A 56,416-nucleotide genomic window follows, 5' to 3' on the forward strand; every position below is an offset into this window, starting at 1 on the left:
CGATGCCGAGACGGTCGCAAGTCTCGAAGAGGTCATCGCGCTGCTCACGCGCCAGAGCCGCCGCATCGAGGGCGAGATCGCCTCGTTGATCGACGACGACCCGCTGTGGGCCAGGCTCGATCGGACCTTCCGCTCGATCAAGGGCGTGGCTTCGCGCACCGTGGCCCGCCTGCTTGCTCAATTGCCCGAAATCGGCATCCTTTCCAACAAGGCAATCGCCAAGCTCGCCGGGCTGGCGCCGATGGCCAACGACAGCGGCAGGCGTAGCGGCCGACGTCACCTGCGCGGTGGCCGCGCCGGGCCGCGCGGTGTGCTCTTTCTCATCGCCAGGCTCGCCGCCAAATACGACCCGCATCTCGCCGCCTTCCATCAGCGGCTGCAGGCCGCCGGAAAAGAGAAGATGGTCATCCGCATCGCGCTCGCCCGCAAGCTACTCGTCATCCTCAACGCAAAAGCACGCGACGCGCGCACCGAGTTCGCAAATGCAACTTGACACCTCAGATAGTCGCTCCCCTCAAGGGGGAGGGAAAGACGCCATCACGATCAGCCCGACCACCGGCTCGCCGCGATCCAGCCGCAGGACGTGCTCCTCCAGCCACAGCACGTCCAGGCCGTTTTCGCCCAGAAGGCGGCGGACATACGGCTCCGAATGCGCGTAGCGGCGGGACGGCTGGAGGGCGAAATCGCCCTCTCCCGCCAGCCGCTCGACCGAGAAGGCGAACAGGCCCCCCGGCGAAAGCAGGCCGGCGACGGTTTTCGCCACACGCTCCAGCGCGCCGAGATAGATGAGGACGTCGGCGGCAACGATCAGGTCAGGCCGACCTCCTTCGTAGCGGAAATCCTGCAAGTCTGCCTTTTCCAGCCGGTCGTAGATGGCACGCGCGCGCGCCTTGGCCAGCATTCGGGCCGAAATGTCGAACCCTTCCAGGCGCTCCACATGGGGCCGCAACACTTCGCCCATCAGGCCGGTGCCGCAGCCGAGGTCGAGCGCCAGCCGGAACGTGCCGCGCCGCTGCATATGGACCGCATCGGAAAGCAGCGCCGGCACGCGGTAGGCGAGCTTTTCCACCAGCGCGGCATCGAAGGTGTCGGCATACTGGTCGAACAGCGCCTCGACGAAAGCGCTGGACGATGTCTCGGCCGACGGCGCGCGGCCGATCACTGCCAGCTTGAGGGCCGCGCCCGACCGGTCGCGCGGATCAAGCTCCAGCGCCGTCGTCCAGGCTTCGGCGGCCGCGTCGAGCGCGCCGGCGGCCTCGCGCATCTCGCCCAGCCTGAACCAGCCCAGCGCCCAGCCGGGCGAAAGGTCCAGCGCATCGCGCATCAGGTCGGCGGCGGCGGCATGGTCGCCGGAAGAAAACAGCATTTCCGCATAGCCGGCACGACGATCGGCAAGCACGTCACCGGACGAAGCCTGAAGCGGTTTCATGGTCGAGGTCTCTAGGGTCCGCCGGCGAGAAGCGCCGGGGCGCTCGCTATGATCCAACTTTCTTCAACTTGCAAGCGGGGAGTCAGGAGCGTTGCGCGGGCAGCTTTTCGCCGGTGAATAAAAGCCTATCCTTGCCGCATGCGCGCGAAGGACCTGCTCTGCCCCCGCCCCGAAGGCCTCTACTGTCCGCCCGGCGATTTCTTCATCGATCCCGTGCAGCCGGTGGCGCGGGCGCTGGTCACGCACGGCCATTCCGACCACGCGCGCTCCGGCCATGGCGCGGTGATGGCGACGCGGGAGACGCTGGACATCATGGGGCTGCGCTGCGGCGAGGATTTCGCCGGCACGACGCAGCCGGCCGCATTCGGCGAGACCCTTCACGTCAACGGCGTCGCCGTCACCTTCCATCCGGCCGGCCATGTGCTCGGCTCGGCGCAGATCGCGGTCGAGCACGGCGGCATGCGCATCGTCGCCTCCGGCGACTACAAGCGCATCCCGGACGCCACCAGCGAGCCGTTCGAGGTGGTTTCCTGCGACGTCTTCATCACCGAGGCGACCTTCGGCCTGCCGGTGTTCCGCCATCCGCCGGCCGAGGAAGAAATCGCCCGGCTCCTGAAATCAGTGGCGCAGTTCCCCGAGCGCACCCATCTGATCGGCGCCTATGCGCTCGGCAAGGCGCAGCGCGTCATGCGGCTGCTGCGCGACGCCGGCTACGACAGGCCGATCTATATCCACGGCGCGCTGACGACGATTTCGGACTATTACCAGAGCCGCGGCATCGACCTCGGCAGGCTGGAGCCCGCCACCGTCGAGACCGGCTCGAAGGGCGATTTCGCCGACGCCGTCGTCATCGGCCCGCCATCCGCCTTCCAGGACCGCTGGGCGCGGCGCTTTCCCGACCCGCTGTCCTGCTTCGCGTCGGGCTGGATGCGCATCCGCCAGCGCGCCAAGCAGGGCGGCGTGGAACTGCCGCTGATCATCTCCGACCATTCCGACTGGGACGAACTGACCGACACCATCCGCGACACCGGCGCATCCGAGATCTGGGTCACGCATGGCCGCGAGGAAGCGCTGGTGCGCTGGTGCGAGCTTCAGGGCATCGCCGCCCGGCCGCTCAATCTGGTCGGCTACGAAGACGAGGGCGACTGATGGCGTTGTCAGGGGTAGCGCCCTCAGGGGTAGGGCTTGCGCGCTTCCGCCTCATCGAGCTTCTTGCCGGCGGCATCGAAGGCGGTCGCCTTCCACCGATAGGTATGCCGCCCGTTCGGCGGGCACGGGCTGCGGTAGGTGAAGGCGCCGGCCGCTATGGCGGAGCCTCCCCTGTAGGCGACCTTGCCGCCGCCATGAGGATAGTTCGGCACAGCGAGGTCCGTCATCGTGAACTGGATCGCCACCGTGCCTGCTGGCACGCCACGCAGCCTGAACCCGGGACTGGGAACGGTGCTCGGATTTCCGCTGGTGCACGTCTTGAGATTGCCCCAGTCGAACCCGATCGAGAAATCGGCGGCGGAGGCGCTCGACGCGGCCATCGCGACCGGCAACAGCAAAGCACGCAGGATCTTGAGGTTCATCGGCCGGGCTCCGGAACCCGAGGGCTGGGACGAAAGATGTTGCAGGGTGCCGACCTGTCAAGCGCCGGTGGGCCGAAATGAACCGCTTCGCGGAACTCCTCGACCGGCTGGTGCTGACGCCGTCGCGCAACGGCAAGCTGACCTTGCTGACCGACTACTTCCGTTCGGTGGAAGACCCTGACCGGGGCCTGGCCCTGGCAGCGATCACCGGCGACCTCACCATCGCGTCCGTCAAGCCCGCCGTGCTGCGGGCGCTGGTGGAAGAGCGCATGGACCCGGTGCTGTTTTCCTATTCCTACGACTATGTCGGCGACCTAGCGGAAACCGTTTCCCTCGTCTGGCCAGAGCGGAATACCCCCACCCCTAACCCCTCCCCGCAAGGGGGAGGGGAAGCTGCCGCGCCCTTGTCCCCCTCCCCCTTGCGGGGAGGGGTTAGGGGTGGGGGTGACAACGATGGAACAGCCCCAACGTTGGCAAACGTCGTCTCCGCCCTGCAATCCGCCAGCCGCTCGGACGGCCCGAAGATACTCGCCCGGCTGCTCGACAGCGCCGGAACGTCCGCCCGCTTCGCCATCATCAAGCTGGTCACGGGCGGGTTGCGCATCGGCGTTTCGGCACGGCTCGCCAAGCAGGCGCTGGCCGCCCTCGGCAAGGTCGACGTGGCCGAGATCGAGGAGCTCTGGCACGGCCTTTCACCGCCCTATGCCGACCTGTTCGCCTGGCTGGAAGGCAGGGCGCCGAAACCCGAAACGGCAGCGAAAGGCCTGTTCCGGCCGGTGATGCTCGCCCATGCCGTCGAGGCCGGCGATTTCGACAAGCTCGATCCGGCCGACTACGCCGCCGAATGGAAATGGGACGGCATCCGCGTGCAGGTCGTGGCGGAAGGAGGCGGGGTACGGCTTTATTCGCGCACCGGCGACGACGTCGCAGGTGCCTTCCCCGACCTGGCGGGCGCCGTCGATTTTTCCGGCGTGCTCGACGGCGAACTGCTGGTCGGCACGCCGTCCGCCACCGGCACCTTTTCCGACCTGCAACAGCGGTTGAACCGCAAGAGCGTGTCGGCGGCGATGCGCGAGCGCTATCCCGCCTTCGTGCGCTGCTACGACCTGTTGCAGGCGGGCGATGAAGACCTGCGCGCCCTCGCCTTCCGGCAACGGCGCGAGCGGCTGGAAGCGTTCGTCCCCACGCTCGACCCGGCCCGCTTCGACCTGTCGCCGCTGGTCGCCTTCGCCGGCTGGGACGAACTGGAGCGCAGGCGCACCGCACCGCCGCATCCGATCATCGAAGGCGTGATGCTCAAGCGATGGGATTCGCCCTATCTCGCCGGGCGGCCGAAATGCCCGTGGTTCAAATGGAAGCGCGACCCGCACACCGTCGACGCCGTGCTCTTGTATGCCCAGCGCGGCCACGGCAAGCGGTCCTCCTTCTATTCCGACTACACCTTCGGCGTCTGGTCCGGGCCGGAGGGCGCGGAGGAACTGGTGCCGGTCGGCAAGGCCTATTTCGGCTTCACCGACGAGGAACTGCGCAGAATAGACAAATATGTCCGCGACAACACCGTCGAGCGCTTCGGCCCGGTGCGTTCGGTGCGCGCCGACAAGACGAACGGACTGGTGATCGAGGTCGCTTTCGAGGGGCTGGCGCGTTCCACCCGGCACAAGTCGGGCGTCGCCATGCGCTTCCCGCGCGTCTCGCGCCTGCGCTGGGACAAACCGCCGGCCGAGGCCGACCGCATCGAGACACTGCAGGCACTGCTCGACTGAGCAGTACCCTACTCGACGACCGACACCCTGATCTCGTAGATATCGACCGACTTGCCCTGCCCGTCGAAGTCGGAATTGACGGCGATGGCGCCGGCGGCGCCGGGACGCTTGTCGGGGAAGTCGACGTCGAACAGATATTCGTTCTTCTCGTGGCCGACCGCATAGCGCTTGCGGCCGCAATCGCCGAGTTCGCCGAAATTGCAGTCGATGGACATCTGCGTGTCCTTGCCTTCCTCGGCGCGGGCGACGATGTCGAAGACGGCATGCTTGCCGGCCAGTTGCTCCAGCACGCCCTGGCCGACGTCGAAGCTGACGGCCGAGCCGGAACTGCCGGAACGGACACGCAGGAAGGAACCGCTGTCGTCCTGCATCACCTCGGCCTTGGCATCCGAAGGGGCGTTGACATGGGTGGGATCGTTCGGCGCGAAGACGGTGATCCAGTTGCGCTGATCCGCCTCGCCCGGCTTCTGCAAGGTGCCTTCCGCCGGTGCCGTCGCCTGATCCCCATCTTCCCCTGCCGGCCGCGACGAACCGATTTCTCCCGGCAGCCTGAACAGGCCGGACTGCACGGCCCACCACGCCCCGGCGGCAATGGCCGCAAGCAGGAGCACGCCGACGACCAGACCGGTGGGAAAGCGGCGGCGGGCCCGCCGCTCGTCGCGGTCAGGCGCCACGTTCGCGGCCGCCTCGGAAGGCGCGCTGCCGGCCAGCGCCGGAGCAGGCGTGATGTCGGCGACGGACGGCTCGACGCGCGCCCGCGCCGCTGCGGCGCCGGAAGCCTGCTGCGGCGAAAACTCGGGCTCGACGCGATCGCCCTTCCCCTGCGGCCGCCCGGTCTCGACCGAAGGCGACGCGGAAGCGCCGCCGACGGGCGGCATTTCGATCGACGGGACCTCGCCGGAGCCCGCCCCGGAAACCTCGACGGCTGGAGCAGGTGTGGACGACGCGTCTTCCGATCGCTGCCCGCCGATATCGACGGCGGGCGCCGCATCGTCGGCGCCTGGTGCCGGCGGGGCGCTGTCCACGGCAGGCAGGAACTCCGATTCGATCTCGGCGATCTTGGCCTGCATGGCCTTGCGGCGGTTGATGGCCGCCTCGACCGTCACGCCCGGATTGGCCTGCAGGGCACGGTCGAGCGCGGCGAAGGCCGAGCGATACACCTTCTCGCGGAACGCCCTGTCGTCGGCATTGCCCTTCTCGAAGGCGTTGCGGATCGCTTTCTCGATCGGATCCAAGCACCAATCCTCTACGCGGCGTCAGAAACATGATGGTTAAACGCAGCCGGGCAATCAATCAACGGGTGTGGACCGCATAGCCGGCAATCCGGCCTGCCCGCGCACCGTTTTCCTGCGGCGCGAAAGCCGCGCACAATAGCCGACGACGCATCTTGAATTTGCGCCCGCTTGCGGCTATCACCGCCGCATTCTCGGAGCGCCACGCTCCGCAGGCCGCTTTAGCTCAGTTGGTAGAGCATCGCATTCGTAATGCGAGGGTCGCGTGTTCGAGTCACGCAAGCGGCACCATTTGTTCGATCTCACGCCAGTTCGCTTCGCTTACGGCTCCGATGGGGCGCGCTGGCCGCGCGACGCCCGGTCGGGCTTGCGAACCCGAAGGGTTCGATTCGACACTCCAAACCGAAGGTATGACCCACGGCTTGCGGTCAGGCGGCGGCCTTCTTCGCCAGCCTGGCCTTGATGCTGTCGACGTCAGCGCGGGGCGTGGCCGCGAACAGCGTCTTTGTGTAGCTGTGCTGCGGGTTGGAGAAGACCGCGTCGCGGCTGCCGTATTCCACCGCCTCGCCGAAATACATCACCATCACGTCGTCGGCGATGTAGCGCACGACCGAGAGATCATGGCTGATGAAGACGTAGGTGAGCTGGAACTCGTCCTGCAGGTCGGCAAGCAGGTTGAGCACCTGCGCCTGAACGGACAGATCGAGCGCCGAAACCGGCTCGTCCAGCACAAGCAGGCTCGGCCTCAGCATCAGCGCACGCGCGATGGCTATGCGCTGGCGCTGGCCGCCGGAGAACATGTGCGGATAGCGGTTGAAGTGCTTGTCCTCCAGCCCGACCTTGCGCAGCATGTCGTAGGCACGGTCGCGCCGCTCGGCCGCCGGCGTGTCGGTGTTGATGACCAGCGGCTCCATCAAAACGTCGCCGATCTTCTGGCGCGGATTGAGCGAGCCGTACGGGTTCTGGAAGACGATCTGCACCTTGCGGCGCAGTTCCGGCGTCGGCCGCCCGGCCGCGATATCGACCTTGTGGCCGTCGAGCAACAATTCGCCGGAGGTCGCCGGGTCGATCAGCGTGATGATGCGCGCCAGCGTGGACTTGCCGCAGCCCGATTCGCCGACGATGGCCAGCGTCTTGCCCTTCTCCACCTTGAAGGAGACGCCCTTGACCGCGTGCACCGTGCGCGCCGGCTTGAACACGCCGCCCGGCACGATGTAGTCGCGCTTGATGTCGCGGCCCTCGACGACGATTTCTGCGCCGGCGCTCATTGCGAGGCCGCCACGGATGCGTTGCCTTCCAGCATCAGGCCGGCGATGGTCGGCAGCCGGTCGCCGGTGGCGTTGTCGGGAAGAGCCGCCAGCAGCGCGCGCGTATAGGCGTTCTTCGGTGCCTCGAATAGCGACAGCACGTCCGCCTCCTCCATCTTGCGTCCCTTGTACTGGACGATGACACGGTCGGCCGTCTCGGCCACCACGCCCATATTGTGGGTGATCATGATCATGCCCATACCGTTCTCGGCCTGCAGGTTCATCAACAGGTCGAGGATCTGCTTCTGGATGGTGACGTCGAGCGCCGTGGTCGGCTCGTCGGCGATCAGGAGCTTGGGATTGCAGGCGATGGCCATGGCGATCATGACGCGCTGGCACTGGCCGCCCGACATCTGGTGCGGATAGGAGGACAACCGCTCCTCGGGGTTCGGAATGCCGACCTGCGTGAACAGTTCGACGGCGCGCGCGTGCCGCTTCTTCCTGTCGAGGCCGAGGTGGAAGCGCAGCACCTCCTCAATCTGGTAGCCGACGGTGAAGCACGGGTTGAGGCTCGCCATCGGCTCCTGGAAGATCATGGCGACGTCGCGGCCGACGATGCGGCGGCGCTCGGACTGGCTCATGCCCAGCATGTCCTTGCCGTTAAACAGCGCCTTGTCGGCGGAAACCTTCGCCGTCCACGGCAGAAGGCCCATGATCGCCAGCATCGACACCGATTTGCCGGAACCGGACTCGCCGACGATCGCCAGCACCTCGCGCTCGTCGACCTTGAGCGATACGCCGTCCACCGCGCGGAACGGGCCTGATGCCGTCTCGAACTCGACGACGAGGTTTTCGATCTCAAGTAGGGCCATGGTCACGACCTCTTCATCTTGGGATCGAGCGCGTCGCGCAGGCCGTCGCCCATGACGTTGATGGCGAGCACGGTGATGAGGATGGCGAGGCCGGGCAGCGTCACCACCCACCAGGCGCGCAGGATGAACTCGCGCGCCTCGGCCAGCATGGTGCCCCATTCCGGCGTCGGCGGCTGCGCGCCCATGCCGAGGAAGCCGAGGGCCGCCGCATCGAGGATGGCGTTGGAGAAGGAGAGCGTCGCCTGCACGATCAGCGGCGCCATGCAGTTGGGCAGGATGGTCCTGAACATCAGGCGCAGCGGGCCGGCGCCGGCGACGCGGGCGGCAATCACATAGTCGCGCGTCTTTTCAGACATCACCGCCGCGCGCGTCAGGCGCACGAAATGCGGCTGGTAAACGAGCGCGATGGCGATCATCGCGTTGTCGAGGCCCGGCCCCAGCACCGCCACCAGCGTCAGCGCGAGGAGCAGCGAGGGGAAGGCCAGGATGATGTCCATCAGCCGCATGATGACGGTATCGACCCAGCCGCGGAAATAGCCGGCGACGACGCCGATCAGGATGCCGGCGACCAGCGCGATGGCCGTGACGACGATGCCGATGAACAGCGAATAGCGTGCGCCGAACAGAAGGCGCGAGAGGATGTCGCGGCCGACCGCGTCGGTGCCGAGCAGGAACTCCCAGCGCCCGCCGTCCTGCCACACCGGCGGCACCAGCACGGCGTCGCGGTACTGCTGGTAAGGCTCGTGCGGCGCGATCAGCGGCGCCAGAACCGCCACGATGATGAGGGCAAGGACAAACCACAGGCCGATGACGGCGCCCTTGTTCTCCGAAAAATAGAACCAGAACTCGGCGAGCTGGCGCCGGCGCGGCGACATCTCGTCGAGGGAGGAAGCGGTCTTGGCGGTCGTGTCAGCCATCGTCCTCTCCTCAATGCCGGATGCGCGGGTTGACCAGCCCGTAGAGCAGGTCAACGATCAGGTTGACGATCATGATGATGGCGGCGATCAGAAGCAGCCCGCCCTGGATGACCGGATAGTCGCGCTTGAACACCGAATCCACCATCCACTTGCCGATGCCCGGCCAGGAGAAGATCGTCTCGGTCAGGATCGCGCCGGCCAGCATCACGCCCACCTGCAGGCCGATCGTGGTGATGACCGGGATCATGGCGTTGCGCAGCGCATGGATGCCGACGACGCGGAAGGGCGAAAGGCCCTTGGCGCGGGCGGTGCGCACATAGTCCTCCGACAGCACTTCCAGCATGGCCGAGCGCGTCTGGCGCGCGATGACGGCGAGCGGAATGGTGCCGAGCACGATGGTCGGCAGGATGAGGTGGCTGAGCGCGGAGGTGAAGGCGCCCTTCTGGCCCGACAGCAGCGAGTCGATCAGCATGAAGCCGGTGACGGATGGGAAGAAATAGAGCAGGTCGATGCGGCCCGACACCGGCGTCCAGCGCAATATGCCGGAGAACAGGATGATCAGCAGCAGGCCCCACCAGAAGATCGGCATCGAGTAGCCGACCAGCGCCGCCCCCATCACCGACTGGTCGAAGAAGGAGCCGCGCTTGATGGCGGCGAAGACGCCGGCCGGAATGCCGAGCACGATGGCGAAGATGATGGCGCAGACGGAGAGTTCCAGCGTCGCCGGGAACAGCGCGAAGAACTGCTGGATGATCGGTCGCTTGGTGACGATGGAGGTGCCGAAGTCGCCCTGCAGGATGCCGCCGATATAGGAAAGGTACTGCACGACCATCGGCCGATCCATGCCGAGTTCGTGCATGATCTGGGTGTGGCGCGCCGGGTCCATGACGCGTTCGCCCGACATCAGCATGACCGGATCGCCCGGCAAAAGGCGGATGAAGGCGAAGGCGATGATCGAGACCCCGATGAAGGTGGGGATCAGGACCAGCAGCCGACCGAAGAAGAATTTGAGCATGGATGTCCTATGACATCTCGCCCCGGCCGGAGCAACCGACCAGGGACGGATAAGCAAGCGCCCGGCCGGAGCCGGGCGCTGTTTGGAGGATTACTCGGCGATGTCGACGTTGTCGAAGCGATGGATGCCGAGCGGGTCCTGGGTGTAGCCGGTGACCTTCTTCGACATCGGCATGAACACCGTCGAGTGGTCGATCGTGGCCCAGGGCGCCTCCTTCTTGAAGACCACCTGCGCCTGCTCGTAGAGCTTGGCGCGTTCGGCCTGGTCGGAGGTCTGCTTGGCCTTCTTCACCAGATCGTCGAACTCCTTGTTGCACCACTGGGCGCGGTTGTTGCCGCCGACGGCGGTGCAGCCCAGGAGCGTGTCGAGGAAGTTGTCCGGATCGCCGTTGTCGCCGGTCCAGCCGAGGATGACGGCGCCGTCGCGGTCCTTGTCGGACGAGCGCTTCAGGTACTCGGCCCACTCATAGGAGACGATCTCGGCGGTGACGCCGACCTTGGCGAGGTCCGCCTGCATCAGCTCCGCCGCACGGCGGGCGTTCAGCATGTAGGGACGCGAAACCGGCATCGCCCAGATCTTCATCTTGAGATCCTTGACGCCGGCCTTCTCCAGCGCGGCCTTGGCCGCGTCGGGGTTGTATTCGTCATCCTTCACGTCGTTGTTGTAGGACCACATGGTCGGCGGGATCGGGTTCTTGGCGACCTGCGCCTGGCCCTCGAAGACGGCGTCGACGATCGCCTTCTTGTTGATCGCCTCGTTCAGCGCGCGGCGCACTTCCGCCTTGTCGAAGGGCGCGACCAGCGTGTTGTAGGCGAGATAGGCGACGTTGAGGCCGGCCTGCTCCTCGACGTTCAGATCCTTGTTGTCCTTGAGCGCCTGGACGTCAGCCGCGTTCGGATACGGATAGATCTGGCATTCGCCGGCTTCCAGCTTCTGCCGGCGCACCGAGGCGTCGGTGGTGATGGCGAAGACGAGATCATCGATCTTCGGCTTGCCGTTCCAGTAGCTGTCATTGGCCTTGTAGCGGATCGCCGCATCCGGCTGGTAGGCGACGAAGGTGAAGGGGCCGGTGCCCAGCGGCTGCTGGTTCATCTGCTCCATCTTGCCGTCGGCGGCCAGCTTGTCGGCATATTCCTTCGACAGGATCGAGGCGAAGTCCATGCCGAGGTCGGCCATGAACGGCGCCTCGGGATGGTTCAGCACGAACTTGACGGTGTGGTCGTCGACCTTCTCTATTCCCTTGATGAGGTCGGGGAAGCCCATGCCGGCCGAATATTCCCAGGAAGCGCCGGCGACATACTTGTTCCACGGATTGTCGGCCTTGAGCTGGCGCTCGAAGGAGTAGATCACGTCGTCGGCGTTGAACTCGCGCGTCGGCGTGAAGAAGTCGGTGGTCTGGAACTTGACGCCCTGGCGCAGCTTGAAGGTGTATTCCAGGCCGTCATCGGAAATCGTCCAGCTCTCGGCGAGGCCGGGCTCGAGCTCGGTGGAGCCGTGCTTGAACTCGACGAGGCGGTTGTAGACCGTGCGCGAGGACGCATCGAACGTCGTGCCGGCGGTGTAGAGGCCGGGGTCGAAGCCTTCCGGCGACCCTTCCGAACAGTAGACCAGCGTCTTTGCGTTGGCCACGCCTCCCAGCACCGTTGCGGCCAGCAACGCAGCCGCAAAAGCCATTTTCTTTTTCATTGAGAACTCCCTGAAGTTTTTCCAAGCCCCTCTATCAGGCTCGCGGAGGCCGCATATAAGCATCGTTTTCAAAGCTTTGGAACACCCAGTTTGCTTACCGCACGGCATGCGGAACGACGTTCCAAGAAAAGCCATATTCTTAGCAAAACCGTTCCTCGTCGAATATATCACGCAGTTTTCATGGCTGTCTTTTTCGCGTGATAAGCAAAATTTTCTCCGCCTTTCCTGCCTACCGACAGCGCCGGCGAAACCTGCGCCCGACCGCATCCGCGACGAAAGACGCGGTGCGACGAATTCCTTGCCGGCCTGCCCTTGGGGCAAGACTTGCGCAGCTTTGGGATTGTCGCGATAGATAGTCCGCAAGGATGCGAGGCTGGCAAATCCCGGCCCCGCATCCACCGGGACACCTATCGGGGAGGAGCAGGTGGCGAAGTCAGCCGGCACGACGGCCAGGAAGAAGGCGGCGGACACAAAAAGGCAGGCAGGCGCCAAGCCGGCGACGGATGCCAAGCCGGCAGTCGCAAAGCGGACGGCCGCCAAGCCGGCGGCGAAAGCCGCAGCCAAGCCTGTCGCCTCCGCCAAGGCGAAGGCTGCGCCGGTCGCCGCGCGCAAGCAGGCGGCGCAGACAGCACCCAAGGCCCGGACGGCGCCCAAGTCGTTGCCGAAGGCAAGCGCTGCCATCGCATCGGGAGAGGCGGCCAAGCCGTGGCTGGCGAGCTATCCGGACATCATCCCGGCCGAGATCGGCCCGCTGCCCGCGTCCTCGATCGGCGCGCTTCTGGTGGAGGCCTGCCAGCGTTTCGCCAGCCGCCCGGCCTTCACCTGCATGGACAAGACCATCAGCTACGCCGAGACGGAGCGGCTGTCGGCCGATTTCGGCGCCTTCCTGCAATCGCGCGGTCTGGCGAAGGGCGCGCGCGTCGCCATCATGATGCCGAACACGCTGCAATATCCGGTGGCGATGATGGCGGTGCTCAGGGCCGGCTACGTCGTGGTCAACGTCAACCCCCTCTACACGCCGCGCGAACTGGAACACCAGTTGAAGGATTCCGGCGCCGAAGCCATCGTCATCCTGGAGAACTTCGCCTCGACCTTGCAGTCCGTGGTGGCCAAGACGGCGGTGAAGACCGTCGTCGTCGCCTCGCTCGGCGAAATGCTGGGTGGACTGAAGGGGACGATCGTCAATTTCGTCGTGCGGCGGGTGAAGAAGCTGGTGCCGGCGTGGTCGCTGCCCGGCCATATAAAGTTCGCCGCCGCGCTCAAAGCCGGACGCGCCGGCACCTTCATGCCGGCCGAGGTGTCGGCCGACGATGTCGCCTTCCTGCAATATACCGGCGGCACGACGGGCGTTTCCAAGGGCGCGACGCTGCTCCACCGCAACGTGCTGGCCAACGTGGCGCAGAACGCGCTGTGGGTGGAAACGGCCTTCATCAAGCGGCCGCGGCCGGCCAACCTCGTCTATGTCTGCCCGCTGCCGCTCTATCACATCTACGCGCTGACGGTGAACGCGCTGATGGGCATGCAGCAGGGCGCGCAGAACCTGCTCATCACCAACCCGCGCGACATTCCGGGTTTCGTCAAGGAACTGGCGAAGTACAAGGTCAACATCTTCCCCGGCCTCAACACGCTGTTCAACGCGCTGCTCAACAACGAGGATTTCCGCAAGCTGGACTTCAGGCCGCTGGTGCTGACCTTCGCCGGCGGCATGGCCGCACAGAAATCCGTCGCCGACCGCTGGAAGGAACTGACCGGCTGTATGATCTCGGAGGGCTACGGCCTGTCGGAGACCTCGCCGGTGGCGACCGCCAACCGCTTCGATGCAGACGCCTTCACGGGCACCATCGGCCTGCCGCTGCCTTCCACCGAACTCTCGATCCGCGACGACGACGGCGAACCGGTGCCGCTCGGCGAAGTCGGCGAGATCTGCATCCGCGGGCCGCAAGTGATGGCCGGCTATTGGCAGCGGCCCGACGAGACGGCCAAGGTGATGACCGCCGACGGCTTCTTCAAGACCGGCGACATGGGTTTCATGGACCCGCAGGGCTACACCAAGATCGTCGACCGCAAGAAGGACATGATCCTGGTCTCGGGCTTCAACGTCTATCCGAACGAGCTGGAGGAAGTGGCGGCGCAGCACCCCGGCGTGCTGGAAGTGGCGGCCATCGGCGTGCCGGACGAGAAGTCCGGCGAGGTGCCGAAGCTTTTCGTCGTCAGGAAGGACCCGGCGCTGACCGAAGCCGACCTGCTCGCCTTCTGCCGCGAGCGGCTGACCGGCTACAAGCGCCCGCGCCACGTCGAGTTCCGCACCGAACTGCCGAAGACCAATGTCGGCAAGATCCTGCGGCGGCAGCTGCGGGGGTGAGGATTGGGGGGCGGGGCTGTCATATACGGAATTTTTTCAGGCCCTGCGCGTACTTCCTCCTGAAGGCAAGGGCATCACATAGGTGTTTCCCCCTCTCCGTCTCGGGCTACGCCCGAGCCACCTCTCCCCCACTTCGTGAGGGCGAGGATGGGCGCCAAGCCTGCGACCGGCCTATCCTCTCCACCCGGAACGGGGGGAGAGGTGGCGCGCGTAGCGCGACGGAGAGGGGGCTACGCCATATGCGATAACACTGCCGTGTAAGGACGGGGTACCGCGACAGGCCCAGCTGGCAAACTGCCTCAATAATTCACACTAACCAGAAACAGCCCGTCCGGCGGCGCGACCTGGCCGCAGGCGGCGCGGTCGCGGGCGTCAAGCGCGGCCTTCAGGTCGGCGGACGTCCATGCGCCCTCGCCGACCTTCTTCAGAGAACCGACCATGGAGCGGACCTGGTTATGCAGGAAGGAACGCGCCGAGGCAAAGACCTCAATCGTATCGCCGCTGCGCATCACATCCAGCCGGTCGAGCGTGCGCAGCGGACTGTTGGCCTGGCATTGCGCCGAGCGGAAGGTGGTGAAGTCGTGCCGGCCGAGAAGTTGTTTCGCCGCCGCATCCATGGCCTCTGCATCAAGGCGCTTCGGCACCCACCACACCTTGCCCTTGTCCAGCGCCGGCGGGGCGCGGCGGTTGGCGATGCGGTAGACGTAGTGCCGGGCCCTGGCCGAGAAGCGGGCGTCGAAATCCTCGGTGACGACGCTTGCGGCAAGGACGGCGACGCGCTCGCCGGCCTGTTGCAAATGCGCATTGACGGCGTCGCGCACCGTATCCGGCCGCCAGTCCTTCATGAGGTCGATATGGGCGACCTGACCGGTGGCATGGACGCCGGCATCGGTTCGGCCGGCGCCGCGCAAGGTCACCGCCTCGCCGCAGAACTTTTCCAGCGCCTGCTCGATGGCCGCCTGCACCGAATGCTGACCGGCCTGCCGCTGCCAGCCGGCATAGGGGCCGCCGTCATATTCGATGTCGAGGCGGAAGCGCGGCATCCGGAAAAGGGATCAGGCAGCCAGCGCGGAGAAGGCCGGCGCGTAGACCAGTTGCCCGCCTTCCGGCGCCTCACCCCAGGCCAGCGCCTGCAAGGCCTCGCCCTGGTAATCGCTGTCGAAGCCGGCGGCGCGCTGATGGCTGTAGCCGAAGCGGCCGTAATAGGCCGGGTCGCCGAGCACGATGGCGAGCTTCTCGCCCGCCTCCTTCAGCCTGAGATGCGCCTCGCGCACCAGAGCGCCGCCGATGCCGGTGCCGTGGAAGGACGGCTCGACCGCCAGCGGCGCCAGCGCCACGGCGGGGAAAGACTTGCCGCCGTTGCTGACGGCGAGCCGCGAAAACAGGATGTGGCCGACCACCTGGCCCTCGTCCACCGCGACCAGTTCCAGCACCGTATCGCCGCCGCCGACCAGCGCGTCGACAAGACCCGCCTCCGCCTGCTGGCCGAAGGCATGTTCCTCGACGAGGCGGATCGCCTCGCGGTCGCGCGGCGTGGCCGCGCGGATCGACATCATGCTCATGACAGTCTCGTTCCTTTTTCCAGTCTCGTGCCGCGCAGGAAATCGTCGGCGGCTGCGGGCTTGCCACCCGCTCTTTGCACTTCGGTGAGCCTTACGGCGCCGTTGCCGCAGGCGACCGTCAGCTGCCCATCCAGGATCTCGCCCGGCTCGCCGGCCTGCATCCCGTCCGCCAGCGTCGAGCGCAGCAGCTTCAGCCGCTCCGGCTTGCCGCCGACAAGAGCCTCGCACCATGCGCCGGGGAACGGCGACAGGCCGCGAATGGCGTTGTGAACCCCCGTCGACGGCCGGGTCCAATCAATGCGGGTTTCGCCTTTATCGATCTTTTTTGCGTAGGTCACGCCTTCTTTTGACTGTTCGGTAAAAGAAAGCGCGCCGGTTTCAAGCCGCCGAAGCGCCTCGACCATCAGCGCGGCGCCTGCGTCCATCAGGCGATCGTGCAGGTCGCCGGCGGTCATGTCGGCACGAATAACCACTTTTTCAACCAGCCCGACCGGACCGGTGTCCAGCCCCTCCTCCATCTTCATCACCATCATGCCGGTCTCGACGTCGCCGGCCATGATGGCGCGCTGGATGGGGGCGGCGCCGCGCCAGCGCGGCAGAAGCGAGGCATGGCCGTTGAGGCAGCCGAGACGGGGCGCGTCCAGCACCGGCTTCGGCAACAGAAGGCCATAGGCGACGACGACGGCGACGTCGGCGTTCAGCGCGGCGAAGGCCTGCTGCTCGGCCTCGCCCTTCAGCGAGACGGGCGTTCGCACCTCGACGCCCAGCCGCTCGGCCTCGCGCTGTACCGGCGACGGCGTCAGTTCCAGCCCGCGCCGGCCGGCGGCGCGCGGCGGCTGCGTGTAGACGGCGGCGATCTCGTGACCGGCCCCGGCCAGCGCGCGCAAGGTCGGCACCGAGAAATCGGGCGTGCCCATGAAGACGATGCGAAGCGGCATTTCTCTCCCCGGCTTCGATCCGGTGGGGACGGTTTGAACGGCTTTCCACACCCCGGGTCAAGCCGCTGGCGAGAAATGGCAGGAACCTGCGTGCGACTTATCCACGGTCCTCTGCACGGCCTTACCCTCAAGGCATCCGATATCGAAGGAGTTGCGCCATGGGCAAGCAGCGCGAATCTCGTCCTGCCCTGCATTCCGCCATCGCAGGCGTGGAAGCACGTGACACACAATACAGGGCCGGCGTCGCCGAGACGGTCCGGCATCGCACATTGGTGCTGCGCATCCGGCCGCTCGGCCTGTGGATGGTGGTGGCGCTGGCACTGGCGCCGAGCCTATGGCCATGGCTTGTCGCCCTTGGCCGGCTCGGGCTGCAATGGCTGGCGGCGATCCTGTCGTGAGGCCGGATCACCCCACCAGGCGGCCGGGGGCCTTGTCCTTGGCCAGTTTGCGGAACTTCTTCACCACCATGTCGCGCTTCAGCTTGGAGATATGGTCGATGAACAGGACCCCGTTCAGGTGGTCGATCTCGTGCTGGAGACAGGTCGCCATCAGCCCCTCGGCCATGATCTCCTGCTCCTTGCCGTCGCGGTCGAGATATTTCACCCGGACCGAGGCCGGGCGCTCGACCTCGGCATAATAGTCCGGGATCGACAGGCACCCCTCCTCGTAGACCGAGCGGGCGTCGGCGCTTTCGAGGATTTCCGGGTTGATGAAGACATGCGGCGCGGGCGTCTCGTCTTCCTTGGCGAGGTCGATGACCAGCAGCCTGAGCGGCTCGCCGATCTGGATGGCCGCCAGCCCGATGCCGGGCGCGTCGTACATCGTTTCCAGCATGTCGTCGGCGAGTTGCCTGAGCGGCGCGTCGACGCGCTCCACCGGCTTGGAAAGCTGGCGCAACACGGGATCGGGAAGGATGATGAGCGGCTTGATCGACATGCGCCTCACCTAAGACCTCGGCTGGCGAGCGTCAACGGCAATGATTGTTCACGTTTTGATCTTTCGACACCGGGCGAATCGTCTATGCTGGCGCAATGAACGAAAGCGCCGCCTTCCTGTCCGCCCCGCTTTTCCGCCTCGGCGCCAGCACCGTCACGGTGGGCGGCGCGCTGGCGTTCGCGGGCGTGCTGCTTTTCATCCTGCTTGCTTTGCTCGTCGCCGCCGTCTGGCGCGCCGGCAAGGCGCGGGCAACCGCTGCGGCCGAGCAGGCGGCGGCAGCGCGCGAAGCCGAGGCGCGCATGGCCGGCATCCTGCAGGCGCAGGCCGAGATGCAGGGGCGCATGGGGACGCTGGCCGAGGTGTTCGGCTCGCGTCAGGCGGAACTGACGCAGGCGATCGGCAACCGGCTCGACGCCATGACAGGACGGCTCGGCCAGTCGATGAGCGAGCAGGCCCGCTCGACGCACGAAAGCCTCGCCAGGTTGCAGGAGCGGCTAGCCGTCATCGACACCGCGCAGGGCAACATCCAGTCGCTCGCTGGCCAGGTAGTGCAGTTGCAGGCGATCCTGTCCAACAAGCAGACGCGCGGCGCCTTCGGCCAGTCGCGCATGGAGGCGATCGTCGCCGACGGCCTGCCGCACGGCGCCTACGAGTTCCAGGCGACGCTGTCGAACGGCAGCCGGCCGGACTGCATCATCAGGATGCCGAACGACACGCCGTCGCTGGTCGTCGACGCGAAATTCCCGCTGGAGGCGTGGAACGCCATCCGCGCCGCCGAGGGCGAGGCGGCGCAAAAGGTCGCCTCACAGGCCTTCCGCCGCGACATCGAGGTGCATATCCGCGATATTTCGGAAAAGTACCTCATCCAGGGCGAGACGCAGGACACGGCCTTCATGTTCGTACCCTCTGAATCGGTGTTCGCCGAGATCCACGAGAATTTCGAGGCGCTGGTGCAGCGGGCGCATCGCGCCCGCATCGTCATCGTCTCGCCGTCGCTGCTGATGCTGTCGATCCAGGTCGTGCAGGCGATCCTCAAGGACGCGCGCATGCGCGAGCAGGCGCATCTCATCCAGGGCGAGGTGGTGCGGCTGATGGAGGACGTCAGCCGCCTCGACGAGCGCGTGCGCAAATTGCAGGCGCATTTCGGCCAGGCGGCGAAGGATATCGACGACATCCTCGTCTCGTCGTCCAAGGTGACGAAGCGCGGCCAGAAGATCGAGGCGCTGGAGTTCGGAACGGCGGACGGCGGGGAAGACGAACCACGCCAGCCGGCGGCAGCCGGCACGCGCGTCGCCGATTCCAAGACCGGGCAGCTCAGGCTGCGGGTGGTGGAAGGCGACGAGTGACGGATTTTTCGCATTGGGTCACGCGAAGCGTGTCCCGCACGCTGCCCCCTCTCCGTCTTGCTTCGCAAGCCACCTCTCCCCCCGTTCCGGGTGGAGAGGATAAGCCGGCCGCAAGCCTTGGCTCCCATCCTCTCCCCTCACGAAGTGGGGGAGAGGTGGCTCGGCGAAGCCGAGACGGAGAGGGAAGGCCATACGCGATCACCCATACCCGCAGGCGCCTAGCTCTGCCTCTCCACCGCCTCCAGCCCGTCGAACTCCGGCAGCCAGTGCAGCGCCGAGCGGTGCCACGTCTGGCGTCGCGGGATAAGGTCCTGCCGCTGGCGCGCGGTGCCGACGCGGATGCCGTAGACTTTCGGGCCGTCGCCGACCGAGGTCGAATAGAGCTGCGAGCCGCAGTCGGCGCAAAAACCCTGTGCGCGCTTGGCGCCGCTTTCGGCGACCTTGATGTATTCCTTCGGCGTGCCGGCGGTGATGCGGTAGTCGCTTTCCGGCGCAAAGTCGGTGACGCGGAAGGCCGTGCCGGTGATCTGCTGGCAATCCGTGCAATGGCAGATGGAGGTCTTTTCGGGATCGACCTCCGCTTCATAGGTGATGGCGCCGCAATGGCACCCGCCGTCGATCTTCATGTCACATCTCCCGGGTCTGGTTTCCTCGCCCCTCCGCCCTTGGTTCACACCTCGTCATCCGAGGCATCGGCCATTTCCTGCCGGCGCCTTTCCCATGTCCGCGTCGTCTGCGGCTTGACGAACAGGCTTTTGACCGTCGGCACCTCGGCCTTCAACCGCGCCTCGATGCGTTCGACGCAGGCCTCGATCTCGGGGGCCGCGACATGGTCCTCGAACTCGACGCTCAGGCCGGCGATGATCTCCTCGGGGCCGATATGCACGCTGACGAGACCGTTGGCCCGCTGCACGGCCGCGTCCTGCTGGGCGATCGCCAGCACCTTCGCCTGCACCTCGCGCGATGCCGGCTCGCCGAGCAGTAGGCCCTTGCTCTCGCGCGCCAGGAAGATAGCGGTCGCTCCCAGGATGGCGGCGATGCCGAGCGAGGCGACGCCGTCGAATTCGGGTATGTCGAAGACCTCGGCAGCCGAAATGCCGGCGAAGGCGACGAGAAGGCCGAGCAGGGCGGCGCTGTCCTCGAACAGCACCGTGTAGACGCTCGGGTCCTTGCTCAGCCGCACCGCCTGGAACCAGCCGAGCCGGCCCTTGGTCTTGTGGAACTCCTTCAGCGCCACCCACCAGGAACCGCCCTCGAACAGCAGCGAGAAACCAAGGACGACATAGTTCACCATCGGGTTGGCGACCGACTCGGGCGCCATGATGTGCATGACGCCCTCGTAGAACGAAACGCCGGCGCCCAACGCGAACACCAGGAGTGCTACGATGAAGCTCCAGAAATAAAGCTCGCGGCCGTGACCGAAGGGGTGCGTGCTGTCCGCTGGCCGTGCGGCGCGGTGCATGCCATAGAGCAGAAGCCCGCCATTGCCGGTATCGACCAGCGAATGCACGCCCTCCGACAGCATGGCCGACGAGCCGGTGAAGAAGGCGGCGGCGAACTTGGTCAGCGCGATGGCCAGGTTGCCGGCCAGCGCCGCATAGATCACCCGTCTCGAGCCGCCGTGTCCTGCCATGGTGCCATCCGTCGAACGATCTTACCAACATAGCGCCCGCAAGGCGGATGCACAGTGAGTTTCGCAACCGCGCTGCAACATTGCCGACACGGCCGGTTTTGCGGGCGGCGGTTCTTTATCCCTCTTGCGGTCGGCCGCAACTCTTGCTTGATTCCGTTCCCCACAGACTGGAGGACAGGCCATGGCCAAAGGCGCAATGAAGGCGAAGAAGGAAGTCCGAAAACCCAAGAAGGACGCCAAGAAGCCGGCGGCAGCGGGAAAGACGCCGCCGCCTTCCGTTCAGGCGATCCGCATCAAGGAGAAATAGGCGCCCTTCGGCGGCTCGACAGCCGGTTCATTGAACCCGCTGCCTGCCTCCCTTATATCGAAGGCGCGGGGACGACCCCGCGCCGGGGCTTTTGCCCTTGGCTCGATACACGGCTGGACGGCCCGCCATTTCACAAGGAGCGGCCAATGCCGTGGACTCTTCTTTTTCTCGCGGGTCTTTTCGAAGTCGGTTGGGCAATCGGCCTGAAATATACGGACGGCTTCACCAGACCGATACCGACAGTGCTGACGATCGTGTCGATGATCATCAGCATGGGCCTGCTTGGCTTGGCGCTGAAGGACCTGCCGGTCGGAACCGCCTACGCGGTTTGGACGGGTGTCGGCACGGTCGGCACAGCGATCCTGGGCATGTGGCTGCTCGGCGACCCGGCGACCGCCGTCAGGATCGGCTGCATTGCCCTGATCGTCTGCGGCATCGCCGGCCTCAAGCTGGTGGCCTGACCGGAGCAGCCGGCCTTCCGGCGCGCACGATCCCGCTGCTCCGGATTGATCCGGTCAGCGCGTCCGCGCGGCACCGGACGACGCGGTCCGGCCGCAAATGCTGAAACGCCAAAAGCCCGGCCAGCGTTCGGTGGCCGGGCTTGTTTCAAATCCGAAACAAATCAGCGGGCGGAGAAGCCCGGAGGCGTGCGGCCGACGCGGGCCTTGCGCGCCGCGTAGCGGGCGTCGCGCTTGGCCTTGCGGGCCGCTTCGTCGGCGAGCTCGCCGGCGAGCCGTTCGGCCTCTTCGGCCGCGCGGACCTTAGCCTCTTCCGCGGCCTTGGCCTCGGCCTCGGCACGCAGGCGCGCCTCTTCGGCCTCGCGGGCAGCCTTTTCGGCCGCTTCGCGCGCCAGCTTCTCCTGCTTCAATTTCGCCTTTTCGGCCTCGCGGATGGCACGGGCTTCCAAAATAGCCTTGCGTTCCGCCTGACGGGCCAGCACGGCCGGGTCGTCCGCCGCGGGTCTTGCCTTGAAGCGCTCCAGAAGCGCCTTCTTTGCCTGATTTGCGGCATTGCGCCGCTCGAAGATGTCTTTTTCCCTGTAGATAGCCAAGTGTCATTCCCTGAAGTCAATTCGCGACGCTTACATACGCGCGATAATGGCAAGTTCAAGCGCCAAAACGGTATGCCAGCCATGAAAATCCGTGAATTGGCTGCGACTTTGGGAGGGGGACGGAACCTTGCCCGGGCAGCGGCGTTCCTGCGCACGGCCCGACAATGGAACCGGGAGGACTGACGGCGGCCGCATCGCCGGGGGATTTGGCGAAGCGCATGGGCGTTCTAGCCGCCATCCCCGCACGGCCTTCCCGACGGCGCCTGTCTGTGAGGGGGGAAGCCATTGACGACGAATTCCGAAATCCGCCGCGAAGCAGCCGCTGCCCCGCCGGAGGCGGCGAACGGCGACCTCACCCGCATTGCCGTGCCGCCGGTCGTCACCATCGTCGGCGTCACCGCCATCCTCTATCTCGGCAAGGACGTGCTTTTGCCGCTGGCGATCGCGATCCTGCTGACCTTCGCGCTGGCGCCGATCGTGTCGGCGCTGCGCAAGATGGCGGTGCCGAAGGTGGTCGCCGTGACGCTCACCGTGCTCTCGGCCTTCATCGTCATCGCCTGCTTCGCCTTCCTGGTGGCCTCGCAGGTTTCAAACCTCGCCCAGAACATCCCGACCTATCAGACCAACGTCGTCGAGAAGATCCGCTCGCTGAAGGAACTCGGTGCCGGCGGCGGCCTGATCGAGCGCCTGACGGGCGCGGCCGAGCGCGTCGGCCAGGAACTCCAGGCCGGCACGCAAAGCGCCGAAACGCCGGAACAGAAGCCGCTGCCGGTCGAGATCGTCTCGCACCAGAGCCCGCTCGATATCCTCAACAACATCGTGGTGCCGCTGATCAGCCCGTTCTCGATGGCGGGCCTCGTCATCGTCGTGGTGGTGTTCATGCTTTTGGAGCGCGAGGACTTGCGCGACCGCTTCATCCGGCTGGTCGGCTATGGCGACCTGCACAAGACCACCGAGGCGCTGCAGGACGCCGGCAAGCGCGTCGGCCGCTACCTTCTGATGCAGCTGGTCATCAACACGATCTACGCGGTGCCGATCACCGCCGGCCTGTGGCTGCTCGGCATCCCCAACGCGCTTTTGTGGGGCGGGCTGACGCTGGTGCTACGCTTCGTGCCCTATATCGGGCCGGCCATCGGCATGCTGATGCCGCTGCTGCTCACGCTGGCGGTGTCGCCGGGCTGGGCGCCGCTGCTGTGGACGGCTGCCCTGTTCATCGCCATGGAACTGATCTCCAACAACGTGCTGGAACCGTGGCTATACGGCTCGGAAACGGGCCTGTCGCCGCTCGCCATCATCGTCGCGGCGATCTTCTGGGCATGGCTGTGGGGGCCGCTCGGCCTGGTGCTGTCGACACCGCTGACGGTGTGTCTCGTCGTGCTCGGCCGGCACGTCTCGCAGTTCGAGTTCCTCGGCGTGCTGCTCGGCAACGAGCCGGTGCTGGAGCCGCACGCCCGCGTCTACCAGCGGCTGCTTGCCGGCGACCCCTATGAGGCCGCCGACTATGCGGAGGACTATCTGGAAGACGAATATCTCGTCGATTTCTACGACGAGGTGGCGCTGCCCGCCCTGGTGCTGGGCGAGGTCGACCGCCAGCGCGGCGTCATGACCCACGAGCAGCGCGTGCGTTTCGCGACGGCCGCCGGCACGCTGGTTCAGGAGCTCGCCGACCTCGCCGAAGACGAGGTGGAAGAAAACGGCGCCGATGACGAGGCCGGGAAAAACGAAGCCGGAGCGGACACCGAGGACGGCGAAGACGACGCCGGCCCCGACCTGCCGGACGGCGAAGGCCGCAGCCTTGTCTGCATCGGCGGACGCGGCGAGATCGACGACGCGGCCGCCGCCATGGTGGCGCAGGTGCTGGAAATCCAGGGCGCGGAGACAGCGATCGCCGGTTATCAGACCTTCGAGCCGGAACGCTTCGGCGCCCTGGCGCTGGGCGAGGCCGACACCGTCGTCGTGACCTATCTCAACGCCGCTTCGCTGGCGCAGGCTCGCCACGCGGTGCGGCGGCTGAAGCGGCGCAAGGCGAAGCTTCGCGTCGGCCTGCTGGTGCCGATGGAAGCCGACGGCAACCGGCGGGGCTCGATCACCGAGGACGGGACCGGAGCGGATTTCGTCACCACGACGATCGCGGAAACGGTACGGCGCGCGCTTGCGCAGGAAAGCGCCAAGCCGTTGAAGGCCCTGCCGAAGCGGCGGCCGGTACGGCGCCGGCGTCCCGCTAAGGCGGTTTCCGGCAAGCAGGAGACGGCCAAGCCCGCCGCGAACGGACGCACTGCGCGCAAGCCGGCGCCGGCCAGGCAGACCCAGAAAGCCTGAGCGCATCGGCGGGCGCGCATGGCCGGTCCGCGCGCGTTCGCTTGCGCCCTCGCCGCCGCGCCCCCATATGGTCGCGAGCACCGGAGATTTTCGCATGACAGCCCTGTCCGTCCTCGACCTGTCCCCCATCGTCGAAGGCGGCACCGCCTCGCAGTCGCTCGCCAACTCGCTCGACCTCGCGCGCCATGCGGAACGGCTTGGCTACAACCGCTACTGGCTGGCCGAGCACCACAACATGCCCGGTATCGCCAGCGCCGCCACCGCCGTCGCCATCGGCCATGTCGCCGGCGGCACAAGCAAAATCCGCGTCGGTGCCGGCGGCATCATGCTGCCCAACCACTCGCCGCTGGTGATCGCCGAGCAGTTCGGCACGCTGGCCGCGCTCTATCCCGGCCGCATCGACCTTGGTCTCGGCCGCGCACCGGGCACGGACATGCTGACCGCCCGGGCGCTGCGCCGCAACCTCGACGCCGGCGTCGACAATTTCCCGCAGGACGTGGTCGAGCTGATGGGCTATTTCCAGCCGGCCGAAGAAGGCCAGCGCATCCGCGCCGTGCCCGGCGAAGGCCAGGACGTGCCGGTGTGGATCCTCGGCTCAAGTCTCTACGGCGCCCAGCTCGCGGCCCTGCTCGGCCTGCCCTATGCCTTCGCCTCGCATTTCGCGCCGGCCGAACTCGACAATGCGCTTTCCGTCTACCGCTCGCGCTTCCAGCCGTCGGAGCATCTCGACAAGCCGCATGTCATGCTGGGGCTCAATGTCGTCGCCGCTCCCACCGACGCCGAGGCGAGCTTCCTGTTCACCTCGCTGCAGCAGGCGTTCGTCAACCTGCGCAGCGGCAGACCGGGCAAGCTGCCCGCCCCCGTGGAAGGCTATGACCGCGACCTCGACGCCAATGCCCGCGCCATGCTCGGCCATGCGCTGGCGCAGGCGGTGGTGGGCTCGCCCGAAACGGTAAGGCGCGGCGTCGAGGCCTTCATCGCCCGCACCGGCGCCGACGAACTGATGGTGACGGCGCAGGTGTTCGACCACGCGGCGCGCGTACGCTCGTTCGAGATCCTGGCCGACGTCCACAAGGAGATGGCGGCGGCGGCGTAGCGCCCTTTCCTCTCCCCGTTTACGGGGAGAGGGTGGCCCGAAGGGTCGGGTGAGGGGCAGCGCCCACTCGCGAAAGCTTGTACTGCCCCTCATCCGGCTGCCGCCACCTTCTCCCCGTAAACGGGGAGAAGGAAGTCACTTCACCGCCTTGACCAGGTCCTCATCGGGGAAGCAGGTGGCGGCGCGGCCGTTCTTCTGCTGCCACTCGCCGATGGAGCGGCGCGTCTTGAAGCCCGGCAGGCCGTCGGCGCTGCCGACGTCGTAACCCTTTTTCTCCAGTGCCCGCTGCATGGCGGCGATGTCGGAGCGGTAGAGACCGCCGACGGCGCCCCAGTCGGCCGAGAACCGCCTGTCGCCATGGGCGATGCGGTCGGCGGACAGGCCGATGAACAGGGCGTAGAGATCCGAGGTGTTGTATTCCTTCAGGACGTAGAAGTTCGGCGTGACGATGAAGGCCGGGCCATGGCGGCCGGCCGGCATCATGAGATACCCTTCAGCCTTCGCCTCGCTGGCCGGAAACGGCTTGCCGCCGACGCGCGCGATGCCGAACTTGCCCCAGTCGGCAATCTTCCTGCCGCGATCCGGGCCTTCGAGCGCGCACGAAACGCTGTCCGGCACCGTCACCTCGAAACCCCAGTCACGCCCCCTCACCCAGCCGTAGTCGGCGAGATAATTGGCGATGGAAGCCAGCGTGTCGGGAACCGAATCCCAGATGTCGACGCGGCCGTCACCATCGAAATCCACCGCATGCTTGAGGAAGGAGGTCGGCATGAACTGCGGCTGGCCGAGCGCGCCGGCCCATGACGACTTCATCGCGCCCACCGGCTCCAATCCCTTCTGGACGATCTCCAGCGCGGCGATGAGTTCGGTGCGGTACATGTCGCGCTTGGTGGCCGAGAGGAAAGCGCGCGTGCCCAGCACCTCGAAGGCGTCGTAGCGCAGCCTGGCCGCGCCGTAGCCGGTCTCGCGCCCCCAGACGGCGAGCACGATGACGCCCGGCACGCCGTAGCGCTGCTCGATCCTCGCAAGCGTGGAGGCATACCGGCCGGCGCGGGCGCGTCCGCCGGTGGCGACCGGCGCCAGCGTCTTTTCGGCGAAGTAAGGCCCCGGCGAGCCGAATTCCGCCTGGTGCTGGACCTTGGGCGTCGAAGGCTTTTCGCCGGGCATGACAAGGTCCGGCAGCTTGAGGTTCGGCTTCACCCCGTCGAAAGCCTGATTGAAGGTCTTGCGCGAGATCCCCCTTGCCTCGGCATCCGGCCAGAGGTCGGTCTGAAGCCAGGCGCGGAATTGCCCGTCGACCTTCGCGGCGGCGGCCGGGGCGGCAAGGACCAGCAAGACCGATGCGGCTTGAAGCAGGAACCCGAAGAACCCGGCGTGGCGGAACTTGTCACCAAAAGTCACGACGCGCTCGCCCCCGCTCAAAACGCCGTCCGCGATTTCAGCGCCGCGGCAAGCGTGCCCTCGTCGAGATAGTCGAGCTCGCCGCCGACCGGCACGCCATGCGCCAGCCGCGTCACCTTGACGTCGAAATCGGCAAGCTGGTCGGTGAGGTAATGCGCCGTGGTCTGGCCCTCGACGGTGGCGTTCACCGCCAGGATCACCTCCTTGACCTCGCCGCCGGCAACACGGTCGACAAGCGCGCGGATGTTGAGCTGCTCCGGGCCGATGCCGTCGAGTGGCGACAGCGTGCCGCCGAGCACATGGTAGCGCACGTTCATGGCCGAGGCGCGCTCCAGCGCCCACAGGTCCGACACGTCCTCGACGACGATCAATGTCGCGGCATCGCGGCGCGGATCGGTGCAGATCATGCAGGGATCGGCGGTGTCGACGTTGCCGCAGGTCGAGCAGACGCGCACCTTGTCCACCGCCTCGCCCATGGCATCGGCCAGCGGCGCCAGCAACTGCTCCTTCTTCTTGATGAGATGGAGCGCCGCGCGGCGCGCCGAGCGCGGCCCGAGCCCCGGCACCTTGGCCAGAAGCTGGATGAGGCGTTCGATCTCGGGGCCGGCGATTCGCTTCGACATGGGAGAGCATATAAGCCGAATGCCGGGCACTGGGGAGTGGGCCGGGAACGGAACCGCACAAACGCGCGGTTCCTCGCGGTCGCGCCACGGCGACCCGTGTCGTGCTACTGGGCGAAGCTCATCGAGACGCCGGAATCGTCGTCGCGGCCGAAGCGCGAAGCCAAGGGCTCTTCCTCGGCAACCAGCACGGCCTGCGCCTTGGCCGGCTTCGAGGGCTTGGCGGACGCCGCCTTCACCATGCTGGCCCGGGCCGTCGGCAACGGCACGGAATCGATGATCTTCTTCTGCGCCTTCGGCGACGGCTCGGCGGAAGCCACGTCGACCGCAGCCTGCGGGGCGGGCGCGGCCACACGGCTGCGCTTCTTCTGCGCGGCCTTGGGTGCTGCCGCCTGGGGCGCCGCATTGTCGAAGCCGTCGGCCATTGCCTCGTCGGAGGAGGCGAAAGCGAAGGGGCTGTTCTGCGGCAGCGGCGCGGGATCGGCGGATGCGACCGCGACCGGCTTTTCGGCAGGCCGCGCAGCCGGCCTCGCCGCAGCGGTCATCACCGGCGCGGTGTCGGGCAGGTCGACCTGCTGCACGCCCGGCAATCCGCCGGCATCGCTCGCCGGCTCGGCCGAGGCGACCGTGATCGCCTTCCCCGCGGCATCCGACGTATCGCCGGCGAAGGCGACCATCGTCTGCTGCTCGTCAGGCAGCGGCTGCCAGTTGCGGCCGCGCTTCTCGTAGAAGGCGTTGCCGCCGGCGACCAGCACATAGTGCATGTTCTTGTAGGGGAATTTCAGGCCGGCGGTGTGGAAGAACATGGCGTTCTTCAGTTTCTTCGAGCGCTCGCCCTTCAGCACCGCCTCGGCGGCTTCCTGCACGTCGGGCATGGCGCGGGAGTTCATCTTGCGCGTCATCACGCCGGGCGCGAACTGGTTGCGCTCGCCGACCACGCCGCAGATGGTGTTGCCGTGTTTGCCCGATCGCAGCCGGTTCATCACCACGGTGCCGACAGCGACCATGCCGGCGCGGCTGGAGCGGTTGGATTCGAAGAACATCGCCCGTTCAAGGCATTCCTTGTCGCGGGACGTGTAGCGATAGGGGCGGACGCGGGTCGAACCGTCGGCGGAAGGCAGGACGGAACTGGCGAGACTGGCAACGGACATGCCGTGGGATGTCGTCTGGCTGCAACCGGCCAGAAGAAACGGCGAAAGCGCGGCGCACAGCAGGGCTGGCACCTTCCATCGCTGGCTAGTCAATTGATCCGCCTCACTGTTGCTGCTGCTCCCGTCCCCCGAAATCCTGGCGAGCCAAGTCGTGGCAAGAATGAGATCGTTTCGGGCAGAAAGATGGCCAAATGGTTAGCGATCAGCTTACAGGCCGCCTTGCAAGGCCTTGGACGCGATCAACAATCCGCTCGCGTCGTTACAAGGCGTGATAACAGGGCAAATTGTGGCAGACCGCGAGGCTCGATCCGGCAAATCCGCCAGACCGGTCCGCAACCGGTGTTCGTCTGCGCTGCGGCGCCTGCCATGCACCGTTTTCGCCGCGGCCCGGCAATATCTCGGGCGGCCTGTCAGAACGGCAGTTTCATGCCGGGGGGCATCGGCAGGCCGGCGGTCAGTTCCCTGGTCTTTTCCTGCATCACCTGCTCGACCTTGGCCTTGGCGTCGTTGTGGGCGGCGAGGATCAGGTCCTCCAGGATCTCGACCTCGTCCTCCTTGAACAGCGAGGGGTCGATCTTCAGCGCCTTCATCTCGAACTTGCCCGTCAGCGTCACCGAAACCAGCCCGCCGCCGGCCTGGCCGGAGGCCTCCATGACGGCGATCTCCTCCTGCATGGCCTGCATCTTGGCCTGCATTTCCTTCGCCTTGCCCATCAGCCCGAGCAGATCCTTCATGGTCGTATCCTTCCTTTCGTCACATCGCCGGCCGCGGCCGCGGCGCTATTCGTCGTCGTCGACCGCCGGGTCCACGGGGTCCTCCGGCAGGCCGTCGGTGTCGTCCCCGTCATCCTCGGCCGCTGCATCGTCGACCGCTTGGGGAATACGCACGTCGATGATCCTGGCGCCGGGGAAACGGGCGAGGATGGCCGCCACCGTGGGGTCGGAGCGCGCGTCGAGGAAGGCGCTTTCGCGCCGGGCGGATTCCATCTCGGCCAGCGTCTGGCCGCCTTCTTCCTTCGACAGCGATACCAGCCAGTTGCGGCCCGTCCAGGCGCGCAGCTTCGTCGTCAGGTCGTTGAGCAGCGTGCGCGGCGCGTCCTCGGTCAGCGCCACGTCGAGCCGGCCGGGCTCCATCCTGACCGGGCGCACGTAGCGCCGCAGCATCGCCTTGACCAATCCGTCGCGATGCTGCTCGGCCAGCGCGACGATGTCGGCCAGCGATTTCAGCGCCGGCGCCGGGGGTTCCTCGACGGCGGGCCGGACTGCGGCGACCGGCACCGGCGGCGCGACCTCCGGCTGTGCCTCGACCAGCCGCATCGCCTGGGCGGAGCCGCCACCGCCGGACGGCATGCGCGCCTGCGCAACCGCGCTGGCCGCGCCGCCCGATACCGGCGCCGACGCAGAGGAAGCCGGGCGGGACGGTGCCGACGGCTGAGAGGCGGTGCCGCCGCCCTCCAGCGTCTTCAGCGCCTCGTCCAGCGTCGGCAGGTCGGCGGCATGGGCGAGGCGGATCAGCACCATCTCGGCCGCCGCCAGCGGCCGGTTGGAATTCTGGACCTCGGGGATGCCCTTCAACAGCATCTGCCATGTGCGCGACAGCACCCGGACCGACAGCTTTTCGGCAAAGTCCCTGCCCCGCCGGCGCTCCTCCTCCGACAGGGTGGCATCGTCGGCGGCTTCGGGCACGAAGCGCAGGCGGGTGACCAGATGGTTGAACTCGGCAAGGTCGGTCAGCACGGCGGCCGGATCGGCGCCGACGTCGTATTGCTGGCGCAGTTCAGTGAGTGCTGCGGCAATGTCGCCCTTCATGACGTGCTCGAACAGGTCGACGATGCGGGCGCGGTCGGCCAGCCCGAGCATGGCGCGCACGGCGCCGGCATCCACCTTGCCGCTGCCGTGGGCGATCGCCTGGTCGAGGATGGAGAGCGAATCGCGGGCCGAGCCCTCGGCGGCGCGGGCGATCATCGCCAGCGCCTCGGCGTCGACGGCGATGCCTTCCTTTTCGGCGATCGAAGCGAGATGCCCGACCAGCGCGCCGGCGTCGATGCGGCGCAGGTCGAAGCGCTGGCAGCGCGACAGCACCGTGATCGGCACCTTGCGGATCTCGGTGGTGGCGAAGATGAATTTGACGTGCGGCGGCGGCTCCTCCAGCGTCTTCAACAGGCCGTTGAAGGCGGGCGTGGAGAGCATGTGCACTTCGTCGATGATGTAGACCTTGTAGCGCGCGGCGACAGGCGCGTAGCGCACACGGTCGATGATGTCGCGGATGTCGTCGATGCCGGTATGGGAGGCGGCGTCCATCTCGATGACGTCGACATGGCGGCCTTCCATGATGGCCTGGCAATGCTCTCCGGGCACCGAGAGATCGACGGAGGGGCGATCGACGTCGGCCGTCTTGTAATTCAAGGCCCGGGCGAGGATACGCGCCGTGGTCGTCTTGCCGACGCCGCGCACGCCGGTCAGCATCCAGGCCTGGGCGATGCGGCCGGTGGCGAACGCGTTGGTGAGCGTGCGCACCATCGGCTCTTGGCCGATCAGTTCGGAGAAATCGGAGGGGCGGTATTTTCGCGCCAGGACGCGATAGGCGCCGGACGTCTTTTCAGTCACGCCCTTTTCCGATTCGCTTGGTCCGGCTTCGCTCATCGGCCTCGACGGGTTTTGTGCTGAGGCCGCCTCGGCAGCCGATTCCGCAACGAGTTTCGCCCGCGTGCCGATGCGCCGTCAACATCACCAAAGCGGTCGCCGAACGGAGGTCGCAGGAGGAGAAGGCGGGAGGCTGGAACAATGACCCGTTCCGGGCTCGTTAGGGCTGCTTCCTTCCGGACCTGACCCGGTTGGCGAGTGGATCGTCCACCACCAACCTCCCGTCTTCCATATCGTCAATCCGGCGCGAGAATGCAAGGCCCGGCAAAAATCAGCATGGGCTTGCCGTTGTCCCCTCATGAATCGCTTGCGGGGGGCGTGGCGCCGCAATAGCCTCGTCACAAACGAGGGAAACGCCGATGATGCCTGGCCTCAAGGCCGGATTCACGCTCGACGCCCGGCTGGAAGCGGACAGCGAGCCGTTGCTATGGCTGGGCCTGTGCGAGTTGAGGGTGATGAACGACCGCCGCTGGCCCTGGCTCATCCTGGTTCCGCAGCGGCCGGGCATCGAGGAAATCCACGACCTCACCCCGCTCGACCAGGCGATGCTGACCTTCGAGGTCAACATGGTGGCGCAGGCTTTGAAAAAGACCACCGACTGCACCAAGATCAACACAGCGGCCCTCGGCAACATCGTGCGGCAATTGCATATCCACGTGGTGGCGCGCTCGGAGGGCGACCCCGGCTGGCCCGGCCCGGTCTGGGGCCACGGCCTGCGCGAACCCTACCAGCGCGCGGATTTCCACCAGTTTGCCCAGACCGTGAAGGCGGCGCTATAAGAGCTACCCCGCCAACCGAACACATCCTCCGACAGCCGCCATGACCTTTGCCCTTTTCGACGCGCCTTCGGCCGAGCCCAGCCAGTTCGTCGGCTTCGCCGGCAACCAGATCGACCGGCAGTCGGAAAATCGCGCCGACGACTGCGTCGAGAAGGCACTGGCCGATCCGCGCACGCGGCTGATGCTGCTCGGCGACGGCCGCATCTGCCTGAAGCTCGACGGCGGCACCTTCGATCCATGGTACGGGCTGGCCGAAAGCGAGGCATTCAAGCCCCGCCTCGGCGAGGCCGTGCTTCTGGGCTTCGACGCAAGCGGCCCCATCCTCGCCGCATCGGCCGGCATCGGGGCGGACGACCTGCCAGCGACGGTCAAGGCCATCGACTATCGCTCGGTCTATATGCAGGGCCTCATCGATCCGGCCGCGCTCGGCGCGCTGGCACAAGGGGCGGCGCTGCTTGCCTGGAACGCCAGCCATCGCTTCTGCTCGAAATGCGGCCATGCCAGCGAAACGCGCGCCGGCGGCTACCGGCGCCACTGCCCCTCCTGCGGCGCCGACCATTTTCCGCGCACCGACCCGGTGGCGATCATGCTGACCGCGACGCGCGAAAAATGCCTGCTCGGGCGCAGCCCCCACTTCGCGCCCGGCTCCTATTCGGCGCTGGCCGGCTTCATCGAGCCGGGCGAGACGATCGAGAACGCGGTGCGGCGCGAGACGATGGAAGAGGCCGGCATCCGTCTCGGCCGCGTCGTCTACCACGCCAGCCAGCCGTGGCCGTTCCCCTATTCGCTGATGATCGGCTGTTTCGGCGAACCGCTCAACGAGGATATCCAGCCAGACCTCGGCGAGTTGGAGGACTGCCGCTGGTTCTTCCGCGACGAGGTGCGGCAGATGCTGGCGCGCGAGCATCCGGGCGGGCTCATCACGCCGGCGAAAGGCGCGATCGCCCACACGCTCATCCGCGCCTGGGTCGAAAACGGCATCTGAACCGGCGGGTCTTTGTTCCCTGCCGGCAGGCTGTCGGATCGGGCGCTGTACCCCCACCCCCAACCCCTCCCCGCAAGGGGGAGGGGGATTATGCGGCGCTTCCATATCCACCAACGTTGCCGGTTTTGGACGAAACGGCGATGTCGGCGTCCCCCTCCCCCTTGCGGGGAGGGGCCAGGGGTGGGGGTATCGGCCCGCAGTGCTTTTTCAGCCGAACGCCGGCTCGGCCAGCCGCCGGGCATGGTCGCGCAGGTCCGCCGGCCATGGCTCGGACACCGCAAGGAAGCGGTCCCGGTTGCCGGCGTAGAGCGCGCGCGCGGCTTCCTCGTAGCCCGGCCGGTTGCCCAACATCGCCGCCATGAAGCGGTCGGCCGCCTGTTGCGCCGTCCGCGCGGCCGCCTTGCCGGCATCGGCGGCGCGGGCGGCATCGACCAGCTTGCGCAAGGTCACCGAAGCGCCGCCCGGCTGCTCGGCCAGCCATTGCCAATGGCGCGGCAGAAGCGTGACCTCGCGCGCCACGACACCGAGCTTCGGCCGGCCGGCACCGCGCCGCGCGGCCGGTTCGCCGGGGTCGGCGCCGTCCTGTGCCGGCGCCAGCCGGGCCACGATCTCGGCGTCGGTTCCGCTCAGGTCGAAATCGACCTGCCGGCCGCTGCGGTCGTCGAAGGCCAGCAACGGCACGTCGCCGGGCATGGCGGCGGCCGCCTTCAGGGCAAGCGCAACCTCGGCCGGCTGCCCGGAGGCGAAAAGCCGGTCGCCGGCAAAGGCTGTGACGGTGATGATGTTCTGTTCCATGCGGCGCATTTAACAGTCCGACGCGCGCCCGTCAATATTACCCGGGTAAATTTATGGAAGCGGGCTCACGACGATCTCCTCGTTCTCCCGGAAGACGATTGCAGCGCGGCGAAGATCTGCTTTGGGATGACGAAAGCAGAGCGAAAAAAATCTTCCGGAAACTTATCCCCGTGAACCCGTCCCATACTCATCCCAGCTTCCCGCGCGGGAACACCGGTCATGACGGTGATTGCGTGGGAAGGGATCGGCGCCTCCGGTGATCGTCAAACGTAGACGATTGCCCGGGGAGGGTGAGAAGCCGGTTTCGAGCGCAGCGAGAAAATCATGATGCCAGTGGCATCATGATAGGCGCCGAACGCCCTGAGCCCTAGCGAAGGGCCGTCCAAGGGCCCTGCCGGGCGTTCATCACTCGAAAAGCCAAGCAATTGGCTTTTCGTCCGCTGCGCGGACCGCTCTTCACCCCCTACGGGTATTACGGCCCGTGTGCGCTGGACGAGCGCTGTAAGCCATCGGCCGGTGGAGGTTTTTGCAAGAAAACCGAAGCCGTGAGCTGCGGTGAAGCGGAACGGACGGGAACAGAAATCGCCGGACGGCGGTCTTCGGATCGCAGTTTTATAAAATTCGGCAGCGTTCCGACGACCGCCGTCTTCCCGACCTCAAGCCATCGAGGTCAGTTCTTTGACAATGGCCAGGGCCGAAAAGGCAGCGTGGCGATGAAGATGTTTGCGATGAAAGACCCCTCTCCGTCTCGGCTTCGCCGAGCCACCTCTCCCCCAAAAGGGGCGAGGAACCGGAACCCGCGAACGTCGCGCTCTGCGAGTATCGAGGCATCACGCAGTTTCCACATGGCACCGATCCAACAGGACTTGGGTTCCTCGCCCCTCTGGGGTTGAGGAACGGTCCGCGTAGCGGACGAAAAGCCAATTGCTTGGCTTTTCGAGTGACGAACGTGGCTCGGCGAAGCCGAGACGGAGAGGGGTTGTTGGCCGTAGAGCGAGAGTTTCTTCGCGTTGGAGTGGTTGAGGTTACCCCTCCCGACCGGGCTTCGCCCGGCCACGGCCCTCCGCTATCGCTCCCAGCCCTTCGGGCGCTCAAGACCTTCAAAACGTCCACCGGACGTTTTGATCCGCCCGAGGGCGAACCGGTCTTTCACCGTTCGTCGCTCGAAAAGCCAGGCAATTGGCTTTTCGTCCGCTGCGCGGACCGCTTCTCACCCCCTCAAGGGGGAGGGGAACGACGGCGCTCAGTTCCGGCCCAATTCCTCCAGGAACGCCGGCAGGTCGGCCACCGAGTCCAGCACCACGTCGGCCATCGGCGCCAGCGAGGCGCGCGTGCCGGTGCCGGACAGAACCCCCACCGCCAGGCCGCAGCCGCCCGCACGCGCCATATCGAGGTCGTGGCGGTTGTCGCCCACCATGGCGATCTCGGCCGGCTTCAGTCCGGTCAAGTCGCAGAAGGACAGCACCACGTCGGGCGCCGGCTTGGGGTTGGCCACGGCGTCGTAGCCGTAGGCGGCGTCGAAAAGCTGGGCGATGCCGAGGGCCAGCAGCGTCTTTTCCGCGCCGCTGGTGGAATCGTTGGTGGCGACGCCCAGCCGGTAGTCGCGCCCGTGCAGCGCCGCCAGCGCTGCTGGTATGCCCGGCAGCGCCACCGCCTTGCGCGATCCTTCCACGGCCGTGATCTCGTTGAAGCGGGCAAGGGCGGCGCCCTGCTCCTGCCGCGACAGCTGCGGAAACCACGCCTCCACCACGTCGCGGTTGGTGCCGGCGGCGAAGATCGAGTCGGCCTTGAAACGCCGCGCATCGAAATCGTAGCCGGCCACGGTGAGCAGTTCGTCGGCCGCCGGCCGGTCGCCGTCCGCCGCCTCCATCGCCATGAAATCGGCGACCGCCGACCAGGTGGCGTTGAAATCGACCAGCGTGCCGTCCTTGTCGAACAGGATCCCCTTGATGGTTGCCAATTGCCGCCTCACCCCTTCGCGCCCAGCCGCCGGATATGTCCCACCAGGCCGGCGGTCGAGGCGTCCCTGCCTGCGGCACTCTCCTTGCCTTCCACGACAGGCAACAGCTGCGTGGCGAGCTCCTTGCCGAGTTCCACGCCCCACTGGTCGAAGGAGTTGATGTCGTAAAGCACGCCCTCGACGAAGACGCGGTGCTCGTAGAGCGCGATCAGCCGGCCGAGCGTGCGCGGGTCGAGCTTCTCGTAGAGGATGGTGACCGAGGGCCGGTTGCCGGAAAAAACCCGCTGCGGGGCTATGCGGTCGACGAAATCGGGCTTTTGCCCCTTGGCCAGCATCTGCGCCCGCGCTTCCTCCAGCGTGCGGCCCTTCATCAGAGCTTCCGACTGCGCAAGGCAGTTGGCGAGCAGCAGGTCGTGGTGGTGCCTCAGGTTCGGCTCATGGCCGATGGCAGCGGCGAGGAACTCGACCGGGATAATGTCGGTGCCCTGGTGAAGCAGCTGGAAAAAGGCGTGCTGGCCGTTGGTGCCGGGCTCGCCCCACACCAGAGGCCCCGTCGGCGTCGTCACCGGCTTCGAATCGACGGTGACGCTCTTGCCGTTCGATTCCATGTCGAGCTGCTGGAGATAGGCCGGCAGGCGCGACAGGCGCTGGTCGTAGGGGATGACGGCGCGGGCCGGATATTTGCACACCACGCGATGCCAGAAGCCGACGAGGCCGAGCAGGAAGGGCAGGTTCTTCTGAGGCGGCGTATCGCGGAAATGGGCGTCCATCTCGGCGCCGCCGCGCAGGAAGGCGCGGAAGTTCTCCGGGCCGACGGCGATCATCACCGGCAGGCCGATGGCGCCCCAAACCGAATAACGGCCGCCGACCCAGTCCCAGAAGCCGAACACACGCTCCTGCCGGATGCCGAACTTCGCGACGAGGTCGAGCGCGGTGGAGACGGCGGCGAAATGGTGGCCGACAGCCTCCTTGCCGAGCTTTTCCTGGATCCAGTGCCGGGCCGTCTCGGCATTGGTCATCGTCTCGACCGTGGTGAAGGTCTTGGAGGCGATGATGAACAGCGTCGTCGCCGGATCGAGCCCCTTCAGCGTGTCGTGGATATGGGCGCCGTCGATGTTGGAGACGTAATGGCTGCGCGGCCCGTCGTGATAGGGCGCCAGCGCCAGCGTGGCCATGGCCGGGCCGAGGTCGGAGCCGCCGATGCCGATGTTGACGACGTCGGTGATCGCCTTGCCGGTCGCGCCGGCCGCCTTGCCGGAACGCACGGCATCGGCGAAATCCGCCATGGCGGCGAGGACGGACTCGACGTCCTTCTTCACGTCCTGCCCGTCGACATGCAAGCCCTTGCCGTCGAGGTCGCGCAGCGCCGTGTGCAGCACGGCGCGGTCCTCGGTGATGTTGATGTGCTTGCCGGAAAACATCGCGGCGCGCTTTTCCTCGACGCCGGCTGCACCTGCAAGTGCTACGAGTTGGCGCATCGCCTCCTCGTCGACCGCGCATTTCGACCAGTCGAGCAGCAGGTCACCGTCGGTGGCGGAGAATTTCTCGAAACGCTGCGGGTCGGCGGCGAAGGCATCGCGCATGTTCATCGACAGCGAAGCGCGGTGTTTGCCGAGCGCGGCAAGCTGCTTGGCGAAGGCTTTGTGATCCACGGCAGGACTCCTCAGCGGTTTGCGGCGCAACTTAGCAGACCGCGTGCCACCGGCGGGAGGCCGGTAACGCGGTTTTGTCCCGCCGCGGGCGGGCGCGGACTATCGGCGGAATTTTCAACCGTTTCAACCGGCCGCGATCGGTTCCCGGGCCGGCTGATGGATCATTGGCATAAATCGGAGAAATCAGAAAAATTGATTGGCGCAATCGCTTATGCCAAGCATACAGTCCACTGGTCCACCAAGATTAAAAAGACTGACCATCGAGGAGAGCTTTTATGCCACAGCGTAATGACACGGCCATCTGGTCGGGCCTGTTCCGCATCTCTGCCGAGTCGGGCCAGACGCTGCAGGCGCAGATCAGGCAGGCGATCGTCGCCGCCATCCTCGACCGCCAGATCGCCGCGTCCATGCCGCTTCCCTCCTGCCGCATCCTGGCGGAGAAGCTCGGCGTGGCGCGCGGCACGGTGGTGCTCGCCTTTCAGCAGCTGGTCGACCAAGGTTTCCTGGTGGCGCGCGAGCGGCGCGGCCATTTCGTCAACCCGGAAGTGCTCGCCACGCCGGCCAAGCCGCAGAAGTCGCCCGAGCAGCAGAACGAGATCGACTGGAAGGCACGCCGGCAGATCGCCGCCTCCGACATGCCCCCGCCCAATAAGCAGGAGAACTGGATCAAGTCGTCCTATCCGTTCGTCTACGGTCAGTTCGACCCCGCGCTTTTCCCGACCGCCGAATGGCGCGAATGCAACCGCATGGCGCTGGCGGTGCTGGAGATCCGCAACTGGGCGTCCGACATGGTCGACCGCGACGATCCGCTCTTGATCGAGCAGATCCAGGCGCGGCTGTTGCCACGGCGCGGCATCTTCGCCAATCCCGACGAGATCATCGTGACGCTCGGCGCGCAGAACGCGCTCTACATGCTGGCCTCGCTGTTGATGACCAAGGGCTCCAAGGTAGCGATGGAAGACCCCGGCTATCCCGACGCGCGCTCCATCTTCAAGCTGGCGGGCGCCGACGTGCAGCCGGTGCCGGTCGACGAGTCCGGCATCGTGACCTCGGCCATTCCGGCCGATTCCGGCTTCGTCTTCGTCACGCCCAGCCATCATTGTCCGACCATGGTGCCGCTTTCGGCGGAACGGCGGCAGGACCTTCTGGCGCGCGCCAACCGCAACAACCAGATCATCATCGAGGACGGCTACGACAGCCAGCTGCTCGACGAGGCGCCGCAGCAGGCGCTGAAGAGCGTCGATCGCTCGGGGCGCGTCATCTATGTCGGCTCGATGTCGAAGACGTTGGCGCCGGGCCTCAGGCTCGGCTACATCGTCGCCTCCGCCGGGCTGATCGCGGAACTCAGGGCGCTGCGCCGCTTCATGCTGCGCCATCCGCCGGCCAACAACCAGCGTGCCGTCGCCCTGTTCCTGTCGCTCGGCCATCACGAGGCGCTGGTGCGCCGGCTTTCGGCGGCGTTCGAGGAGCGGCGCAAGCGGCTGGTGCATGCGATCGACGCCTTCCTGCCGGAATGGCGCTCGACCGATTCGGCCGGCGGCACCTCACTGTGGCTGGAGGGGCCGCGCGGCACGGATTCGCGCGATCTCGCGGCGGCGGCGGCCAGCCGCAGCGTCATCATCGAGCCGGGCGACCGCTTCTTCGACCGTTCCGACCGGCCGTCGCGCTTCATGCGCCTCGGCATCTCCTCGATCGCGCTGCAGCACATCGAGCCGGGCATCCGCGAGCTTGCGACGGCGGCAGGGCGCCGGCCCGCGGCGGCCTGAGCATCGCCTTCCGTTGCGCGACAGCTGACGCAAGGGCTGGCCCATCCGGCGGAATCGGCTGGCTCATGCTGATGGGCCAGACATGACGGCATAGTCCGATGCGGGAACAGAGCTGGACCAAGGCGGATCAACCGCTACCGGCCGGCTTCGCCGCATGGGTGGAGTTGTCGTGATGTCTGAGACTGCCGAGAAGCTCGACGCGCCGGGAGAAGAACATCGTTCACGCCGGTCCGGCGGGCGCGAAGCGCGCCGGGCCATGCGAGCCGCGCCGCTGGCCGACGACATCAGGCCCGTGCGCGCCGGCCTCGAAGGCGGGCGCTACGCACCGCTTTCGCAGAACGACCTCGAGCGCATCCACGAGGCGGTGCTGACGCTGCTGGAAACCGTCGGCTTCGCCAACGCCATTCCCTCCTGCATCGAGGCCCTGACCGGTGTCGGCGCCACATTGGGCGAGGACGGGCGGCTGCGCTTCCCGCGTAATCTCGTGCTCGACACTATCAAGCGCGCGGCGCGCAATTTCACGCTGCACGGCCAGGACCCGAAGCACGACATGGTGATCCAGGGCAAGCGCGTGCATTATGGCACGGCGGGCGCGGCCGTTCACCTCGTCGATGTCGAGAAGCGCGTCTATCGCGAATCGCTGTTGCAGGACATCTACGACGCCGCCCGCATCGTCGACGGGCTGGACAACATCCATTTCTTCCAGCGGCCGATGGTGCCGCGCGACATTCCCGACCCGCTCGACATGGATTTCAACACGCTCTACGCCTGCGTGATGGGAACATCCAAGCATGTCGGCACGTCGTTCACCGTGCGCGAGAACGTGAAGCCCGCGCTGGAGATGCTCTACGCGATTGCCGGCGGCGAGGAGAATTTCCGCGCCCGGCCCTTCGTCTCCAATTCCAACTGCTTCGTCGTGCCGCCGATGAAATTCGCCGAGGATGCCTGCGGCGTGCTGGAAGCCTGCGTGGAAGGCGGCATCCCGATCCTGCTGCTCTCGGCCGGACAGGCAGGTGCGACGGCGCCGGCAGCGATCGCCGGGGCCGTGGTGCAGGCAGTGGCCGAAGTGCTGGTCGGGCTGATCTACGTCAACGCGATAAAACCCGGCCATCCGGCGATCTTCGGCACGTGGCCGTTCGTCTCGGACCTCAGGACCGGCGCCATGTCGGGCGGTTCGGCCGAGCAGGCGCTGCTGACCGCCTGTTGCGCGCAGATGGCGCAGTTCTATGACCTGCCGGGTGGCTCGGCCGCCGGCATGGCCGATTCGAAACTGCCCGACATCCAGTCCGGCTTCGAAAAAGGCATCACCGACGTCATGGCAGGCCTGTCCGGCCTTAATCTCGTATATGAATCGGCCGGCATGCACGCCTCGCTGCTCGGCTTCTGCCTGGAAAGCCTCATCATCGACAACGACATGCTCGGCATGTGCCAGCGCTGCGTGCGCGGCATCGAAGTGACGGATGCGGCGCTCTCCGTCGACACCATCGCCGATGTCTGCCTCAACGGTCCCGGCCACTATCTCGGCCACGAGCAGACACTGAAGCTGATGCAGACGGAATATTTCTATCCCGCCGTCGGCGACCGCTTCTCGCCGAAGGAATGGAACGAGAAGGGCAAGCCGGACATTCTCCAGCGGGCCATCGCCGAGAAGAAGCGGGTGCTGGCCGAGCGTTTCCCGCGCCACGTGCCGCGCAGCGTCGACGAAAAGCTGCGCGTCCGCTTCGGCGATCTCATTCAGTTACCGCGCAGCGGCATGGGCGGCTGAAAGGCCGTCTCAGGCAATCCGGCCGAGCAGGCGTAGTAGCGTCGAGGCCTCGCGCTGAGTCAGCGGCGCCAGCGTCTCGTAGGTGATCGCTGCGGCGAGCGGCACCAGGCGCTCGATCAGGTCGCGCCCCTCCACCGTCAGGCTGACCAGCAGGCGGCGCTTGTCGGCGCCGTCCTTGCCGATCTCGACCAGGCCGCGCGCCTTCAGCCGGTCGATGACGCCCTTTACCGTTGCAGCATCCATGGCGATCAGGCTGCCGAGCTGGTTCTGCGAGGTCTCGCCGACCTCCTTGAGCTTGGCGAGCGCAGCGAACTGCGGCGGCGTCAGGTCGCCGATGCGCGCCGAAAAGATGGCCAGATGGCGCTGGTTGGCCTTGCGCAGGACAAAGCCGATCTGCTCCTGCAGATGATAGCCGCCATCCGGGCCGACGGTCATCGCTGGCCGTCCCAGACCTTGATGTCCTTTGCCTCCAGCCCGCCCATGCGGTTGTGGATGCGCGGGCCGCAGGCCATGGCGAGGCAGAACAGAATTTCGTCCGGCCGCGGCCCATCGGCGGCGCGCACCTCGACGGCGTCGAAGTGGCTGCGCACATAGGCGGCGTTGGTGTGGCCGAGCGGCACGTCCAACGTGGCGCCGGCGCCGCCGACCTTCATGGCCGACGGCACGATGGCCTTCGCCTGGCCGAGGCGCTCGCGCATCGCATATCCGCCCGGCACGTGCCACAGCGCGCCATGCTCGATCTCGCCTTCGGTGCCGACGATAGCGCCTTTGCCGTAGCCGTCGATGGCCGCGATGTCGCCGCCGAGCGCCGCAATCAACCGGTCGGTCAGGTCGAGGCCGAGCGGTTTCAGGTCCTCCATCGCCGGTTGCAGGTCTTCGACATAACGGCCGGCGAAGGGGTTTTTCACGATGCCTAAGGCGACCGCGCGTCGGCGCGGCTGCCTGGCTACCGGACCGCCTTCGTGAAAAATGTCTTCGATCTGGACCGCGATCCTGCGGATGGGGAATTCAGGCATGGGCGAGTTCTTTCTTTTCTGTCGAATGGGAGACAGCCGGAAGCGATATCGGGCCGCTGATGCGGGATTGCCCGGCAAGGAACAGCGCCGACGCGGCGATCAGGCCGCGATGGCGCAAGTCTTCGGCGACGGCCATGCCGCGCTCCAGCGCCGCGCCGACTTCGGCCGGAGACAAGACACCGACGCCGATGGTCACAAACCGCTCGCCAAGGTCGCTGTCGGGCGCGAGGTCGCAGGCCGGCTGCCGCGTAACGGCCGGATGGCCGGGCAGGTCGACGGCGTTGGCGACGATCGTGGCCGCCGCGTCGGCCTCGGCGCTGGTCCGGGCAAGCACGGTGACGGCATCGGCGATACCCAGCGAGAACGAACGACCGCGCCAGCCGCTGGTGGCGACGCCGCGCACCGGGTCTTCGGCCCGGATCGTGACGCGGTCGGCGAGGTCATGGCCGGTGCCGGCAATCGCCAATTGCATGGATTGGCCCTCGGCGAGGTGCAGCGCGCAATCGCCGCCATTGTTGACATAAGCGCGGTCGAGCCGGCGGCCGGCAAGCATCGCCGCCAGAATTTCGTCGGCGACGGCGCCCGCGACCGCCGCCATCGGCGTGATGAAGGTTTCGGCCAGCGGGGCGACGGCGGCCGCCATGCGCCGGGCGGTGGAGCCTGTGAAAGGCGACGACGAAAGCGCCTGCCCACCCCCACCCCTGCCCCCTCCCCGCAAGGGGGAGGGGAAGCTGCCGCGCGCTCCCTCTTTCTCTTCTCCTCCCCCCTGCGGGGAGGGGTCAGGGGTGGGGGTGGCGACGAGAGCCGGCTTACGCAACTCCGGCAACTCCGCCACCAGTTCGGTCAGGATCGTCTGGAAGCGCTCGACCGCCTGCGCATAGGCTGCTTGCCGTTCCCCGGCCGCCCCGAAGGCTTCCACGATCAGGTCGATGGGGCCGTGGTTGAGGTGCAGCCGCCGCCCGTCGTCCAGCCAATGCGCCTGCGGGCCGTTCATCGCTCCGGCCCCTCGCGCCGGCGCGCCTGCACCAGCGGCGGCCACGGATTGTCCGCCGGCGCGCCGGCGGTGTGGCGAGGGTTCAGGTATTCGCCGCCGCGTGCCAGCACATCCCCGACGCTGCGGATTTCGGCCTCGTAACCGCCGAGCCTCAGATAGTTGTCGCGGCGCAAGGTGAACTCGATGGGGGCCACCAGCGCCGGCGTCGGTACGTAACCGAATGCGTTGTCGGGCATGCGGCTGACATCGACCATCAGCGTGATGCCGCCGCCCGGCCAGACATAGCAGGGTGCGCCGCCGACCGTGACGTAGGTCTGCAGGCCATGCACGGAGCGGGTGAGATTGACCGGGTTCTCCGTGACGCCGGCGCGCAGCGAGCCCCCCGCCCCGCCGACGAACAGCACGGTACACAGGGCAGGCTCGCAATTGTCCTCGATCAGGTCGACCGATTTGCGCAGCCGCTCGGGAAATGGCTTTTCGACCGGCTTCAGATCGTCATCCAGCTCGTAATAGGAAAACTGCTCGCCCGTAGTGGAGACCATCAGAAGCGACAGGCCCGGCCGCGCGCCCTTCTTGGCGTTCCATTCTCCGAGGATCGACAAGGGGTCGGAGATCGTCGTGCCTCCCCAGCCCAGCCCCGGCTCCGACACCTTGAAATAGCGGCCGGGCGTGGAGCGGCGGCCGAGGATTTTTATGCCGGTATCCTGCCAGCCCAGCACCTTGCCGGCCTGATGCTCGGAAACGACGCCGGTGATGTGGTCGTCCACCACAACCACCTCGTCCACCAGCCCGCGCCATTGCGTGGCGAACATGCCGATGGTGGCCGAGCCGCAGCCGACGCGCATGCGGTTTTCCGCCTTGCCGTCGATGACCGGCGGGCGGCCCGCCTGCACGACGACGGTGGCGCCGCCGTCGATGGCAAGTTCGACCGGCTCTTTGTTGCAGAGCGCCAGCATGGCGTCGCAGGTGGCGCGGCCCTCGGCCTTGGAGCCGCCGGTGAGGTGATGCACGCCGCCGAGCGACAGCATCTGCGAGCCGTATTCGCCGGTGGTGACGTGGCCGATCGCCTCGCCGCCGGCGCGCACGACGGCCGTTTCATCGCCGATATGGCGGTCGGTGTCGATCTTCACCTTGACGCCACAATAGGAGAAAATGCCCTCCGTCACCACCGTCACCAGATCGACGCCCTCGACCTCCTGGCTGACGATGAAAGGCGCCGGCTTATAATCAGGATAGGTGGTGCCGGCACCGATGGCCGAGACGAAGCGGCGGCGCGTGTCGACCAGTTCGCCGTCCCACGCCTCGCCGTCGTCGAACGGCACGACGGCGGCGCCGGTCTCGGCGGCGTGATCGAGGATGGTCAGCGGGTCCATGCGCACGATGTTGCCCCCGACATTGCCGTAGCGGTCGCAGGCGCCGGTGCGGCCCTCGGCGATGTAGCACATGACCGGGCAGGCATCGCAGCGGATCTTTTCCGCCACTTTTTTCTCGCCGGGGTCATGCGTGTCGAAGCGTTCGGAGAGTTCGCTCATGACCACGCCTCCCTTATCGCGGCGAGCACGCGCGACGGCGTCGCCGGTACCTTCTTCACCAGCGCGCCGGTGGCATGGCGGATGGCGTTGAGGATCGCCGGGGCGGTCGGGATCAACACATGCTCGCCCAAACCCTTGGCGCCGAACGGCCCTTCCGGATCGGCCACTTCGACCAGGATCGTTTCAATCGGCGGCACATCGCCGATGGTGGGAATGAGATAGTCGTGCAGGTTTTCGGTGCGGCCGGGGATGTATTCCTCCATCAGCGCCAGCCCGATGCCCTGGGCGATGCCGCCCTCGATCTGGCCTTCCGCCAGAAGCGGGTTGATCGCCTTGCCGACATCATGTGCGGCGGTGATCTTTATCAGCTTCACCGTGCCGAGTTTCATGTCGACCTCAAGCTCGGCGACCTGCGCGCCGTAGCCGTAGACGGCATAGGGCTTGCCCTGCCCCTTCTCGTCCAGCGGCAGGGTCGGCGGGTCATAGCTTTCCTGCGCGACGAAGGCCAAACCATCAGCATCGGCAGTCAATTTCGATAGGTCGATGCGGCGGGTGGCTTCCCCTTCGCGGATGACGAGCGCGCCCGCCTCCAGCGCCAGCTGCGCCTCGCCCGAGACATTGGCGAAGCGCAGGATTTTGTCCCGCAGTGCCTTGCCCGCCTTCTCGGCCGCCTTGCCGGTGACGAAGGTCTGGCGCGAGGCGGAGGTCTTGCCGGCGTCGGGGGTGATGGCGGTGTCGGCGCCCTTCAGCCGGATCGCCGCCAGCGGCAGGCCGAGCGCATCGGCGGCGATCTGGGAAATCACCGTGTTGGAGCCTTGGCCGATATCGACCGCGCCCTGATGCAGCACCACCTCGCCAGCGGCGGAAATGCCGATCTTGATGGTCGAGGGATTGGGCAGCGAGGTGTTGCCGCAGCCATACCAGCATGACGCCACGCCGACGCCGCGCTTGCGGTCCGCGTTCGCGGCGTTGAAGGCTTCCGCCTCGGCCAACGCGCGATGCCAATGCGGCTCCAGCGCCTCCAGGCAGGCGGCGATGCCGACGCCTTCGAGCCTCTGCCCGGTGACGGTCTCGTCGCCGTCGCGCAGGCAGTTGGCGAGACGGAAGGCCAGCCGGTCGATGCCCAGCCTGTCCGCCAGTTCGTCGTAAAGGGTCTCCTGCATGATCGTCGCTTGCGGCACGCCGAAGCCGCGAAAGGCGCCGGAGATCGGCCCGTTGGTGTGGATGGCGCGGCCCTCGGCGCGGTAGTTCGGCGTGCGGTAAGGGCCGGAAGCGTGAACCGGCACGCGGTTGGCCACCGTCGGCCCCCAGCTCGCATAGGCGCCGGTGTTGAAATCGCCCTCGAACACCATGCCGGCGATACGGCCTTGCGCATCCGCGCCGATACTTGATCGCATGACGGCGGGGTGGCGCTTGGTGGTGGACATCATCGATTCGGAGCGCGTGTAGGTCAGTGCCGCCGGCCGGCCCGTCTTCATCGCCACCAGCCCGATCAGCGGTTGCAGCGAGACGTCGAGTTTGGAGCCGAAGCCACCGCCGGTGGCGGTCGGCATGATGCGCACCTTGTCCGGCGCGAGGCCGAGCACCTTGGCCGTATCGTCGCGGTCCATGTAGGGCGCCTGGGTGCAGGCAACGACGGTCAGCGTGTCACCGTCCCATGTCGCATAGCCGGCTTCCGGTTCGATATAGGCGTGCTCAACATAGGAGGTTTCGATGACCTGCGCGGCGGTGACGGCCGCCCCCGCCAGCGCCGCCTCCGGGTCGCCGCGCTCGACGAAGCCCTTCGTCAGCAGATTGCCAGGCCGGTTGGCATGGATCAGCGATGCGCCGTCCGCCTGCGCCTCGGCCGGTTGCAGCATGGCCGGCAGTTCGGTCCATTCGACCGGGAAATCCGACAGGTCGAGGCCAGCCACCGCGTCGCGCTCGGCGGCCACGATGGCGATCGCTTCGCCGCGGAAGCGCGCCACGCCTTCGGCCAGTGCCGGCTGGTCGGCGAAGGGCGCGATGACGCCGAAACAGTTTTTGCCCGGAATGTCGGCGGCGGTGAAGATGCCGACGACGCCGGATTTGGCCTGTGCCCAAGCATCGAGATCGCCGAAGGCGAAGCGGGGGTGGTGATGTGGCGAGCGCACGACCAGCACGGCAAGCGCATCGGCGGGGAAGGAATCGCCGCCAAAGGCTTCGGTACCGTTGATCTTGGGTACGCCGTCCAGTCTGGCAATACGCGCGCCGACGGCGTGACCGGAGGCCGGGAGGTGGCGATCGATGCCGCCGGCGTTTGAACCGTAGTCCGCCGCGTCCATCACAGCCGCGACGATCTTGCGGTAGCCGGTGCAGCGGCAGAGCACGCCGCCCAGCGCATCCTGCACTTGCGCCTCGCTCGGATGCGGCTCCTTTTCCAGGAGCGCCGTGCCGGCGACCAGCAGGCCGGGCGTGCAGATGCCGCATTGCGCCGCGCCACGGGCGAGGAAGGACGCCTGCAAGGCCGACAACGCACCGTTGGCCAACCCTTCCACCGTTGTCACCGCAGCGCCGTTCACCAAGGCCGCCGGCGTCAGGCAGGCGCAGACCGGCTCGCCGTCGAGCAGCACGGTGCAGGCGCCGCAGTCACCGGCGTCGCAGCCGACCTTGGTGCCGGTGAGGCGCAACTCGTCGCGCAGCAGCGCGGACAGCCGCCGAACCGGCGGCACGGCGAGCGAGACCGGCGCGCCGTTGACGTGGAAGGCGATATTGATGCGCCCTTCGCTCATGCCGCCCGCCTCCCTTCGTCCAGCGCTGCGGCAGCAACCACCGCGCGGGCCACGATCTCGCGCGCGGCTTCGATGCGATAGGCGGCGCTGCCGCGCACATCATCGATCGGGGAAAGCTCGTCCATGGGTGCCGCCAGAACCGCATCGCGCAAGGCGGGAACAGGCATACCGCGCAGCGCGGCCTCGACGCCGGCCAGCCTTCGCGCCACCGCCGAGCAGGCACCGACCGCGACGGCCGCCTCGCGGACAACGCCTGTTTCCACTATGATTCGAGCGGCCGCCATGCCGATGGAAATCACCAGATAGCGACGCGCGCCCAGCTTGACGAAAGCGGAACAGCCGGCGGCCGAAGACTTCGGCACGCGGATGGCGGTGACCATCTCGCCGATGCCGAGCGCGGTGCGGCGATTGCCGAGGATGAAGGCCGACAGCGGCAGGCGACGCGTTTCCGTCGCCGAGCGCAGTTCGACCTCGGCGTCGAGCGTAAGCAGCGCCGGCACGCCATCGGCCGCCGGCGATGCGTTGCAGAGATTGCCGGCAACGGTGGCGACGTTCTGGATCTGCGGCGAGCCGACCTCGCGCGCCGCCTGTCGCAGCGCATCGAAGGCGGCCGGAAATTGATGGCGGGCGATATCCGTCCAGGTGGTGCGCGCGCCGATGACCCAATGGTCACCGCTGTCGGCGATGCCGCGCAGTTCAGCCAGTCCGTTGATGTCGAGCACATCCTCCTTCAGCGGGCGGTTGCCGAGAGCCGGATAGAAATCCGTGCCGCCGGCCAGCAGCCGCCACGGCCGCTCGCCGAGCAAGGCCAGCGCCTCACTGAGAATGGTGGGTTTCGCGTAACGCGTCACGCTCTGCCTTCCCGTCGCTCCTTCCCTCGCAAGGAGCTGCCGGTACGTGGCCGGCAATTCATTTGTATACGAATGATATCAAGCCGCTCGCCATTGTCAAAGACAACCCGCGCGAGCACGTTCCGGATTCGGCGGGTTGACGCGGCGCGCCATCTGGTCAAGTTTCGACCGCCGCCGGCGGCTCGACCGGCATCCACACAGGACAGGAGGCTGGCTTGGCCGGGGAAGCGCTGATCGTCATCGACCTGCAGAACGACTTCTGCCCCGGCGGCGCGTTGGCTGTCGTCGGCGGCGACGAGATCGTGCCGCTGGTCAACGACCTGATCCGCCATGCCGACCACGTTGTCATGACGCAGGACTGGCACCCGGCCGGCCATTCGAGCTTCGCTTCCAGCCACGCCGGACGGCAGCCCTTCGAGACCATCGACATGCCCTACGGGCCGCAGACGCTGTGGCCGGATCACTGCATCCAGGGAAGCGCCGGTTCGGATTTCCATTCCGGCCTCGCCTGGACCAAGGCCGAGCTTGTCATCCGCAAGGGTTTCAGGGCAGCCATCGACAGCTATTCGGCCTTCTTCGAGAACGACCACAAGACGCCGACCGGACTTGCCGGGTATCTGCGCGAGCGCGGCATTGGCGCCGTCACCTTCGCCGGGCTGGCCACCGATTTCTGCGTCGCCTATTCGGCGCTCGATGCCGTCACACAAGGGTTCGAGGCCACGGTGCGGCTGGACGCCTGCCGCGGCATCGACCTGAACGGTTCGGTCGAGGCGATGCTGAAGCGCATGCGCGAGGCCGGGGTGCGGCTGGTTTGATGGTGCCGATTGTGCGTCCTTCGAGGCTCGCTTCGCTCGCACCTCAGGATGAGGGAGGTCGTGCTCACCGCCCAAGAGAGGCTGGCACAACCGGTCCTCATCCTGAGGTGCGAGCGAAGCGAGCCTCGAAGGACGCACGACGATCGATTAAGGGGGACAGAGTGCATCCAGTAAAAATCCTGGCGACGTTGATTGCCGTGTTGACCGCCGGTCCGGCATTTGCCTCCGAGGGCTTGCCGGGCGCCACCATGTCGCTTTGGTGGGCACTGCCCTTCGCCGGGCTGCTGTTGTCCATCGCAACAGGCCCGCTGCTCTTCCATCACACATGGGAACACCATTACGGCAAGATCGCCGCCGTCTGGGCCGCGCTGGTGGTGGTGCCGCTGGCTTTCGCCTTCGGCCCGCATCTGGCGACCGAAGCGGTGCTGCATGCGCTGCTCACCGAATACATGCCCTTCATCATCCTTCTGTTCGCGCTGTTCACCATTGCCGGCGGCATCCTGGTGGCGGGCAACATCCATGGTACGCCGCTCACCAATGTCGGGCTTTTGCTGATCGGCGCGCTGATGGCCTCGGTGGTCGGCACCACCGGCGCCTCGATGATCATGATCCGGCCGATCATCCGCGCCAACGACAATCGGCCCTTCAACGCCCATGTCGTGGTGTTCTTCATCTTCCTCGTTTCCAACATCGGCGGCTCGCTGACGCCGCTCGGCGATCCGCCGCTGTTCGTCGGCTTCCTGCGCGGCGTCGATTTCTTCTGGACCACCATCCATATCCTGCCCGACACGCTTTTCGTCGGCGGCGTGGTGCTGGCGGCGTTCCTCGTTCTGGATATCATTCTGCATCGCCGCGAGGGCGGCCTGCCGAAGGTCAAGGACCCGACGCCGGACTCCAAGGTGCGCGTGCGCGGCCTGCCGAACCTGCCGCTTTTGGCCAGCGTCATCGCCGCCATCCTGCTTTCCGCCTACTGGAAGCCAGGCGTCAGCGTTTCGATCTACGGCGTCGCGCTGGAGTTGCAGAACCTGGTGCGCGATGCGCTGATCCTGCTGCTGGCGCTCGCTTCGCTCGCCGTCTCGCGCAAGGAATACCGCGAGGCGAACGGCTTCAACTGGGGACCGATCGCCGAGGTGGCAAAGCTGTTTGCCGCAATCTTCGTGTGCATCGTGCCGGTGGTGGCGATCCTCCAAGCTGGCAACGAGGGGGCGCTGAAGCCGCTGGTGGCGATGGTGACGACCGCTTCGGGCGGGCCGAACGACCTCGCCTATTTCTGGCTGACGGGCGTGCTGTCGTCCTTCCTCGACAACGCGCCGACCTATCTGGTGTTCTTCGAACTGGCCGGCGGCGACGCGCAGCACCTGATGACGGACATGGCGACGACGCTGGCGGCGATCTCGGCGGGCGCCGTCTTCATGGGCGCCAATACCTATATCGGCAACGCGCCCAACTTCATGGTCTACGCTATCGCCCGCCAGCGTGGTGTGAACATGCCGAGCTTCTTCGGCTACATGGCGTGGTCGGGCGTGGTGCTGATCCCGACCTTCATCCTGTCGAGCTGGATCTTCTTCGACTGAGGCTGCCTATCTGGCCGCCTCGGCGGCGGCGCGGATGGCATCCATGTTGGCGCGATAGGCTGCGGCGGTGCCGCCCTTGAAGACGGCGGAGCCGGCGACGAAGGTATCGGCGCCGGCACTGCTGAGAAGCGGCGCCGTCTCAGGCGACACGCCGCCGTCGATCTGGATGCGGATCGGCCTGTCGCCGATCATCGCCTTAATGCGCTTCACCTTGTCGATCATCGCGGGAATGAAGGCCTGGCCGCCGAAGCCCGGATTGACGGTCATGATGAGAATCATGTCGAGCCGGTCGAGCACGTATTCGACGGCGCTCTCGGGCGTTCCGGGATTGAGCGAGACGCCGGCCTTCTTGCCGAGGTTGCGGATCGTCTGGAGCGAGCGCTCGAGATGCGGGCCGGCCTCGGCATGTACCGTCATGCCGTCGCAGCCGGCATCGGCGAAGGCGGCGAGGTAGGGATCGGCGGGCGCAATCATCAGGTGGCAGTCGAAGAACCTGTCCGTGCGATTGCGGATCGCCTTGATGACGGGCGGACCGAAGGTGATGTTGGGCACGAAATGCCCGTCCATTACGTCGAGGTGGATCCAGTCGGCGCCGGCGGCAGCCACCGCCTCGACCTCCTCGCCCAGCCTGGAAAAATCCGCCGACAGCACCGACGGCGCGATCACGATTCCTTCAGCCATTCGCCTTCGTTCTCCCAAAAAGCCGCCCACGCCGTAACGACCCGTGCTGCGCTTGTCGACTGGAATCCGCAGGAACCGGAGCCCTCCCGCTTCATTCCCCGCCGCCACAGCGGAAACCGTCGATGCAATGCCCGGCAGGATGCGCTCTTGACGACGATCGCCCGGTCACGGTCAATAGCGCAGGATGAGCGACCCCGGTCGCGGAAACGGAGGCCAAGATGCGTGCGAGTCTGATAGTTCTGCCGCTGTGCCTGTTTCTGGCGAGTTGCGGTTCCGATTCGTTGGTGGGACACCAGGAACGCAACATCATGTCGTCGCTGCCCTATGACAGCACGCCCTGCAACACCCTTCTGGCCAAGCGTCAATCGCTGATGAGCCGCTACAACCTCGATGAGAACGCCAAGCCGGTCGTCAGCGCGACGCCGCTGGGGCTCGGGCCGGTGGTGCCCGACACGCGCTCGAAGGCGCAACAGGCGGTCGAGCAGGCGCGCGGCGAGATCGACGCCATGAACCGCTCGATGGTGCGGCGCAAGTGCATCCCGGCACCACCCAAGGCGTGAGCCGGGCTTCCGAGGCTCAGTAACCGGCCTCGCGATCCACAAGGTCCCGCAAGGGCTCGCCGCGTTCGAACGCGTCCATCTGCCGAAGGATGATCGGGACCAGATGGTTGGGGTCCGAAGTGGCTGCGGCATGCGGCGTGACGAACACCTTGGGATGAGCCCAGAGCGGGCTGGTCTTCGGCAGTGGCTCGACCTCGAACACGTCGAGGCTCGCTTCCTTCAGCGTGCCGTCCTCCAGCGCGCGCACGATATCGGCATCCTTCTGCAACCGGCCGCGGCCGGCATTGATGAGCACCGCGCCGCCCAGCCCGTTGCGCCGCCGCAACTGCCTGAGCAGGCCATAGTCGACGATGCCCCTGGTGGCCGGGGTCAGCGGCAAAAGCACCACGAGGATATCGGTCGCGTTGAGAAAGGGGATCAGCCCAGCCTCGCCGGCGAAGGTAGAAACGCCTTCGACGGCCTGTTCGCGTCGCGACCAGCCGTTGACGCAAAATCCGAGCGACTTGAGGATCGACGCAGCCGCGCGGCCGAGCGTGCCCATCCCCATGATGCCGACGGAAATGTCGCCCGCCGGGCGCTGCGGCGCCTCATGCCAGATCTTCTTCGCCTGCTGGCTACGGTAAAGCATGGCCTGGCGATGATGGTCGAGCACGCGCCACACAACATATTCGGTCATGTGTTGGGTCAGGTTGTCGGCGACGATCTTGACGATCGGAACGTCGGGCAGGCCGGGATCGGCGAAGACATGATCGACGCCGGCGCCGATGGAAAAGATCACCCGCAGATTGGGCAGCGACGTCAGAAGGTTCGGCCGGTGTTTCCACACCACCGCATAGGCGATGGAGGGGTCGGTCGGCCCATCCGGCTCCAGCACCACCTCACGCTCCGTCGACAGAAGCTCATGCCAACGCTGCGGGTGGAAGCCAGTCAGCGCCAGAAGAACGCGGCCTTTGTCCATGACGGGCATTTCGTGTTCCCTCAATCCTTTATTCGTTCACCGCGCCGCTCGGTGCCGTCTCGATGCGGAACGCGGCCGATATCAGGGCCCGAGTATAGTCGGTTTGCGGATTTCCAAAAATCTGATCGGCTGGTCCAGCCTCGACGATGCGGCCGTTTCGCATGACGATGACGTCGTTGGCGAGCGCGCGGACCACCTTCAGGTCGTGGCTGATGAAGAGATAAGCGAGGTCGTGCCTGGCCTGGAGCCCGCGCAGCAGGTCGACCACCTGCGCCTGCACGCTCATGTCGAGCGCCGACGTCGGCTCGTCCAGCATGACGAATTTCGGGTTGAGCACCATGGCGCGCGCGATGGCGATGCGCTGGCGCTGGCCGCCGGAGAATTCATGCGGGTAGCGGAAGCGGGTGGCCGGATCGAGTCCGACCTCGTTCAGCGCGTCGACCACGCGGCCGTCGCGGGCATCGGCGCCGAGCTTCGGCTCGTGGATGCGCAGCCCCTCCTCGATGATCTCGGCCACCGACATGCGCGGGCTGAGCGAGCCGTAGGGGTCCTGGAAGACGATCTGCAATTCGCGCCGCAGCGGGCGCATGGCGTTGAAGGACAGCTTGTCGATGTCGCGGCCGTCGAAGCGGATTTCTCCTTTCGACGAGATCATGCGGGCGAGCGCCAGTCCCAGCGTCGTCTTGCCGGAGCCGGATTCACCGACGACGCCCAGCGTCTGGCCGGCGCGCACGGTCACGTCGATGCCGTCCACCGCCTTCACATGGTCCACCACCTTGCGGAAGAAGCCCTGCTTGATGGGGAACCAGACCTTGACCTGCTCCCCGATCATCACCGGCCTGGCGTCGGGATCGGGCGCCGGCGGCTTTCCCTTCGGCTCGGCGGCGAGCAGGTGGCGGGTGTATTCGTGCTGCGGGTTGTCGAAGATTTCCTTCGTCGGTCCGGTCTCGACGATCTTGCCTTTGGTCATGACACAGACACGGTCGGCGATTTTGCGCACGATGCCGAGGTCGTGTGTGATGAACAGCATCGACATGCCGTTCTTCTGCTTGAGCCTGGCCAAGAGTTCGAGGATCTGCGCCTGCACCGTGACGTCGAGTGCCGTCGTCGGCTCGTCGGCGATCAGAAGTTCAGGCTCGTTGGCGAGCGCCATGGCGATCATGACGCGCTGGCGCTGGCCGCCGGACAACTGGTGCGGATAGGCGCCGAGCCGCTTTTCCGGTTCGCGGATGCCGACCTCGTTGAGCAGTTCCAGTGTTCGCGCCCGCGCCTGCTCATCGCGCATGCCCTGATGCAGGGACAGCACCTCGACGATCTGCTGTTCGATCGTGTGCAGCGGGTTCAGCGAGGTCATCGGTTCCTGGAAGATCATGGTGATCTTGTTACCGCGCACCCGCCGCAGGTCCTTCTCGCCGAGCGCCATCAGGTCCTTGCCGTCGAAGCGGATTTCGCCCGACGGGTGGCTGGCCGACGGATAGGGCAGAAGCTTCAGCACCGACAGCGCCGAGACGGACTTGCCCGAACCGGACTCGCCGACCAGAGCCAGCGTCTCGCCTTTGGCGATGTCGAACGAGACATGGTCGACGGCGAGGCTTTCCGCGCCGCCCTGCGTGAAGGCGACGGACAGATCGCGGATGGAGAGGAGGGGTTGGGCGCTCACTTGAACGTCTTCCTCGGGTCGAAGGCGTCGCGGGTGGCCTCGCCGACGAAGATCAGCAGCGACAGCATGATCGAGAGCGTAACGAAGCCGGCGATGCCGAGCCACGGCGCGTTGAGGTTGCGCTGGCCCTGCTTCAACAGTTCGCCGAGCGAGGCCGAGCCCGGCGGCAGGCCGAAGCCGAGGAAGTCGAGCGAGGTGAGCGTCGAGATCGAGCCGTTGAGGATGAAGGGCAGGAAGGTCAGCGTCGCAACCATGGCGTTGGGCAGGAGATGGCGGAAGATGATCGTGCGGTTGGGGACGCCCAGCGCACGCGCCGCGTTGACGTATTCGAAGTTGCGGGCGCGCAGGAACTCCGCCCGCACCACGCCGACGAAGGCGACCCAGGAAAACAGCAGCATCAACCCCAGCAGGATGAAGAAACCGGGCGGCAACACCGCAGCGACGATCAAGAGCAGGTAGAGGACAGGGATGGCCGACCATATTTCGATGAAGCGCTGGAACAGAAGGTCCACCCAGCCGCCGAAATAGCCCTGTATGGCGCCGGCCGAGACGCCGATGACGGCCGAGCCCAGCGTGAGGATCAGGCCGAACAGAACCGACACGCGAAAGCCGTAGATGACGCGCGCCAGCACGTCGCGCGCCTGGTCGTCGGTGCCCAGCCAGTTCCAGTTGCCGACGATGCAGTCGGGATCGTTCTCGCCCTCGGGGTACTGGGCGCAGCGGGTCTTGACGTCATATTGCCACGACGGCCTGGATGGTGCGGCCTCCGGCACGGCGTTGTTGACGGTGCGATAGGAATAGCGGATCGGCGGCCAGATCATCCAGCCATTGGCCTCGATCTCGTCGCGGATCACCGGGTCGCGATAATCGGTGACGGCATAGAAGCCGCCGAATTTCTCTTCCGGGTAGGCCACCAGCACCGGGAACAGGATCTCGCCCTTGTAGGAGACGATGATCGGCTTGTCGTTGGCAATGAACTCGGAAAACAGCGTCAGCACGAACAGCGCGAGGAAAATCCACAGCGACCAGTAGCCGCGCCGGTTGGCCTTGAAATTGGCCCAGCGGCGCTTGTTGAGCGGCGACAGCCACGGCCGTTTCACCGGGCGGGCGCCGACTTCCTCGCGCTGCGTTTCCACGGCTGCCTTCAACTGGACATCCGACATCAGACGTCCCTCCGCTCGAAGTCGATGCGCGGATCGATCCAGGTGTAGGTGAGGTCGGAGATCAGGCTTATGAACAGGCCGATGAGGGAGAAGATGTAGAGGTTGGCGAAGACCACCGGATAATCGCGATCGACGATCGACTTGAAGCCGAGCAGGCCCAGCCCATCCAGCGAGAAGATGTTCTCGATCAATAGCGAGCCGGTGAAGAAGGCCGAGATGAAGGCACCGGGAAAACCGGCGATGACGATCAACATGGCGTTACGGAAGACGTGGCCGTAGAGCACCCGGTGCTCGGACAGGCCCTTGGCGCGCGCGGTGACCACGTACTGCTTGCGGATCTCGTCGAGGAAGGAGTTTTTCGTCAGCAGCGTCGTGGTGGCGAAGGCCGACAGCACCATCGCGGTAAGCGGCAAGGTGAGGTGCCAGAAATAGTCGAGGATGCGGGCCGGCCAGGAGAGTTGGCTCCAGTTGTCCGAGGTCAGGCCGCGCAACGGGAACAGGTCCCAGAACGAGCCGCCGGCGAACAGGATCATCAACAGGATGGCGAACAGGAAGCCGGGAATGGCGTAGCCGACGATGACGATGGCGCTGGTCCAGGTATCGAAGGACGAGCCGTCCTTCACCGCCTTGCGGATGCCGAGCGGGATCGAGATCAGATAGGAAATCAGCGTGATCCACAGGCCGAGCGAGATCGATACCGGCATCTTCTCCAGGATCAGGTCGACCACGGAAACGTCGCGAAAATAGCTCTGGCCGAAATCGAAGCGGGCATAGTTCCAGATCATCAGGCCGAAGCGCTCAAGCGGCGGCTTGTCGAAGCCGAACTGCTTCTCCAGCTTGGCGATGAATTCAGGATCGAGCCCCTGCGCCCCACGATATCGCGAATCGGCACCGCCGCTTGCCTCGAAGCCGCCGCCGGCGGTGACGTCGCCACCACCACCGCCGCCCAGACGATCGCCGGAATCGCCGCCCTGGTTGGTCAATTGGGCGATGACGCGCTCGACAGGGCCGCCCGGCGCGAACTGGACGATGACGAAGGACACAGCCATGATGCCGAGCAGGGT

At 66.6% G+C, this 56,416-nt stretch carries 51 protein-coding genes, 1 tRNA gene and 1 other RNA gene (1 of these 53 cut by a window edge); 18 read left to right on the forward strand and 35 right to left on the reverse strand.

Annotated elements, in window-relative coordinates:
- The coding region (locus tag E6C48_RS14025) for a transposase (RefSeq protein WP_136358241.1) at positions 1-493 on the forward strand (493 nt) is incomplete at its 5' end.
- Between the two features lie 21 nt (positions 494-514).
- On the opposite strand, the gene E6C48_RS14030 is transcribed toward E6C48_RS14025, so the two are convergent.
- The gene (locus tag E6C48_RS14030; RefSeq protein ID WP_136358243.1) at positions 515-1,429 is read right to left on the reverse strand and encodes a class I SAM-dependent DNA methyltransferase; all 915 of its coding nucleotides are present in this window, start codon (positions 1,427-1,429) and stop codon (positions 515-517) included.
- Positions 1,430-1,567: 138 nt separating this feature from the next.
- Between E6C48_RS14030 and E6C48_RS14035 the strand changes: the two genes are divergently transcribed.
- A complete protein-coding gene (locus E6C48_RS14035) occupies positions 1,568-2,578 on the forward strand; it encodes a ligase-associated DNA damage response exonuclease (protein WP_136358245.1) in 1,011 nt (336 codons plus the stop codon).
- A gap of 23 nt (positions 2,579-2,601) precedes the next feature.
- Here the strand turns inward: E6C48_RS14035 and E6C48_RS14040 are convergent, their stop codons facing one another.
- Positions 2,602-3,000 carry a YbhB/YbcL family Raf kinase inhibitor-like protein gene (locus tag E6C48_RS14040; protein WP_230978766.1) on the reverse strand — a complete coding sequence of 133 codons (399 nt, stop codon included), beginning with the start codon at positions 2,998-3,000 and terminating at the stop codon, positions 2,602-2,604.
- A 77-nt stretch (positions 3,001-3,077) separates the two neighbouring features.
- Here E6C48_RS14040 and E6C48_RS14045 point away from each other — a divergent pair, with 77 nt between their 5' ends.
- Entirely contained in the window at positions 3,078-4,763 is a 1,686-nt protein-coding gene (locus tag E6C48_RS14045; protein WP_136358247.1) for a cisplatin damage response ATP-dependent DNA ligase, read from the forward strand.
- An 8-nt stretch (positions 4,764-4,771) separates the two neighbouring features.
- On the opposite strand, the gene E6C48_RS14050 is transcribed toward E6C48_RS14045, so the two are convergent.
- On the reverse strand, positions 4,772-5,998 hold the full coding sequence (locus E6C48_RS14050) for a hypothetical protein (RefSeq protein WP_136358249.1): 1,227 nt from the start codon (positions 5,996-5,998) through the stop codon (positions 4,772-4,774).
- A gap of 212 nt (positions 5,999-6,210) precedes the next feature.
- On the opposite strand from E6C48_RS14050, the gene E6C48_RS14055 reads away from it, so the two are divergent.
- Positions 6,211-6,286: transfer RNA gene (locus tag E6C48_RS14055), tRNA-Thr, on the forward strand.
- 137 nt (positions 6,287-6,423) lie between these two features.
- Here E6C48_RS14055 and E6C48_RS14060 read toward each other — a convergent pair.
- The 5 genes from E6C48_RS14060 to E6C48_RS14080 all read right to left on the reverse strand — a co-directional run bounded on the left by E6C48_RS14060 (position 6,424) and on the right by E6C48_RS14080 (position 11,732).
- Entirely contained in the window at positions 6,424-7,263 is an 840-nt protein-coding gene (locus E6C48_RS14060; protein ID WP_136358251.1) for a dipeptide ABC transporter ATP-binding protein, read from the reverse strand.
- On the reverse strand, positions 7,260-8,114 hold the full coding sequence (locus E6C48_RS14065) for an ABC transporter ATP-binding protein (RefSeq protein WP_136358253.1): 855 nt from the start codon (positions 8,112-8,114) through the stop codon (positions 7,260-7,262). Before E6C48_RS14065 ends, E6C48_RS14060 begins: the two co-directional genes overlap by 4 nt.
- A gap of 2 nt (positions 8,115-8,116) precedes the next feature.
- Positions 8,117-9,031, reverse strand: a complete 915-nt coding sequence (locus E6C48_RS14070; protein ID WP_136358255.1) for an ABC transporter permease subunit — start codon at positions 9,029-9,031, stop codon at positions 8,117-8,119.
- A 10-nt stretch (positions 9,032-9,041) separates the two neighbouring features.
- Positions 9,042-10,046, reverse strand: coding sequence for an ABC transporter permease subunit (locus E6C48_RS14075; RefSeq protein WP_136358257.1), 1,005 nt, complete (start codon positions 10,044-10,046; stop codon positions 9,042-9,044).
- A gap of 90 nt (positions 10,047-10,136) precedes the next feature.
- Complete coding sequence (locus tag E6C48_RS14080; protein ID WP_136358259.1) at positions 10,137-11,732, reverse strand: ABC transporter substrate-binding protein; 1,596 nt, start codon at positions 11,730-11,732, stop codon at positions 10,137-10,139.
- A 424-nt stretch (positions 11,733-12,156) separates the two neighbouring features.
- On the opposite strand from E6C48_RS14080, the gene E6C48_RS14085 reads away from it, so the two are divergent.
- A complete protein-coding gene (locus E6C48_RS14085) occupies positions 12,157-14,094 on the forward strand; it encodes a long-chain-fatty-acid--CoA ligase (protein ID WP_136358260.1) in 1,938 nt (645 codons plus the stop codon).
- Positions 14,095-14,393: 299 nt separating this feature from the next.
- On the opposite strand, the gene truA is transcribed toward E6C48_RS14085, so the two are convergent.
- The 3 genes from truA to fmt are packed head-to-tail and all read right to left on the reverse strand — an operon-like array spanning position 14,394 to position 16,594.
- A complete protein-coding gene (gene truA / locus E6C48_RS14090) occupies positions 14,394-15,137 on the reverse strand; it encodes a tRNA pseudouridine(38-40) synthase TruA (RefSeq protein ID WP_136358262.1) in 744 nt (247 codons plus the stop codon).
- Positions 15,138-15,149: 12 nt separating this feature from the next.
- The gene (locus E6C48_RS14095) at positions 15,150-15,656 is read right to left on the reverse strand and encodes a GNAT family N-acetyltransferase (RefSeq protein ID WP_136358264.1); all 507 of its coding nucleotides are present in this window, start codon (positions 15,654-15,656) and stop codon (positions 15,150-15,152) included.
- The gene (fmt, locus tag E6C48_RS14100) at positions 15,653-16,594 is read right to left on the reverse strand and encodes a methionyl-tRNA formyltransferase (protein ID WP_136358266.1); all 942 of its coding nucleotides are present in this window, start codon (positions 16,592-16,594) and stop codon (positions 15,653-15,655) included. The genes E6C48_RS14095 and fmt overlap by 4 nt, the downstream gene beginning before the upstream one ends.
- 158 nt (positions 16,595-16,752) lie before the next feature.
- Between fmt and E6C48_RS14105 the strand changes: the two genes are divergently transcribed.
- Entirely contained in the window at positions 16,753-16,992 is a 240-nt protein-coding gene (locus E6C48_RS14105; protein WP_136358268.1) for a hypothetical protein, read from the forward strand.
- A gap of 7 nt (positions 16,993-16,999) precedes the next feature.
- Here E6C48_RS14105 and def read toward each other — a convergent pair whose 3' ends face one another.
- Positions 17,000-17,530: a peptide deformylase gene (gene def, locus E6C48_RS14110; RefSeq protein WP_136358270.1), complete on the reverse strand. Its 531-nt coding sequence runs from the start codon at positions 17,528-17,530 to the stop codon at positions 17,000-17,002.
- Positions 17,531-17,625: 95 nt separating this feature from the next.
- Between def and E6C48_RS14115 the strand changes: the two genes are divergently transcribed.
- On the forward strand, positions 17,626-18,876 hold the full coding sequence (locus tag E6C48_RS14115; RefSeq protein WP_136358273.1) for a DNA recombination protein RmuC: 1,251 nt from the start codon (positions 17,626-17,628) through the stop codon (positions 18,874-18,876).
- A 218-nt stretch (positions 18,877-19,094) separates the two neighbouring features.
- Here E6C48_RS14115 and E6C48_RS14120 read toward each other — a convergent pair whose 3' ends face one another.
- Both E6C48_RS14120 and E6C48_RS14125 read right to left on the reverse strand, forming a co-directional pair.
- Positions 19,095-19,502, reverse strand: a complete 408-nt coding sequence (locus E6C48_RS14120; protein WP_136358275.1) for a GFA family protein — start codon at positions 19,500-19,502, stop codon at positions 19,095-19,097.
- A gap of 44 nt (positions 19,503-19,546) precedes the next feature.
- Positions 19,547-20,509 carry a cation diffusion facilitator family transporter gene (locus E6C48_RS14125; RefSeq protein ID WP_136358277.1) on the reverse strand — a complete coding sequence of 321 codons (963 nt, stop codon included), beginning with the start codon at positions 20,507-20,509 and terminating at the stop codon, positions 19,547-19,549.
- 181 nt (positions 20,510-20,690) lie between these two features.
- Here E6C48_RS14125 and E6C48_RS23045 point away from each other — a divergent pair, with 181 nt between their 5' ends.
- Positions 20,691-20,816, forward strand: a complete 126-nt coding sequence (locus E6C48_RS23045; protein ID WP_269142545.1) for a hypothetical protein — start codon at positions 20,691-20,693, stop codon at positions 20,814-20,816.
- Positions 20,817-20,962: 146 nt separating this feature from the next.
- Entirely contained in the window at positions 20,963-21,277 is a 315-nt protein-coding gene (sugE, locus tag E6C48_RS14130; RefSeq protein WP_136358279.1) for a quaternary ammonium compound efflux SMR transporter SugE, read from the forward strand.
- Between the two features lie 161 nt (positions 21,278-21,438).
- Here sugE and E6C48_RS14135 read toward each other — a convergent pair whose 3' ends face one another.
- Entirely contained in the window at positions 21,439-21,867 is a 429-nt protein-coding gene (locus E6C48_RS14135; protein ID WP_136358281.1) for a DUF6481 family protein, read from the reverse strand.
- Positions 21,868-22,152: 285 nt separating this feature from the next.
- Here E6C48_RS14135 and E6C48_RS14140 point away from each other — a divergent pair, with 285 nt between their 5' ends.
- Positions 22,153-24,186 carry an AI-2E family transporter gene (locus E6C48_RS14140; protein ID WP_407940995.1) on the forward strand — a complete coding sequence of 678 codons (2,034 nt, stop codon included), beginning with the start codon at positions 22,153-22,155 and terminating at the stop codon, positions 24,184-24,186.
- 94 nt (positions 24,187-24,280) lie between these two features.
- The gene (locus E6C48_RS14145) at positions 24,281-25,282 is read left to right on the forward strand and encodes an LLM class flavin-dependent oxidoreductase (protein WP_136358283.1); all 1,002 of its coding nucleotides are present in this window, start codon (positions 24,281-24,283) and stop codon (positions 25,280-25,282) included.
- 135 nt (positions 25,283-25,417) lie between these two features.
- Here E6C48_RS14145 and E6C48_RS14150 read toward each other — a convergent pair whose 3' ends face one another.
- The 6 genes from E6C48_RS14150 to ffs all read right to left on the reverse strand — a co-directional run bounded on the left by E6C48_RS14150 (position 25,418) and on the right by ffs (position 31,318).
- Positions 25,418-26,638, reverse strand: a complete 1,221-nt coding sequence (locus E6C48_RS14150) for a lytic murein transglycosylase (protein WP_168734541.1) — start codon at positions 26,636-26,638, stop codon at positions 25,418-25,420.
- Positions 26,639-26,700: 62 nt separating this feature from the next.
- The gene (recR, locus tag E6C48_RS14155) at positions 26,701-27,306 is read right to left on the reverse strand and encodes a recombination mediator RecR (RefSeq protein WP_136358285.1); all 606 of its coding nucleotides are present in this window, start codon (positions 27,304-27,306) and stop codon (positions 26,701-26,703) included.
- Between the two features lie 104 nt (positions 27,307-27,410).
- Positions 27,411-28,547, reverse strand: coding sequence for a cell wall hydrolase (locus E6C48_RS23185; RefSeq protein WP_407940996.1), 1,137 nt, complete (start codon positions 28,545-28,547; stop codon positions 27,411-27,413).
- Between the two features lie 317 nt (positions 28,548-28,864).
- Positions 28,865-29,188 carry a YbaB/EbfC family nucleoid-associated protein gene (locus tag E6C48_RS14165; protein WP_136358287.1) on the reverse strand — a complete coding sequence of 108 codons (324 nt, stop codon included), beginning with the start codon at positions 29,186-29,188 and terminating at the stop codon, positions 28,865-28,867.
- A 45-nt stretch (positions 29,189-29,233) separates the two neighbouring features.
- On the reverse strand, positions 29,234-31,096 hold the full coding sequence (locus E6C48_RS14170) for a DNA polymerase III subunit gamma/tau (RefSeq protein WP_136358289.1): 1,863 nt from the start codon (positions 31,094-31,096) through the stop codon (positions 29,234-29,236).
- 125 nt (positions 31,097-31,221) lie between these two features.
- Positions 31,222-31,318: signal recognition particle sRNA small type (ffs, locus tag E6C48_RS14175), an RNA gene on the reverse strand.
- Positions 31,319-31,455: 137 nt separating this feature from the next.
- Between ffs and E6C48_RS14180 the strand changes: the two genes are divergently transcribed.
- Both E6C48_RS14180 and nudC read left to right on the forward strand, forming a co-directional pair.
- The gene (locus E6C48_RS14180; protein ID WP_136358291.1) at positions 31,456-31,875 is read left to right on the forward strand and encodes an HIT domain-containing protein; all 420 of its coding nucleotides are present in this window, start codon (positions 31,456-31,458) and stop codon (positions 31,873-31,875) included.
- Between the two features lie 40 nt (positions 31,876-31,915).
- Positions 31,916-32,860, forward strand: a complete 945-nt coding sequence (gene nudC / locus E6C48_RS14185) for an NAD(+) diphosphatase (RefSeq protein WP_136358293.1) — start codon at positions 31,916-31,918, stop codon at positions 32,858-32,860.
- Positions 32,861-33,067: 207 nt separating this feature from the next.
- Here nudC and E6C48_RS14190 read toward each other — a convergent pair whose 3' ends face one another.
- The 3 genes from E6C48_RS14190 to pgi form a co-directional block, all read right to left on the reverse strand.
- The gene (locus E6C48_RS14190) at positions 33,068-33,664 is read right to left on the reverse strand and encodes a DUF2239 family protein (RefSeq protein ID WP_230978767.1); all 597 of its coding nucleotides are present in this window, start codon (positions 33,662-33,664) and stop codon (positions 33,068-33,070) included.
- A gap of 1,234 nt (positions 33,665-34,898) precedes the next feature.
- The gene (locus E6C48_RS14195; protein ID WP_136358295.1) at positions 34,899-35,615 is read right to left on the reverse strand and encodes an HAD family hydrolase; all 717 of its coding nucleotides are present in this window, start codon (positions 35,613-35,615) and stop codon (positions 34,899-34,901) included.
- An 8-nt stretch (positions 35,616-35,623) separates the two neighbouring features.
- Positions 35,624-37,267 carry a glucose-6-phosphate isomerase gene (gene pgi / locus E6C48_RS14200; RefSeq protein ID WP_136358297.1) on the reverse strand — a complete coding sequence of 548 codons (1,644 nt, stop codon included), beginning with the start codon at positions 37,265-37,267 and terminating at the stop codon, positions 35,624-35,626.
- A gap of 275 nt (positions 37,268-37,542) precedes the next feature.
- On the opposite strand from pgi, the gene pdxR reads away from it, so the two are divergent.
- The gene (gene pdxR / locus E6C48_RS14205) at positions 37,543-39,033 is read left to right on the forward strand and encodes a MocR-like pyridoxine biosynthesis transcription factor PdxR (RefSeq protein ID WP_136358299.1); all 1,491 of its coding nucleotides are present in this window, start codon (positions 37,543-37,545) and stop codon (positions 39,031-39,033) included.
- 172 nt (positions 39,034-39,205) lie between these two features.
- Positions 39,206-40,798, forward strand: a complete 1,593-nt coding sequence (locus E6C48_RS14210; protein WP_136358301.1) for a trimethylamine methyltransferase family protein — start codon at positions 39,206-39,208, stop codon at positions 40,796-40,798.
- Between the two features lie 9 nt (positions 40,799-40,807).
- Here the strand turns inward: E6C48_RS14210 and E6C48_RS14215 are convergent, their stop codons facing one another.
- From E6C48_RS14215 to E6C48_RS14240, 6 genes are read right to left on the reverse strand one after another with little or no spacing between them, the layout of a single operon-like run.
- On the reverse strand, positions 40,808-41,233 hold the full coding sequence (locus E6C48_RS14215; RefSeq protein ID WP_136358303.1) for a MarR family winged helix-turn-helix transcriptional regulator: 426 nt from the start codon (positions 41,231-41,233) through the stop codon (positions 40,808-40,810).
- Positions 41,230-41,814 carry an amino acid synthesis family protein gene (locus tag E6C48_RS14220; RefSeq protein ID WP_136358305.1) on the reverse strand — a complete coding sequence of 195 codons (585 nt, stop codon included), beginning with the start codon at positions 41,812-41,814 and terminating at the stop codon, positions 41,230-41,232. Before E6C48_RS14220 ends, E6C48_RS14215 begins: the two co-directional genes overlap by 4 nt.
- Positions 41,807-42,808, reverse strand: coding sequence for a UPF0280 family protein (locus E6C48_RS14225; protein ID WP_136358307.1), 1,002 nt, complete (start codon positions 42,806-42,808; stop codon positions 41,807-41,809). Before E6C48_RS14225 ends, E6C48_RS14220 begins: the two co-directional genes overlap by 8 nt.
- Positions 42,805-44,340 (reverse strand): 6-hydroxynicotinate reductase, encoded by a 1,536-nt coding sequence (locus E6C48_RS14230; RefSeq protein ID WP_136358309.1) that lies wholly within the window; start codon positions 44,338-44,340, stop codon positions 42,805-42,807. Before E6C48_RS14230 ends, E6C48_RS14225 begins: the two co-directional genes overlap by 4 nt.
- A complete protein-coding gene (locus tag E6C48_RS14235) occupies positions 44,337-47,090 on the reverse strand; it encodes a molybdopterin-dependent oxidoreductase (RefSeq protein WP_136358311.1) in 2,754 nt (917 codons plus the stop codon). The genes E6C48_RS14230 and E6C48_RS14235 overlap by 4 nt, the downstream gene beginning before the upstream one ends.
- Positions 47,087-47,941 carry an FAD binding domain-containing protein gene (locus E6C48_RS14240; protein WP_136358314.1) on the reverse strand — a complete coding sequence of 285 codons (855 nt, stop codon included), beginning with the start codon at positions 47,939-47,941 and terminating at the stop codon, positions 47,087-47,089. Before E6C48_RS14240 ends, E6C48_RS14235 begins: the two co-directional genes overlap by 4 nt.
- 215 nt (positions 47,942-48,156) lie before the next feature.
- Here E6C48_RS14240 and pncA point away from each other — a divergent pair, with 215 nt between their 5' ends.
- Entirely contained in the window at positions 48,157-48,756 is a 600-nt protein-coding gene (pncA, locus tag E6C48_RS14245) for a bifunctional nicotinamidase/pyrazinamidase (protein WP_136358316.1), read from the forward strand.
- Between the two features lie 176 nt (positions 48,757-48,932).
- Entirely contained in the window at positions 48,933-50,330 is a 1,398-nt protein-coding gene (locus E6C48_RS14250) for a sodium:proton antiporter (RefSeq protein ID WP_407941001.1), read from the forward strand.
- Between the two features lie 6 nt (positions 50,331-50,336).
- On the opposite strand, the gene rpe is transcribed toward E6C48_RS14250, so the two are convergent.
- Positions 50,337-51,011, reverse strand: a complete 675-nt coding sequence (gene rpe, locus E6C48_RS14255) for a ribulose-phosphate 3-epimerase (RefSeq protein ID WP_136358320.1) — start codon at positions 51,009-51,011, stop codon at positions 50,337-50,339.
- Between the two features lie 218 nt (positions 51,012-51,229).
- On the opposite strand from rpe, the gene E6C48_RS14260 reads away from it, so the two are divergent.
- Positions 51,230-51,571 (forward strand): hypothetical protein, encoded by a 342-nt coding sequence (locus E6C48_RS14260; RefSeq protein WP_136358322.1) that lies wholly within the window; start codon positions 51,230-51,232, stop codon positions 51,569-51,571.
- 16 nt (positions 51,572-51,587) lie between these two features.
- On the opposite strand, the gene E6C48_RS14265 is transcribed toward E6C48_RS14260, so the two are convergent.
- The 4 genes in view from E6C48_RS14265 to E6C48_RS14280 are tightly spaced (at most 28 nt apart) and all read right to left on the reverse strand, a layout consistent with a single transcriptional unit that may run on beyond the window.
- Positions 51,588-52,529, reverse strand: a complete 942-nt coding sequence (locus E6C48_RS14265) for a 2-hydroxyacid dehydrogenase (RefSeq protein ID WP_136358324.1) — start codon at positions 52,527-52,529, stop codon at positions 51,588-51,590.
- Positions 52,530-52,557: 28 nt separating this feature from the next.
- Complete coding sequence (locus tag E6C48_RS14270) at positions 52,558-54,189, reverse strand: ABC transporter ATP-binding protein (RefSeq protein WP_136358326.1); 1,632 nt, start codon at positions 54,187-54,189, stop codon at positions 52,558-52,560.
- Positions 54,186-55,352 carry an ABC transporter permease gene (locus tag E6C48_RS14275; RefSeq protein WP_136358328.1) on the reverse strand — a complete coding sequence of 389 codons (1,167 nt, stop codon included), beginning with the start codon at positions 55,350-55,352 and terminating at the stop codon, positions 54,186-54,188. Before E6C48_RS14275 ends, E6C48_RS14270 begins: the two co-directional genes overlap by 4 nt.
- On the reverse strand, positions 55,352-56,416 hold the 3' portion of the coding sequence (locus E6C48_RS14280; RefSeq protein WP_136358330.1) for a microcin C ABC transporter permease YejB. It continues 42 nt past the right edge of the window; only the last 1,065 of its 1,107 coding nucleotides appear in the window; the start codon falls outside the window, past its right edge; the stop codon is at positions 55,352-55,354. Before E6C48_RS14280 ends, E6C48_RS14275 begins: the two co-directional genes overlap by 1 nt.

This window comes from Ollibium composti (assembly GCF_004801285.1).
In the GTDB taxonomy this organism is placed as follows: Bacteria; Pseudomonadota; Alphaproteobacteria; order Rhizobiales; family Rhizobiaceae; genus Mesorhizobium; species Mesorhizobium composti.

Bases quoted from the DNA above. Each gene is read 5' to 3' on its own strand.
- E6C48_RS14030 (WP_136358243.1), bottom strand. From the start codon at position 1,429: ATGAAACCGCTTCAGGCTTCGTCCGGTGACGTGCTTGCCGATCGTCGT.
- E6C48_RS14035 (WP_136358245.1), top strand. From the start codon at position 1,568: ATGCGCGCGAAGGACCTGCTCTGCCCCCGCCCCGAAGGCCTCTACTGT.
- E6C48_RS14040 (WP_230978766.1), bottom strand. From the start codon at position 3,000: ATGAACCTCAAGATCCTGCGTGCTTTGCTGTTGCCGGTCGCGATGGCC.
- E6C48_RS14045 (WP_136358247.1), top strand. From the start codon at position 3,078: ATGAACCGCTTCGCGGAACTCCTCGACCGGCTGGTGCTGACGCCGTCG.
- E6C48_RS14060 (WP_136358251.1), bottom strand. From the start codon at position 7,263: ATGAGCGCCGGCGCAGAAATCGTCGTCGAGGGCCGCGACATCAAGCGC.
- E6C48_RS14065 (WP_136358253.1), bottom strand. From the start codon at position 8,114: ATGGCCCTACTTGAGATCGAAAACCTCGTCGTCGAGTTCGAGACGGCA.
- E6C48_RS14070 (WP_136358255.1), bottom strand. From the start codon at position 9,031: ATGGCTGACACGACCGCCAAGACCGCTTCCTCCCTCGACGAGATGTCG.
- E6C48_RS14075 (WP_136358257.1), bottom strand. From the start codon at position 10,046: ATGCTCAAATTCTTCTTCGGTCGGCTGCTGGTCCTGATCCCCACCTTC.
- E6C48_RS14080 (WP_136358259.1), bottom strand. From the start codon at position 11,732: ATGAAAAAGAAAATGGCTTTTGCGGCTGCGTTGCTGGCCGCAACGGTG.
- truA (WP_136358262.1), bottom strand. From the start codon at position 15,137: ATGCCGCGCTTCCGCCTCGACATCGAATATGACGGCGGCCCCTATGCC.
- E6C48_RS14095 (WP_136358264.1), bottom strand. From the start codon at position 15,656: ATGAGCATGATGTCGATCCGCGCGGCCACGCCGCGCGACCGCGAGGCG.
- fmt (WP_136358266.1), bottom strand. From the start codon at position 16,594: ATGCCGCTTCGCATCGTCTTCATGGGCACGCCCGATTTCTCGGTGCCG.
- E6C48_RS14105 (WP_136358268.1), top strand. From the start codon at position 16,753: ATGGGCAAGCAGCGCGAATCTCGTCCTGCCCTGCATTCCGCCATCGCA.
- def (WP_136358270.1), bottom strand. From the start codon at position 17,530: ATGTCGATCAAGCCGCTCATCATCCTTCCCGATCCCGTGTTGCGCCAG.
- E6C48_RS14115 (WP_136358273.1), top strand. From the start codon at position 17,626: ATGAACGAAAGCGCCGCCTTCCTGTCCGCCCCGCTTTTCCGCCTCGGC.
- E6C48_RS14120 (WP_136358275.1), bottom strand. From the start codon at position 19,502: ATGAAGATCGACGGCGGGTGCCATTGCGGCGCCATCACCTATGAAGCG.
- E6C48_RS14125 (WP_136358277.1), bottom strand. From the start codon at position 20,509: ATGGCAGGACACGGCGGCTCGAGACGGGTGATCTATGCGGCGCTGGCC.
- E6C48_RS23045 (WP_269142545.1), top strand. From the start codon at position 20,691: ATGGCCAAAGGCGCAATGAAGGCGAAGAAGGAAGTCCGAAAACCCAAG.
- sugE (WP_136358279.1), top strand. From the start codon at position 20,963: ATGCCGTGGACTCTTCTTTTTCTCGCGGGTCTTTTCGAAGTCGGTTGG.
- E6C48_RS14145 (WP_136358283.1), top strand. From the start codon at position 24,281: ATGACAGCCCTGTCCGTCCTCGACCTGTCCCCCATCGTCGAAGGCGGC.
- recR (WP_136358285.1), bottom strand. From the start codon at position 27,306: ATGTCGAAGCGAATCGCCGGCCCCGAGATCGAACGCCTCATCCAGCTT.
- E6C48_RS14165 (WP_136358287.1), bottom strand. From the start codon at position 29,188: ATGAAGGATCTGCTCGGGCTGATGGGCAAGGCGAAGGAAATGCAGGCC.
- E6C48_RS14170 (WP_136358289.1), bottom strand. From the start codon at position 31,096: ATGAGCGAAGCCGGACCAAGCGAATCGGAAAAGGGCGTGACTGAAAAG.
- E6C48_RS14180 (WP_136358291.1), top strand. From the start codon at position 31,456: ATGATGCCTGGCCTCAAGGCCGGATTCACGCTCGACGCCCGGCTGGAA.
- nudC (WP_136358293.1), top strand. From the start codon at position 31,916: ATGACCTTTGCCCTTTTCGACGCGCCTTCGGCCGAGCCCAGCCAGTTC.
- E6C48_RS14190 (WP_230978767.1), bottom strand. From the start codon at position 33,664: ATGCGCCGCATGGAACAGAACATCATCACCGTCACAGCCTTTGCCGGC.
- pdxR (WP_136358299.1), top strand. From the start codon at position 37,543: ATGCCACAGCGTAATGACACGGCCATCTGGTCGGGCCTGTTCCGCATC.
- E6C48_RS14210 (WP_136358301.1), top strand. From the start codon at position 39,206: ATGTCTGAGACTGCCGAGAAGCTCGACGCGCCGGGAGAAGAACATCGT.
- E6C48_RS14215 (WP_136358303.1), bottom strand. From the start codon at position 41,233: ATGACCGTCGGCCCGGATGGCGGCTATCATCTGCAGGAGCAGATCGGC.
- E6C48_RS14220 (WP_136358305.1), bottom strand. From the start codon at position 41,814: ATGCCTGAATTCCCCATCCGCAGGATCGCGGTCCAGATCGAAGACATT.
- E6C48_RS14225 (WP_136358307.1), bottom strand. From the start codon at position 42,808: ATGAACGGCCCGCAGGCGCATTGGCTGGACGACGGGCGGCGGCTGCAC.
- E6C48_RS14230 (WP_136358309.1), bottom strand. From the start codon at position 44,340: ATGAGCGAACTCTCCGAACGCTTCGACACGCATGACCCCGGCGAGAAA.
- E6C48_RS14235 (WP_136358311.1), bottom strand. From the start codon at position 47,090: ATGAGCGAAGGGCGCATCAATATCGCCTTCCACGTCAACGGCGCGCCG.
- rpe (WP_136358320.1), bottom strand. From the start codon at position 51,011: ATGGCTGAAGGAATCGTGATCGCGCCGTCGGTGCTGTCGGCGGATTTT.
- E6C48_RS14260 (WP_136358322.1), top strand. From the start codon at position 51,230: ATGCGTGCGAGTCTGATAGTTCTGCCGCTGTGCCTGTTTCTGGCGAGT.
- E6C48_RS14265 (WP_136358324.1), bottom strand. From the start codon at position 52,529: ATGGACAAAGGCCGCGTTCTTCTGGCGCTGACTGGCTTCCACCCGCAG.
- E6C48_RS14275 (WP_136358328.1), bottom strand. From the start codon at position 55,352: ATGTCGGATGTCCAGTTGAAGGCAGCCGTGGAAACGCAGCGCGAGGAA.